Source organism: Paenibacillus sp. BAC0078, from assembly GCF_054483875.1.
Map to the genome: position 1 here is coordinate 173015 of NZ_JBTLRW010000008.1, position 57671 is coordinate 230685.

The 57671-nt window shown below is 49.2% G+C and carries 55 protein-coding genes and 1 other annotated feature (1 of these 56 cut by a window edge); of the genes, 40 read left to right on the plus strand and 15 right to left on the minus strand.

Going from position 1 to position 57671, the window contains the following annotated elements; translation table 11 throughout:
• The 3 genes from ACX1DY_RS16815 to ACX1DY_RS16825 all read left to right on the plus strand — a co-directional run.
• Positions 1–795 carry the 3' portion of a YeiH family protein gene (locus ACX1DY_RS16815; RefSeq protein WP_458965339.1) on the plus strand. Its footprint begins 285 nt before the window's first position, so 795 of the gene's 1080 nt are visible here — the last part of the coding sequence; the start codon falls outside the window, past its left edge; its stop codon occupies positions 793–795.
• Positions 796–987: 192 nt separating this feature from the next.
• On the plus strand, positions 988–1683 hold the full coding sequence (locus ACX1DY_RS16820; RefSeq protein ID WP_458965340.1) for a response regulator transcription factor: 696 nt from the start codon (positions 988–990) through the stop codon (positions 1681–1683).
• 13 nt (positions 1684–1696) lie between these two features.
• Positions 1697–2743, plus strand: a complete 1047-nt coding sequence (locus ACX1DY_RS16825; RefSeq protein ID WP_458965341.1) for a HAMP domain-containing sensor histidine kinase — start codon at positions 1697–1699, stop codon at positions 2741–2743.
• Here the strand turns inward: ACX1DY_RS16825 and ACX1DY_RS16830 are convergent.
• Complete coding sequence (locus ACX1DY_RS16830; RefSeq protein WP_458965342.1) at positions 2731–3408, minus strand: GntR family transcriptional regulator; 678 nt, start codon at positions 3406–3408, stop codon at positions 2731–2733. The two genes, ACX1DY_RS16825 and ACX1DY_RS16830, sit on opposite strands and share 13 nt — an antisense overlap.
• 210 nt (positions 3409–3618) lie before the next feature.
• Here ACX1DY_RS16830 and uxaC point away from each other — a divergent pair, with 210 nt between their 5' ends.
• Positions 3619–5025, plus strand: a complete 1407-nt coding sequence (gene uxaC, locus ACX1DY_RS16835; protein ID WP_458965343.1) for a glucuronate isomerase — start codon at positions 3619–3621, stop codon at positions 5023–5025.
• Positions 5026–5096: 71 nt separating this feature from the next.
• On the opposite strand, the gene ACX1DY_RS16840 is transcribed toward uxaC, so the two are convergent.
• Positions 5097–5924: an AraC family transcriptional regulator gene (locus ACX1DY_RS16840; RefSeq protein WP_458965344.1), complete on the minus strand. Its 828-nt coding sequence runs from the start codon at positions 5922–5924 to the stop codon at positions 5097–5099.
• A 158-nt stretch (positions 5925–6082) separates the two neighbouring features.
• On the opposite strand from ACX1DY_RS16840, the gene ACX1DY_RS16845 reads away from it, so the two are divergent.
• Genes ACX1DY_RS16845 through ACX1DY_RS16860 form a run of 4 tightly spaced genes read left to right on the plus strand, consistent with a single transcriptional unit; the run spans position 6083 to position 10212 of the window.
• Entirely contained in the window at positions 6083–7246 is a 1164-nt protein-coding gene (locus tag ACX1DY_RS16845; RefSeq protein WP_458965345.1) for a Gfo/Idh/MocA family protein, read from the plus strand.
• A gap of 47 nt (positions 7247–7293) precedes the next feature.
• The gene (locus ACX1DY_RS16850; RefSeq protein WP_458965346.1) at positions 7294–8058 is read left to right on the plus strand and encodes a sugar phosphate isomerase/epimerase family protein; all 765 of its coding nucleotides are present in this window, start codon (positions 7294–7296) and stop codon (positions 8056–8058) included.
• Between the two features lie 32 nt (positions 8059–8090).
• Positions 8091–9179, plus strand: coding sequence for a Gfo/Idh/MocA family protein (locus tag ACX1DY_RS16855; RefSeq protein ID WP_458965347.1), 1089 nt, complete (start codon positions 8091–8093; stop codon positions 9177–9179).
• A gap of 16 nt (positions 9180–9195) precedes the next feature.
• Positions 9196–10212 carry a Gfo/Idh/MocA family protein gene (locus tag ACX1DY_RS16860; RefSeq protein ID WP_458965348.1) on the plus strand — a complete coding sequence of 339 codons (1017 nt, stop codon included), beginning with the start codon at positions 9196–9198 and terminating at the stop codon, positions 10210–10212.
• Positions 10213–10314: 102 nt separating this feature from the next.
• Here ACX1DY_RS16860 and ACX1DY_RS16865 read toward each other — a convergent pair whose 3' ends face one another.
• Genes ACX1DY_RS16865 through ACX1DY_RS16880 form a run of 4 tightly spaced genes read right to left on the minus strand, consistent with a single transcriptional unit; the run spans position 10315 to position 13067 of the window.
• Positions 10315–11082: an ABC transporter permease gene (locus ACX1DY_RS16865; protein WP_458965349.1), complete on the minus strand. Its 768-nt coding sequence runs from the start codon at positions 11080–11082 to the stop codon at positions 10315–10317.
• A complete protein-coding gene (locus tag ACX1DY_RS16870; RefSeq protein ID WP_458965350.1) occupies positions 11083–11847 on the minus strand; it encodes an ABC transporter ATP-binding protein in 765 nt (254 codons plus the stop codon).
• A gap of 13 nt (positions 11848–11860) precedes the next feature.
• Entirely contained in the window at positions 11861–12724 is an 864-nt protein-coding gene (locus tag ACX1DY_RS16875) for a pentapeptide repeat-containing protein (RefSeq protein ID WP_458965351.1), read from the minus strand.
• A gap of 13 nt (positions 12725–12737) precedes the next feature.
• A complete protein-coding gene (locus ACX1DY_RS16880; protein ID WP_458965352.1) occupies positions 12738–13067 on the minus strand; it encodes a PadR family transcriptional regulator in 330 nt (109 codons plus the stop codon).
• A gap of 216 nt (positions 13068–13283) precedes the next feature.
• Here ACX1DY_RS16880 and msrA point away from each other — a divergent pair, with 216 nt between their 5' ends.
• The 3 genes from msrA to ACX1DY_RS16895 all read left to right on the plus strand — a co-directional run bounded on the left by msrA (position 13284) and on the right by ACX1DY_RS16895 (position 16659).
• Complete coding sequence (msrA, locus tag ACX1DY_RS16885) at positions 13284–13796, plus strand: peptide-methionine (S)-S-oxide reductase MsrA (RefSeq protein WP_458965353.1); 513 nt, start codon at positions 13284–13286, stop codon at positions 13794–13796.
• 770 nt (positions 13797–14566) lie between these two features.
• Complete coding sequence (locus tag ACX1DY_RS16890) at positions 14567–15274, plus strand: response regulator transcription factor (RefSeq protein WP_458965354.1); 708 nt, start codon at positions 14567–14569, stop codon at positions 15272–15274.
• Positions 15271–16659 carry a sensor histidine kinase gene (locus ACX1DY_RS16895; RefSeq protein WP_458965355.1) on the plus strand — a complete coding sequence of 463 codons (1389 nt, stop codon included), beginning with the start codon at positions 15271–15273 and terminating at the stop codon, positions 16657–16659. Before ACX1DY_RS16890 ends, ACX1DY_RS16895 begins: the two co-directional genes overlap by 4 nt.
• A gap of 301 nt (positions 16660–16960) precedes the next feature.
• On the opposite strand, the gene ACX1DY_RS16900 is transcribed toward ACX1DY_RS16895, so the two are convergent.
• Complete coding sequence (locus tag ACX1DY_RS16900; RefSeq protein WP_458965356.1) at positions 16961–17446, minus strand: DUF6803 family protein; 486 nt, start codon at positions 17444–17446, stop codon at positions 16961–16963.
• 80 nt (positions 17447–17526) lie between these two features.
• On the opposite strand from ACX1DY_RS16900, the gene ACX1DY_RS16905 reads away from it, so the two are divergent.
• Complete coding sequence (locus tag ACX1DY_RS16905; protein WP_458965357.1) at positions 17527–18246, plus strand: HAD family hydrolase; 720 nt, start codon at positions 17527–17529, stop codon at positions 18244–18246.
• A gap of 482 nt (positions 18247–18728) precedes the next feature.
• A complete protein-coding gene (thrS, locus tag ACX1DY_RS16910) occupies positions 18729–20642 on the plus strand; it encodes a threonine--tRNA ligase (RefSeq protein ID WP_458965358.1) in 1914 nt (637 codons plus the stop codon).
• A gap of 9 nt (positions 20643–20651) precedes the next feature.
• On the opposite strand, the gene ACX1DY_RS16915 is transcribed toward thrS, so the two are convergent.
• Complete coding sequence (locus ACX1DY_RS16915; protein ID WP_458965359.1) at positions 20652–21281, minus strand: DUF1796 family putative cysteine peptidase; 630 nt, start codon at positions 21279–21281, stop codon at positions 20652–20654.
• Positions 21282–21489: 208 nt separating this feature from the next.
• Here ACX1DY_RS16915 and ACX1DY_RS16920 point away from each other — a divergent pair, with 208 nt between their 5' ends.
• From ACX1DY_RS16920 to ACX1DY_RS16995, 16 genes are all read left to right on the plus strand, one after another.
• A complete protein-coding gene (locus tag ACX1DY_RS16920; protein WP_458965360.1) occupies positions 21490–22197 on the plus strand; it encodes a response regulator transcription factor in 708 nt (235 codons plus the stop codon).
• Between the two features lie 7 nt (positions 22198–22204).
• Positions 22205–23122, plus strand: a complete 918-nt coding sequence (locus ACX1DY_RS16925; protein ID WP_458965361.1) for a sensor histidine kinase — start codon at positions 22205–22207, stop codon at positions 23120–23122.
• Positions 23123–23278: 156 nt separating this feature from the next.
• A complete protein-coding gene (locus tag ACX1DY_RS16930) occupies positions 23279–24202 on the plus strand; it encodes an ABC transporter ATP-binding protein (protein WP_458965362.1) in 924 nt (307 codons plus the stop codon).
• Positions 24195–24932, plus strand: coding sequence for an ABC transporter permease (locus ACX1DY_RS16935; RefSeq protein ID WP_458965363.1), 738 nt, complete (start codon positions 24195–24197; stop codon positions 24930–24932). The genes ACX1DY_RS16930 and ACX1DY_RS16935 overlap by 8 nt, the downstream gene beginning before the upstream one ends.
• Positions 24933–24942: 10 nt before the next feature.
• Positions 24943–25677: an ABC transporter permease gene (locus ACX1DY_RS16940; protein WP_458965364.1), complete on the plus strand. Its 735-nt coding sequence runs from the start codon at positions 24943–24945 to the stop codon at positions 25675–25677.
• Between the two features lie 42 nt (positions 25678–25719).
• A complete protein-coding gene (locus ACX1DY_RS16945) occupies positions 25720–25932 on the plus strand; it encodes a PspC domain-containing protein (RefSeq protein WP_458965365.1) in 213 nt (70 codons plus the stop codon).
• A 126-nt stretch (positions 25933–26058) separates the two neighbouring features.
• Positions 26059–26937 (plus strand): glycosyltransferase, encoded by an 879-nt coding sequence (locus tag ACX1DY_RS16950; RefSeq protein ID WP_458965366.1) that lies wholly within the window; start codon positions 26059–26061, stop codon positions 26935–26937.
• Between the two features lie 160 nt (positions 26938–27097).
• Positions 27098–27694, plus strand: coding sequence for a GNAT family N-acetyltransferase (locus tag ACX1DY_RS16955; protein ID WP_458965367.1), 597 nt, complete (start codon positions 27098–27100; stop codon positions 27692–27694).
• A 16-nt stretch (positions 27695–27710) separates the two neighbouring features.
• Complete coding sequence (locus ACX1DY_RS16960) at positions 27711–28850, plus strand: hypothetical protein (protein WP_458965368.1); 1140 nt, start codon at positions 27711–27713, stop codon at positions 28848–28850.
• Positions 28851–29009: 159 nt separating this feature from the next.
• Positions 29010–30512, plus strand: coding sequence for a hypothetical protein (locus tag ACX1DY_RS16965; RefSeq protein ID WP_458965369.1), 1503 nt, complete (start codon positions 29010–29012; stop codon positions 30510–30512).
• A gap of 11 nt (positions 30513–30523) precedes the next feature.
• Positions 30524–31282, plus strand: coding sequence for a DUF6063 family protein (locus ACX1DY_RS16970; protein ID WP_458965370.1), 759 nt, complete (start codon positions 30524–30526; stop codon positions 31280–31282).
• Positions 31269–35762, plus strand: a complete 4494-nt coding sequence (locus tag ACX1DY_RS16975; protein WP_458965371.1) for a coiled-coil domain-containing protein — start codon at positions 31269–31271, stop codon at positions 35760–35762. The genes ACX1DY_RS16970 and ACX1DY_RS16975 overlap by 14 nt, the downstream gene beginning before the upstream one ends.
• 112 nt (positions 35763–35874) lie before the next feature.
• Entirely contained in the window at positions 35875–36990 is a 1116-nt protein-coding gene (locus ACX1DY_RS16980) for a phosphodiester glycosidase family protein (RefSeq protein ID WP_458965372.1), read from the plus strand.
• 32 nt (positions 36991–37022) lie between these two features.
• Positions 37023–37955, plus strand: a complete 933-nt coding sequence (locus ACX1DY_RS16985; RefSeq protein WP_458965373.1) for a LysR family transcriptional regulator — start codon at positions 37023–37025, stop codon at positions 37953–37955.
• 14 nt (positions 37956–37969) lie between these two features.
• On the plus strand, positions 37970–39085 hold the full coding sequence (locus tag ACX1DY_RS16990; RefSeq protein ID WP_458965374.1) for a 5-methyltetrahydropteroyltriglutamate--homocysteine S-methyltransferase: 1116 nt from the start codon (positions 37970–37972) through the stop codon (positions 39083–39085).
• Between the two features lie 111 nt (positions 39086–39196).
• Positions 39197–39649, plus strand: coding sequence for a hypothetical protein (locus ACX1DY_RS16995; protein ID WP_458965375.1), 453 nt, complete (start codon positions 39197–39199; stop codon positions 39647–39649).
• Between the two features lie 169 nt (positions 39650–39818).
• On the opposite strand, the gene ACX1DY_RS17000 is transcribed toward ACX1DY_RS16995, so the two are convergent.
• A complete protein-coding gene (locus tag ACX1DY_RS17000; RefSeq protein ID WP_458965376.1) occupies positions 39819–40814 on the minus strand; it encodes a phosphotransferase family protein in 996 nt (331 codons plus the stop codon).
• A 102-nt stretch (positions 40815–40916) separates the two neighbouring features.
• Positions 40917–41181: a binding site (T-box leader), on the plus strand.
• A 63-nt stretch (positions 41182–41244) separates the two neighbouring features.
• Between ACX1DY_RS17000 and lysS the strand changes: the two genes are divergently transcribed.
• The 5 genes from lysS to ACX1DY_RS17025 all read left to right on the plus strand — a co-directional run bounded on the left by lysS (position 41245) and on the right by ACX1DY_RS17025 (position 46071).
• Complete coding sequence (gene lysS / locus ACX1DY_RS17005; protein WP_458965377.1) at positions 41245–42801, plus strand: lysine--tRNA ligase; 1557 nt, start codon at positions 41245–41247, stop codon at positions 42799–42801.
• Positions 42802–42891: 90 nt separating this feature from the next.
• Positions 42892–43608, plus strand: coding sequence for a YebC/PmpR family DNA-binding transcriptional regulator (locus tag ACX1DY_RS17010; RefSeq protein WP_458965378.1), 717 nt, complete (start codon positions 42892–42894; stop codon positions 43606–43608).
• A 234-nt stretch (positions 43609–43842) separates the two neighbouring features.
• Positions 43843–44019 (plus strand): hypothetical protein, encoded by a 177-nt coding sequence (locus tag ACX1DY_RS17015; protein WP_458965379.1) that lies wholly within the window; start codon positions 43843–43845, stop codon positions 44017–44019.
• Between the two features lie 143 nt (positions 44020–44162).
• Positions 44163–45335, plus strand: a complete 1173-nt coding sequence (locus ACX1DY_RS17020) for an alanyl-tRNA editing protein (protein ID WP_458965380.1) — start codon at positions 44163–44165, stop codon at positions 45333–45335.
• Positions 45336–45606: 271 nt separating this feature from the next.
• Positions 45607–46071, plus strand: a complete 465-nt coding sequence (locus tag ACX1DY_RS17025; protein ID WP_458965476.1) for a hypothetical protein — start codon at positions 45607–45609, stop codon at positions 46069–46071.
• Positions 46072–46085: 14 nt separating this feature from the next.
• On the opposite strand, the gene ACX1DY_RS17030 is transcribed toward ACX1DY_RS17025, so the two are convergent.
• The 3 genes from ACX1DY_RS17030 to ACX1DY_RS17040 form a co-directional block, all read right to left on the minus strand.
• The gene (locus tag ACX1DY_RS17030) at positions 46086–47123 is read right to left on the minus strand and encodes a hypothetical protein (RefSeq protein WP_458965381.1); all 1038 of its coding nucleotides are present in this window, start codon (positions 47121–47123) and stop codon (positions 46086–46088) included.
• 98 nt (positions 47124–47221) lie between these two features.
• Positions 47222–47788: a GNAT family N-acetyltransferase gene (locus tag ACX1DY_RS17035; RefSeq protein ID WP_458965382.1), complete on the minus strand. Its 567-nt coding sequence runs from the start codon at positions 47786–47788 to the stop codon at positions 47222–47224.
• A gap of 149 nt (positions 47789–47937) precedes the next feature.
• Entirely contained in the window at positions 47938–48141 is a 204-nt protein-coding gene (locus ACX1DY_RS17040; RefSeq protein ID WP_458965383.1) for a TOBE domain-containing protein, read from the minus strand.
• Between the two features lie 177 nt (positions 48142–48318).
• On the opposite strand from ACX1DY_RS17040, the gene ACX1DY_RS17045 reads away from it, so the two are divergent.
• The 6 genes from ACX1DY_RS17045 to ACX1DY_RS17070 all read left to right on the plus strand — a co-directional run bounded on the left by ACX1DY_RS17045 (position 48319) and on the right by ACX1DY_RS17070 (position 53125).
• Positions 48319–50292: a GTP-binding protein gene (locus ACX1DY_RS17045; RefSeq protein WP_458965384.1), complete on the plus strand. Its 1974-nt coding sequence runs from the start codon at positions 48319–48321 to the stop codon at positions 50290–50292.
• Between the two features lie 97 nt (positions 50293–50389).
• Positions 50390–50791, plus strand: a complete 402-nt coding sequence (locus ACX1DY_RS17050) for an NUDIX hydrolase (RefSeq protein WP_458965385.1) — start codon at positions 50390–50392, stop codon at positions 50789–50791.
• Positions 50792–50995: 204 nt separating this feature from the next.
• Positions 50996–51232: a DUF3977 family protein gene (locus ACX1DY_RS17055; protein ID WP_458965386.1), complete on the plus strand. Its 237-nt coding sequence runs from the start codon at positions 50996–50998 to the stop codon at positions 51230–51232.
• Between the two features lie 152 nt (positions 51233–51384).
• Complete coding sequence (locus tag ACX1DY_RS17060) at positions 51385–51810, plus strand: DMT family transporter (protein ID WP_458965387.1); 426 nt, start codon at positions 51385–51387, stop codon at positions 51808–51810.
• A gap of 15 nt (positions 51811–51825) precedes the next feature.
• The gene (locus tag ACX1DY_RS17065) at positions 51826–52530 is read left to right on the plus strand and encodes a Crp/Fnr family transcriptional regulator (protein WP_458965388.1); all 705 of its coding nucleotides are present in this window, start codon (positions 51826–51828) and stop codon (positions 52528–52530) included.
• Between the two features lie 103 nt (positions 52531–52633).
• Positions 52634–53125, plus strand: coding sequence for a DMT family transporter (locus ACX1DY_RS17070; RefSeq protein WP_458965389.1), 492 nt, complete (start codon positions 52634–52636; stop codon positions 53123–53125).
• A gap of 82 nt (positions 53126–53207) precedes the next feature.
• Here ACX1DY_RS17070 and ACX1DY_RS17075 read toward each other — a convergent pair whose 3' ends face one another.
• From ACX1DY_RS17075 to ACX1DY_RS17085, 3 genes are all read right to left on the minus strand, one after another.
• Positions 53208–55172 carry a serine hydrolase gene (locus ACX1DY_RS17075; protein ID WP_458965390.1) on the minus strand — a complete coding sequence of 655 codons (1965 nt, stop codon included), beginning with the start codon at positions 55170–55172 and terminating at the stop codon, positions 53208–53210.
• Positions 55173–55883: 711 nt separating this feature from the next.
• Positions 55884–56930: an anthranilate phosphoribosyltransferase gene (locus tag ACX1DY_RS17080; protein ID WP_458965391.1), complete on the minus strand. Its 1047-nt coding sequence runs from the start codon at positions 56928–56930 to the stop codon at positions 55884–55886.
• A gap of 12 nt (positions 56931–56942) precedes the next feature.
• Positions 56943–57539, minus strand: coding sequence for an ANTAR domain-containing response regulator (locus ACX1DY_RS17085; protein WP_458965392.1), 597 nt, complete (start codon positions 57537–57539; stop codon positions 56943–56945).
• Positions 57540–57671 lie beyond the last annotated feature (132 nt).

A 57671-nucleotide genomic window follows, 5' to 3' on the forward strand; every position in this document is an offset into this window, starting at 1 on the left:
GCCGCGGGGCCTAAAGTATTCGCCATTGCTGCAATCAATATTTTTTTCACCTTGTTCACTGTCTATGGATTGACGAAATGGCTGAAGATAGACAGAAGGATCAGCCTGCTGACCGCCTGCGGAACAGCAATTTGCGGTGCGGCAGCGGTAGCGGCGATTGCTCCGCAAATTAAGGCAACGGACAATGAAACGGCTGTGGGTGCAGCGACGGTGGCGAATCTAGGGACGATTTTCACGCTGATCTATACAGTGATTTATCCGATTATGGGTCTTAGCCCGTCTGGCTACGGCATCTTTGCGGGAGGTACACTTCATGAAGTGGCTCATGTGATCGCTGCTGCTGCGCCAGCCGGAAAAGATGCTGCTGACTTGGCAGTGATTGTCAAGCTGACCCGCGTGGCCCTGCTTGTTCCCGTAGCAATTCTAATAGGAAGCTGGGAAAGATACCGGGAGCGCAGACAGGAGCGCAGAAGTGCAGAGGAGGCAGTGGAAGCAAGCGGCAGGAAGGGCGGAAAGCGGATTGAGTGGAGCAAGCTTCCGGTTCCGTGGTTCATTTTGGGGTTTCTTTTGATGAGCGGCATTAACACATTGGGCATCCTCCCGGCGGGCATCACTGCGGATATGATCGTACTAGCTTATTTATTACTGGGCATGGCAATGGCGGGGATGGGGCTTGGCGTGGATATGAAAACCTTTGGCAGAATGGGGAAAAAGCCATTTCTTGCCGGGCTCATCGGCTCAGTGCTGCTGTCTTTGCTGGGATTTACGCTGGTGCATGTATTGGGATTGGCATAGTATTTCTTCAGAATAAATTCAGAATTCCCGTTACTTTTTCTACAGATAGTTCAGCTAAAATAAGTGAATGGGTTGAAGAGAAGACTGTATTGTTGCAGATTCCGTTCTTGACAATCTTTATCGTTCCCTCTATCCTGTGGTACCCTTATATCGGAAGCATGATGGGCGTAATTCAAAAAGGAGTCCTGCGGAGTGAAGAAAATTAATATCCTGGTTGTCGATGATGACAGTGAGATCAGGGATGTGCTGCATGTATATTTACGAAATGAAGGATACACTGTCATGGAAGCAGAGGATGGATTGCAGGCTCTGAAAATTCTTGAGCAGAATGAAATTCATCTGATCCTTCTCGACATTATGATGCCCAGCCTGGATGGGATTGCTGCGTGTCTTCGCATTCGTGAGCAGTTTGATATTCCGATTATTATGCTGTCTGCCAAGGAAGAAACGCTGGATAAAATTACGGGGCTGTCTGTAGGGGCAGATGATTATGTCACGAAGCCGTTTAATCCGCTGGAGCTGATGGCAAGAGTGAAGGCTCAAATCAGGAGGCAAAAGCTGCTTGCTCCTCAGGAGGACAGCAAAGCGGAAATCCGCATTGGCGAGCTGGTGATTAACAAAAGCCGGCATTTCGTTGAGGTGGGCGGTACATCGGTATCCTTAACGCCCATTGAGTTTTCCATTCTGGAACTGCTCGCCTCACACTGCGGGCAGGTGTTCAGTGTGGATATGATCTACCAGAGCGTGTGGAAGGAGAACACCGCCTTTTACTCGGAGAATACAGTTATGGTTCATATCCGCAATATCCGGGAGAAGATTGAAATCTCACCCAGAGAACCCCGGTACATCAAAACTATATGGGGAGTAGGATATAAAATTGAAAAATAAAGGGTACAGACGCATGTCCGGAACACATAACATGCGTTTCCGGCTGATCCTGTTCTTATATATCAGTATAGTGTTTGGAATTGCTGTATCCGCTGTGATCCCGCGAACCACCATATACTACCTGGATTTGATAGTTGTAATCCTATCGTTTGTTATTCCGTCCTTTTTCGTCTTTTTCCTGCTGACACGTAATATCATCCGCTATGTGTTCAAGCTGACCGCTGGACTAGCGACCATTGCGCAGGGCAACCTGCATTACCGGATTGATGAGGTACGAAAGGATGAGCTCGGGGATATTGCAAGCAACATCAACAGTATGGCTGAGAAGCTGGAGGAGCAGATCAACCGCGAACGGCGGCTGGAGCAGGCCAAGCTTGAATTAATAACAGGGGTCTCGCATGATCTGAGGACGCCTCTCACAAGCATCATCGGCTACCTGGATTTGCTGAAAGGCAAAGCTTATCTGGATCAGGAAGAGCATGACCGCTTTGTCGGCAATACCTACAACAAAGCGGTCCAATTAAAGCTGTTGATAGATGGTTTATTTGAATATACAAGGTTGACTACACAAGAGCTGAAGCTGAATACCTTTCCTGTGGATTTGGGCGGAATGCTGAAGCAGCTGCTGGTTGAAATGGAACCCATAGCCAAAGAAAATCAGGTGACGCTGCAAGCGCACTTCACAACAGATTCGTTAATTGCCGAGATTGATCCCGATATGATCAAGCGGGCGATAGATAATCTGCTGATCAATGCGCTGAAATTCTCTCTAAAGCCCGGAAGTATTCAAGTGTCATTGAGTCTTCAAAAGGATACAGCCCTCATTTCCGTTGAAAATGAAGGAAAACCGATCACCAAAGAGCAGGAAAAACAGCTCTTTGAACGTTTTTACAAAGCGGGCAACTCAGGAGGGGACGTACATAATATCCCTGCCGGTGCCGGGCTCGGATTGTCCATTGCCAGAAGTATTGCCGAGCTTCACGGAGGCGCGTTGAAATGTGTGTACTCTGATGGACATTTTACCTTTCTGATTGAGCTCCCCTTTACCTACTTGAAGTAATGCGGATATTTCTCCATTAGCATGCCCTGGTCGGCGATGGTCAGCGCCAGATGCTCCTGCATGATCTTGTCGGCCAGTCCGGCATCCCGTTCCTTAATGGCCTCATATAAATGAAGATGCTGCTGATACAGATGCTCCCAGTCATGATCAACCGCGAGTCTGAGCATCCGGCTCCGGTTCAAATGAACCTTGATCTGCTGAACAACCTCCATCGTATTGATTTTGCCACAGCCTTCAAAGATATTCCGGTGAAAATCTTCATCCAGCCGGAACATGGATTTGTAATCCTGCTCTTCAAGGCATACCCTCTGCATGGCTAAGTTCGTCTTCAGTTCCTTCAGCTTGTCCTCCGGGAAGGAGACGCAGGCTTCACGGACCACCGCCCGCTCCAGATGCTCACGCATAAATCCGGCTTCTTCTATAAGCCCGGAATCAATCAGTGAGACGATTGTTCCACGCTGGGGATAGATCTCCAGCAGTCCTTCCTGCGCCAGGCGCACGAAGCTTTCTCTGACCGGCGTCCGGCTGACATTGAATTGAAGGGAAATCTCTTTCTCCGAAATTGCGGTTCCCGGGGGCAGTTCTAGCTGAAGTATCCGGTTCTTCAGAGAAAGATATACCGCATCGCGGGAGGAACCCGATTTTGTGTTTATTGTAATGTCCAAAACAGAACCCTCCTGTAGGAAATAAAGAAGCACTACCATACTACCATACTTGTATGGTAGTATGGTAGTGCTATGTGAGTTGAACTAAAGAAAACATAAAAAGGGCCGAAGTGAAGTCCAAACATTCCCCGCAGTTACGGCTAAAGCCCAAAATGAAAATCTAAAGTTCAATTTAAATAGTTAATTTGAGAAAAGTTGGAGGAGAACCCTGTGACTACACCTTTTATACATGACAATTGGCTGTTGCTGAACAAAAGTGCGCAAACTCTGTATCACGATTACGCGAAAGCTATGCCGATTTATGATTTTCACAGCCATCTGAACCCCGGGGAAATCAGCAGCAATAAAAGCTTCCGAAATATGACCGATCTCGCGCTGTCCGGCGACCATTATAAATGGCGGGCCTTGCGCTGGCTTGGAATCGAGGAACGCCTGATTACCGGAGATGCCCCGGACAAGGACAAATTTATGGTATGGGCACGTTCGGTACCCGAAATGCTGGGCAACCCGCTCTACCACTGGACGCATCTGGAATTGCTCCGTTATTTCGGCATTGACGAATTGCTGTCCGCAGAGAATGCGGAGAGTGTCTGGGAACGCTGCAATGAGCAACTGCAAGGGGATGGACTAACCACACAGGGGATTCTTAAGCGCTTTAATGTTGAGGTGGTCTGCACCACCGATGATCCGATTGACTCGCTTGAGCATCACAGCCGCATTAAGGCAGATTCTGAAGTGAACACAGTAGTTGCTCCAACCTTCCGCCCGGACCGTGTGCTTGATATCCGCAATGAACAATTTGGTGGATATGTCAGACAACTAAGCGAGGTTAGCGGAATCGAGATCAGCAGCTATGCACAGTTCATGGAGGCTGTGGCGGCTAGAATGGATTATTTCCATAAGCACGGCTGCCGTTTATCGGATCAGGGCTTCGGCGAGCTTCCATTCGCCCATTCCACTGAGCATGAAGCTGCTTACATATTTGCCCGCGCACTCAAGAGGGAGGCACTCAGCGACGCTGAAGAGCAAAGGTTCCAAAGCTTCACCCTGCTGCAGCTTGGCCGGCTGTATCACGAACGCGGTTGGAGCATGCAGCTTCATATCGGTGCGCTCCGCAACAATAACTCACGGATGTTTGCCCAGAAGGGCAAGGACAGCGGCTACGATTCCATTCTGGACTTCAATATGGCCCGGACGCTGAACAGCCTGCTGAACGAGCTGGATCAGAGCGGACAATTGCCGCAGACCATCGTGTACACTCTGAACCCGTCACAGTATGAAATGATCGCTACAACGATTGGGAATTTCCAGGGAACAGGAGTAAAAGGCAAGGTGCAAATGGGCTCAGGCTGGTGGTTCCATGATCAGAAGGAAGGCATGCTGCAGCAGTTAAAAGCGCTCTCAAGCTTTGGCCTGATCAGCCCTTTTGTCGGAATGCTCACAGACTCCAGAAGTTTTCTTTCGTTTACGCGACATGAGTATTTCCGCCGCATTCTCTGCAATTTGTTCGGAACCTGGATTGAAGAGGGGGATTTGCCCCGCGACTACGCCTATGTAGGGCAGACGATAGAGAACATTTGCTATAACAATGCGCATGCTTATTTTGGGATTAAATAAGTTCGCTACCACACTAATATATGCCGAAACGGATACCTTCCTAACGTGGGGAGGGTATCCGTTTTTTGTTTCTACCTGGTGCTGCTGCGGTAAGCCGAAGGGGAAACTCCGGTTGTTTTTTTGAAATATTTCGAGAAATGGGCCAGCTCCATGCCTACCTGCTCGGCGATATCGGAGATGCTGAGGTCGGTGGAGGACAGCTTTTTCTTGGCTAATTCCATACGCTTGAGCTGTACGTACTGCATCGGGGGAACCCCCATAAATTTCTTGAAGTAAGGGATAAAATAGTTCGGATGCAGATGCACCAGCTCAGCCAGCTCCTCCACCTCCATAGGCTGCTTCAGCCGCTGGTCAATGTACTGCAGCACATTTGACAGCTTGCCTTGATCACTGGTATGCACCAGCTCACCTACGAAATCGGAGTATCCCCCTGCTTCCAGACACATGGCCAGCAAATTCAGCAAGGAGGCTTGAATCCGCAATGTGGCGAGAAAACCCTCGTCCTGAAACAGTGCAATCATTTCGTTGAAGATGTCCCTCACGGCATCCGGGTCGGCGGCATCGCTGATATAGAGCTTATTGGCAGAGTGGAACAGCGGCCATTCGCTGATTTGGGCGTCGAAATGGCAGAAATAACGCGCGTAGGGATTGGATGGGGAGGTTTCGGTAGTTTGTGTGGAGCCGGCAGGCATAATCATCAACTGCCCCGGCTTCGGATAATGGACAACCCCGTTAATAATCACCTTGCCTTCGCCGCTGTCAATAAAATATAACCGGTTAAAGGATGGCGTCTCGTTCGTGCGGTTCCAGCCGGGATAACGGGTGCTAAGCTGGGCATGCGTGACGGTCACGTTCAAATTCTGCAGCAGGCGTCCGGTCAAATTGCCTAAATGATCCATAGTGCAGCTCCTTTGTGGAAGTCTATTTCCAGTATACCGCTTTCATTTAACTAAAACATCTTATTTATATACAAAAACACCTTAATTACGGTCATGTTCACAATTTGATAATCAGGTTATCCTCATAACATAAGCTCGTTTTGGGAGGTATTTGAAAAATGACAAAAGTGCGTTACGGCATTATTGGGGTCGGCAATATGGGCCGGGCCCATGCCTTGAGTCTGCTGGGTAATGTAAAAGGGGCGGAGCTGACCGCAGTCTGCGATATCAGCCCTGAGCGGCTGGAGTGGGCTGCAGAGCATCTGCCGGAACAGATCAGGCGTTACAGATCAGTGGCAGAGCTGTTCGCATCACAAAGCATCGACGCTGTATTGATCTCCACCCCGCATTATGATCATCCGCCGCTGGCGATTGAAGCGTTGCAGCATGGGCTTCATGTCCTGATCGAAAAACCCGCAGGTGTCTACACGCAGGCTGTGCAGGAGATGAATGACGCCGCTGCCAAGTCGGACCGTAAATTTGGCATTATGTACAACCAGCGGACGAATCCGCTCTACCAGAAGCTGCGGGAGCTGATTCAATCGGGTGAGCTTGGCGAAATCCGCCGCACGAACTGGATCATTACGAACTGGTACAGATCGCAGAATTATTACGACTCGGGAGGCTGGCGGGCGACCTGGGCAGGAGAGGGCGGCGGAGTGCTGCTGAACCAGGACCCGCATCAGCTCGATCTCTGGCAGTGGACAACGGGAATGATGCCGAAGCGCATCCGGGCCTTTTGCCATTTTGGAAAATATCGCAAGATCGAGGTCGAGGATGATGTAACCGCGTATGTGGAATACGCAAACGGGGCAACCGGCCTGTTCGTCACAACGACTGGTGAAGCGCCGGGCACGAACCGCTTTGAAATTAACGGTGACAACGGAAAAATCGTGATTGAAGACGGAAAGCTGACCTTCTGGAGGCTACGCACACCGGAGCCGGTCTTTAACGCGGAATTTACCGGCGGCTTCGGGGCACCGGAGTGCTGGAAATGCGAGATCCCCGTAGCAGAGGGCGGTGGGGAGCAGCATGTAGGCATCCTTCGTAATTTTACGAACGCTATTCTGCATAACGAGCCTTTGCTCGCGCCTGGGGAAGAAGGCATCCTCGGCTTGACCCTCTCCAATGCCATGTATCTGTCCGCCTGGACAGACAATTGGGTGGAGCTTCCCATCGACAGCGGGCGGTTTCATGAGATGCTTATGGATAAGGTACGGCAGTCAACCTTCCGCAAGGAAGCAGCCGTGCAGACTACGCTTGATGTAACGGGCACGCACTAGGCTGTTGTTATTTTGCCATCAAAATAGATTAAGGAGTGAGCTTATTTATGCAAGCCTCAACCATTGCTGCGCAAATGTATACCTTACGGGAATTCACCCGGACGGCGGAAGATTTGAGAGCAAGCTTTCTGAAGCTGCGGGACATCGGCTATAAAGCGGTGCAAATATCAGCGATTGGCCCAATTGATCCGCATCTGGTTAAGCAATATGCCGATGAAGCCGGTCTAGTGATTTGTGCAACTCATGTCTCTTGGGACCGGCTGGTGAATGATCTGGATGCGCTGGCCGCAGAGCACAAGTTGTGGAATTGCAAATACATCGGCCTGGGCGGCTTACCCGAAGAATACCGTACCAGTCAGGAAGGCTACCGCAGCTTCGCCCGCAAAGCATCCGAAATAGCTCATGTTCTGAAGGAGCGGCATGGTCTGCAGTTTGTGTATCACAATCATGATTTTGAATTTGAGCGGCTGGACGGGATAACCGGACTTGAGCTGCTGTTGCAGGAGACCGATCCTGCCAGCTTCGGCTTCGAGCTGGATTTATACTGGGTTCAAGCCGGGGGCGGCAGTCCGGTGGATTGGATACATAAGGTGAACGGCAGAATGCAGGTGGTGCATTTCAAGGATATGGCGAATATCGCCAGACAGCCGGTGTTCGCTGAAATTGGTGAAGGGAACATGAACTACGAAGCTATTATTGCAGCCTGCCGCGAGACAGGTGTGGAGTGGTTTGTTGTGGAGCAGGATGAATGCCGGCGGGATCCTTTTGAGAGTCTGGCAATCAGCCTGAAGTATCTGCATACGCAGCTATAAGCTTTTTAATCAGATTCGGGAGGGATCGTCAGGTGAGCCGTAAAGATGGAATGAATTACGCCCCCAAGCATGAGGCCAAACCGGTAGTGGGACCGGGAGAATTCGTATTTGCCGCAATGGCGCTGGACCACGGGCATATCTATGGAATGTGCAATGGACTGGTGGAAGCGGGAGCACAACTGAAATGGGTGTATGACCCGGACATCAATAAGGTAAAAGCCTTCACAGGCGCATTTCAGGGTGTCCGGGCTGCCCGCAGTGCGGAAGAGATTCTGGAGGACCCGGCTGTCCGCCTGGTTGCTGCTGCTGCCGTTCCTTCAGAGAGAGGTGCGCTTGGCATCAAAGTGATGGCTCACGGGAAGGATTATTTCACGGATAAAGGCCCCTTTACTGCGATGGATCAGCTGCATGCGGCCCGGCTCCAGGCTGAACGGACGAAGCAAAAATATATGGTGTATTACAGCGAACGTCTGCATGTGGAGAGTGCGGTCTACGCTGGACAATTGATCAACCAGGGAGCGATTGGCCGTGTGCTTCAGGTGATAGGGATGGGACCGCATCGTCTGAATGCACCAAGCCGTCCCGATTGGTTCTTCCAGCGGGAGAAGTATGGCGGGATTCTCTGTGATATCGGCAGCCATCAGATCGAACAGTTTCTCTTTTACAGCGGCTGCCGGGACGCCAAGGTGCTGCACAGCAAGGTTGCCAATTACAATCACGCCGCCTACCCGGAGCTGGAGGATTTTGGGGATGCGACGCTGGCGGGAGATAATGGGGCAACCCAATATTTTCGCGTGGATTGGTTCACTCCAGAGGGTCTTGGCACATGGGGGGACGGCCGCACAACAATTTTGGGTACAGATGGATATATAGAGCTGCGCAAATACACTGATATTGCCCGTTCAAGCACAACGGATCATGTGTTTTGGGTAGATGGCGAGGGTGAGCATTATGAGCATGTGGCTGGAAAGGTCGGCTATCCATTTTTCGGGGAGCTTATTCTTGACTGTCTGCAGCGCACCGAGCTGGCCATGTCTCAGGCGCATGTATTCAAGGCGGCAGAGCTATGCCTGGAGGCACAGGCCCAAGCGCTCAATCTTACCCCGGATACGTTAAAATAATCGGAAGGTGAACTGAATGAGTACACTCGGAGCAGCCATCATCGGCTGTGGTTCGATTGCTCCTTTGCATGCCAAAGCGGTTGCATCAATGGAAGGAACAAAACTTGTAGCCGTTGCCGACAGCCAACCGGAGCATGCGGAGCAATTTGCCAAGGAATACGGCGGAGAAGCCGTCTATGACTATAGAGAACTTCTCGACAGAGCGGATATTGACATTGTTCATATCTGTACGCCGCATTATCAACACGGGCAGATGGCGATTGATTTCCTGCAGGCGGGTAAACAGGTGCTGACGGAGAAGCCGATGGCTGTTGACGTTCCATCCGCCATGCGAATGGCAGAAGCCGCGACGGTCAGCAAAGCTCAGCTTGGCGTAGTTTTTCAGAACCGCTATAATGACTCCTCTGTGCGGATTAGGCAGACTATTGATTCGGGCGTACTTGGCGGGCTGCGCTGCATGAAGGGAATTGTGACCTGGCAACGAAACGAAGCTTACTATAGGGACAGCCCCTGGAGAGGAAAATGGGCTACGGAAGGCGGCGGTGTGCTGATCAACCAGACGATCCATACGCTGGATTTGCTTCAGTGGTTCGGCGGCGAAATAGCTTCCGTAAAAGGGAGTGTGACCACCGATGTGCTGGATGGTGTAATCGAGGTCGAGGATACGGCGCATGCCTGCATTCAATTCACAAATAAGGTGCGCGGCCTATTCTACGGGACCAATGCGTATCTGGTGAATTCTCCTGTCGAACTGGAGCTTGTCTTCGAGCAGGGCACGCTGCTTCAGCGCAGGGACTGCCTGTATCTTTGGAAGGATGGACATGAAACGCTGCTATGTGAACCTTCCTCCGGCAAGGTTGAAGGCAAATCCTACTGGGGCACAGGCCACCAGCGGTTGATTCATGACTTCTATACCCACATTCGCGAAGGCCGGCATTTCTGGATTGACGGCACCGAGGGAATAAAAGCTCTTGAGGTGATTGCCGGGATATACCGGTGCAGCGCAAACGCCAGTTCCAAGCCCACAAATTGATTTTAATCACCACCGGAGTCTCATATTGCAAAAATATATGCCAAGCCGATGAATATGTCTACCGGCTTGGCATTTTCCTCTAAATAACCTTCTTTAGCCATTTCACACCCGCTTTTTATAAACCCTCATCGCAAAAAAATATGCTACGAGCAAAATCCCGACACACCACGCAAGAGCGGCCCATATATCATTGCCCACTGGCTGATCTGACAGCAGCGCACGAATGGCTTCCACTATCGCGGTCACCGGCTGGTTTTCGGCAAAGACGCGAACGGCTGATGGCATCGACTCGGTTGGCACAAACGCTGAGCTGATAAAGGGTAGGAAGATAATCGGGTAGGAAAAGGCGCTTGCGCCATCCACTGTTTTGGCGGACAGTCCGGCAATCGCCGCGACCCAAGTCAACGCCAGTGTGAACAGCATGAGGATGCCGGCTACTGCAAGCCATGGCAGCAGCCCCGCCGATGAACGAAAGCCAATAATGAGCGCCACGAGAATGATGACGGCAACCGAAATCGCATTGGATACCAGCGAGGTCAGCACATGTCCCCACAATGCGGCCGAACGTGCGATTGGCATGGAGCGAAACCGTTCGAAGATTCCCCGCTGCATATCCATAAACAGGCGGTAGGACGTATAGGAGATCCCGCTTGCAATCGCAATCAGCAGGATGCCGGGCAGCAGGTAATTCACATAGTTATCCGTGCTCGTACGAATCGCGCCGCCGAACACATAAACGAACAGCAGCATAAACGCAATCGGCATGATGGTGACCGTGATGATGGTGTCCATGCTGCGGGTAATATGGCGCATCGAACGTCCAAGCATAACGCCCATGTCGCTGAAAAAGTATCTCTTTGCCGCTTCCATTTATTTTTCCTCCTTCTTGCCGATGATTGCGAGGAAGATTTCCTCCAAGCTCGGCTGTTTTTCAACATACTCCACCTTTGCGGGCGGGAACAGCTTTTTCAGGTCTTCAAGCGTGCCGCCTGCGATAATTCTGCCCTCATGCAAAATGGCAATTCGATCTGCAAGCTGTTCGGCTTCCTCCAAATATTGCGAAGTCAGGAATACCGTCGTGCCATTATTAGCAAGCTCTTTGACCGTCTTCCAAACCTCGATGCGTGCTTCAGGGTCAAGCCCGGTAGTCGGCTCGTCGAGGAAAATGATCTGCGGTTTTCCCACAAGGCTCATGGCGATGTCGAGCCTGCGGCGCATACCGCCCGAATAGGTGGAGACCCTGCGGCCGGCGGCGTCGGTCAGGCCGAAGCGGTTCAGTAAAACATCCGCGATTTGACCCGGGTTTTTGAGGTGCCGCAGCTTGGCGATCATGATCAGATTTTCCCGTCCGGTCAATATCTCGTCCACGGCGGCGAATTGCCCGGTCAGGCTGATCGACTGCTGTACGCCGTCAGGCTGTGATACAACATCGAATCCGTTGACGGTGGCAGTTCCTCCATCCGGTTTCAACAGCGTGGTTAGGATTTTGACAATCGTTGTCTTGCCCGCGCCGTTTCCGCCGAGCAGGGCGAAAATACTGCCTTTTTCCACCTCGAAATCAACGCTCTTTAGGACTTGCTGCTGCTTGTAGGACTTTTGCAGCCCAATCACTTGAATCGACGACTTGTTTTGCATATTTTTCCCCTCCTTATATAACCGTAACCTTTGACAAATCGGCTTCCATGCCTTTAAGGGCAGCATAGGTCAACTTATCCATCATCGCGCCGTCAAAGCAGACGGTCTTGATGGCACGGTAATACTTCTTGGAGAGGTACGACACAGGGAAGGACACATTTTTAAGTGTTGCACCCTTAAAGGTAGCTTCATTCAGAGCGCACTTGTCAAACTTGACGCCGATGAAGGTTTGCCCGTCAAAACAGACCCCACCCAGATCGGAATATTTGAACTCCGCGCCGTCGAAGACACAGTTTTCAAAGATTGTTTTCCTTATATCGGCCATGGTCAGCTTGACGTCGGTCAGTTTTACACCTATGAATTTTGCTCCGTCTAGCCCCGATTTGCTGATGTTGGTACGTACAAGGATGGACTTATGGAAGCTTGCATTCGAAAGGTCGAGGGTGGATAAGTTGCAATCAGTCAGATTTGCATTATCAAAAATAGCTTCACGCATATCGCTGCTCGCAAATGTGCTGCCCGTCAGGTCAGCGCCCGTAAAGTCGGCGCCGAGCAACGCGCTCCCTTCAAATTTTCCCTTATGCGCGATAACGCCCGCAAAGTCGCTTTTCGCCAGGTTGCTTCCGCTAAAGTTTGTCAGTACCTGCCGTTCCAGCGAGCGGGAGAGGTTAGCCACCTCTTGTACCGTTTGCTCAATGTCGCCGATGCTGTCAATGGTCATTTCAAAAGCGGTTTCATCGTCCTTGCCCTCGGCTTTGAGCTCACGGAACCGCTCCTGCAAATCGGAAAGAAGGTCATTCTTTAATTCGGCGACGCTTTTTACCCCGTCGTATGGTGCGAAAACGCCGTTCAAATAGTTTGTCAATTTCTCATTCATAACATCAGGCCTCCTATAATAAGTTTTCAAGCACACGTTTTGCGTACTCCCAGTTACTTTTGTTGCGGGCGTAAGCGTCCTTGCCTTTTTCGGTAATTCTAAAATATTTACGCCGTCCCCCCTGAGACTCATCGCCCCAATACCACTCAATATCACCATCCGCCTCAAGCCTGCGGACGCTGGAGTACATTGTGGCTTCCTTTAATTCATACTCACCACCCGAGCGCTCGGCAATCAGCTTGACAATCTCATAGCCGTAGCGGTCAGCTTCGGACAAGAGCCGTAAAATCATCGTATCAGTATGACCGCGCAGCAGGTCGGATGTGATTTTGTTCTCGCTCATTTAATCACCTCCATATTTGCATGATACGGCATATTACTATTACTGTCAAGGTAGTGTTTTGATTATAATACTTTGTCTCGGCGAATACTGTCGTTCTATAAAGGTTCCAACTTTGAATTTTTGTTTAGAACTTCATAAATTTTTAGTTTTTATTGCTCAGTTTTATAGGCTTCTGTATACTGATTCCAATGATAGACAGAGAGAGGGATACTGATTATGGAACAGGCAATGTTTGCGGGGGGCTGCTTCTGGTGTATGGTTACGCCTTTTGAGGAGCTGCCCGGAATTCACGGGATTGTCTCTGGTTATGCAGGAGGATCAGTAGAGAATCCAACCTACGAGCAGGTCAAGACCGGAACGACAGGACACTATGAAGTTGTGCAGATCACATTTGATCCGGCACTATTCCCGTATGAGAAGCTGCTGGAGCTGTTCTGGCCGCAGATTGATCCGACCGATGACGGCGGACAGTTCCAGGATAGGGGAACACAGTACCGGACTGCGGTATTTTACTATAGTGAAGAGCAGCGCCTGGCCGCCTTGGCTTCCCGGGAGCAGGTTGCAGCCGGCGGCAGATTTGAGGGACCTGTGGTTACAGAAATTCTGCCTGCGCCGGTCTTTTACCGGGCTGAAGAATACCATCAGGACTATCACAAAAAGAATCCGAAGCACTATAAAGAGGACCGCGAGCAATCCGGACGCGACACCTTCATTGCGAAGCATTGGTAGGAGAGAATTTAGAAAAGCCTTATCTCTTGTTTTCTGGAGAGATAAGGCTTTTCTCTTTTGTAGTAATCTATATGTGGTAATTGACTAAAGGAAGGAGAAGGAAGAGCTATTTTGTGCCAGTACCGGAACGGTACGAAAAAGAAGTGATCATAAAACTAGCGGGAAAATCGCCCTCTATTCTGGACAGGAACAGGCACTTTAGGAGAATAGAGGGAAATCGTCCTCCTAAGTTTGGCTGGCAGCCCTTTCCGTGGTAGATTTGAGGATTATACAGAGAGGTATTCCCCTTAACTTGTGGATAATGGGGCTTTGATAAAAAGTAGCGGGGCTTTCTCCTCTTATTTATTTCAGTCCTACCAATGCGGGCTCAAAGTTATGCATTCTCTCTACATTCTTTCTACATATTAATCCTGTATACTTCTATTGGATTCGCGAGAGCGGAGCAATACGGCTTAATACAGGCCAAGCCGCCGGCAGTTTCCGTTGCCGGCTTGTTCCTGTTTTTCGATATAATAAAAAATATAAAATGAAATAAAGTACATTGGTTTCATTAAGGTGGGAAGTAATGGAGGGGAAGTTTGGAATTGGAGGAGCGATAGCGTCCGCCTTTATGTTTGGATTTCTACCGGCGAACAGCGGAATAAAATCAGGAAATCCAAACATAACAGCGGCCGGAAATCCAAACATTCCCCGCAGTTACGCCGATACACCGGAATGGTTACCAGTATCCTTTATTTCATTTTACACAAGCCAAGAAAAGGGTGAACCACTTGCCAAAACAACAAATTCTGATTGTAGACGACGAATGGAACATGCGCAACCTGCTGCGCATTTATTTGCTGAAGGAGGGCTTTGCCACACAGGAAGCGGCTACCGGGCATGAAGCGCTCAGTTTGGTGGAGAAGCACCCGTTTGATATGATTTTGCTGGATGTGATGATGCCGGATATGGATGGCTGGCAGGTCTGTCGTGCGGTCAGGGAGAAGGGGCAGGTTCCGATTCTCATGCTTACAGCGAGAACTGAAACGAAGGATAAGGTGCATGGGCTGGGCATCGGCGCCGATGATTATCTAACCAAACCCTTTGAACCGGAGGAGCTGCTTGCGCGGGTTCATTCACTGCTGCGCCGCTCCGCCATGAGCCGGAATGTGCAAACACCAGTGGAGCTGCTGGAGTATCCGGGGCTCAAAATCTATCCCGAAGCCCGGGAGGTGCATATCGAAGGGCAAAAGGTTGATTTTACCCTCAAGGAGTTCGATTTATTGTCCATGCTCGCCCGAAGCGCCCAACGGGTATTCACCAGAGAGGATCTGGTTGAACGCCTGTGGGGAAATGATTACGGCGGAGAAACGCGTGTCATTGATACTCACATCAAAAATATCCGCGAAAAGCTGCAAAAGGCGGGGCTGGAATACAATCCCGTGCAAACTGTATGGGGGTTAGGCTACAAATTTCAGATTCCCGGTACACCAGAATGAAAAACAACATCATCGGCTTCAAGCTCGGGCTTGTGATCATGTCGGTTTTTCTGATTGTACTGCTGTTTCTTGGTGCTGCCATAGACCGGATGTTCAGCAGCTTTTACTATAAAGAGATGAAGACGGAGACCGAAGAGCTGGCTTCCCACTTCACCGTAATGGCAGAGTCCAAAGATACCACGAAGGAACAAATGATGCGGACCTTTGCTGAGTTTTCTAATGTGAGTATTTTTAACATTTCCCGGGATGGCAGGGTAAGTATGCATTCCGGCGCTCACGATTCTGCCGACCGTTCATTTATTCAAGCTGCGGATTTAAAACGGATATTCTCCGGTTCAAGTGTAAGCATTATGTATAAAGACCCCGCCGGACACCGCTATTTTATCACTGGACAACCCATATCAAGCGGAGGCACGATCAGCTCTGCACTATATGTGATGTCATCCACGGCAAGCATGGAGCAGTCGCTGGCTTCGGTGCGGGATATTCTTTTACTCTCGGGGGTAGGAGCTTTTGTCCTGGCTCTTGGCATCACCTGGATTCTGGCCAGAGTGTTGTCGCGTCCGCTGGTGCAGATGCAGAAGGCGACGCGCAAGATTGCGGCGGGGAATCTGGAGACCAGGCTGACGATCAGCGGCAACGATGAAATCGGGTTCCTGGCCGGAGCGATCAATGATTTGGCAGTCGATCTGCAGCGCTATAGGGACACAAGACAGGAGTTCCTGGCTAACATTTCTCATGAGCTGCGGACGCCGATTACTTATCTGCAAGGCTATGCCAAGGTAGTGAAAGAGGAATTGTACCAGACTGATGAGGAAAAAAATCTGTATCTCGGCATCATCGACCAGGAAGCGCATCGCATTCAGCATTTGGTGAACGATCTGTTTGAGCTGGCGAAGATGGAGGAAGGCAGAATTCCACTGAATCTGGAGTGGGTTGAGCTGGGGCAAATCGTGGAGCAGGCCGTCCGCAAAGTGGAGTTAACCGCCAAGGAAAAAGCGCTTAAGCTTACAGTAAGTTACAGCGGACAAGCTGCTGAAATGCGCGGGGACAGCAAACGTATGGAGCAAATTGTCATGAATCTGCTGGAAAATGCGGTCCGCTATACAGAAAGCGGTGAGATCCGCGTGGAATTGAACTATACCGGCGATGCGGCTATTTTTATTGTTGAGGACACCGGAATCGGAATCCCTGAGGATGAGCTTCCGTATATTTTTGACCGCTTTTACCGGGTAGAAAAGTCCCGTTCGCGCCAGTATGGAGGAACCGGCCTGGGCCTTTCGATTGTAAACAAGCTAGTCGAGCTGCTTGGAGGAACCATCCGCATCACCAGCAAGGTTGGGTTCGGAACCCGATGTGAGGTCAAGTTCCCAATGGCTGACTAACATTCGATAATAAGGGTTTGCAGCGTACTTGATAGGCTTGCTTCAACAGTACTTCGGGTTGAAGCAAGCTCCTTACTTTCCCCCTACCTAGGAGGGGGAAATAAAAACTTTGAAAAAGTGGAAGTAACGAAGGGAATTTTGGAACTGGAGGAGCGTCAGCGTCCGCCTTTATGTTTGGATTTCTACCGCTATCGCGGTATACAATCAAGAAATCCAAACATAACAGCGGCCGGAAGTCCAAACATTCCCGCAGTTACGCCGCGCCACTTTTCAACTTTTTCTTATTTCCCCATCCCCAACATCAATGCATCATTCCACCCATTCCCCCCACTATTTCCGGATTGATCATACCGAAGATCATCGCGACATGCGCTACAACCAGGAATCCGCTGATGAGGATGAAGTGCAGCTTCAGCTTGCTTTCTTCACTGCGTTTGCGGGCGATGAGGCCGAGGTCCAGCAGCGCCAGCGGCAGCAGGAAGATCACTCCGCTCAAATAAAAGCTGACTGCCACTACATCGACCCAGGTATGCCATTCGCCATTTGCTGTGAGCGGGACAAAGGCTGTCGGGAACAGATAGAGAAACACTCCGGTAAAATACAACCCCGCCAGTATACTGCATACACGGTTAAAGGCTCTAAGCGGCCCGTTCAGATTTTTGGTGAACAGAATTACAAATTCGGTGACCGTAATGGTCTCTGCAAAAATCACGGGAATCGCCATAAAAAGAATCAGGTTCCACGGCTGATTATCCGCAAGCAGTGACATGTAGTGCGTCATGTTCATGTTAGTTCCTCCAATAGATTAATTAACGTACAGAGTGATGTTATGAAAAAAGTATGTGGAAAGTATGTAGTTTCACAGGTATGATTGAAAAAACTGCAGAAGAGGCAGACACAATTGATTTTGGAGGGAGCAAGGCGAAGGATATGGGAAGATTGCAGAATATTTTATTTGATTTGGATGGCACTTTAACGGACCCCAAAGAAGGAATTACCAAAAGCGTAGAGTACGCGCTGGGCAAGTTCGATATTGCCGTAGAGCATCTGGACCAGCTTCTGACTTACATCGGTCCGCCATTATATGATTCATTCGTGGAAATCCAAGGCTTTACCGCTGAAAATGCACAGAAGGCGGTTGAATTTTACCGTGAACGCTATAGCACCCTGGGGATGTACGAGAATGCGGTGATCCCCGGCATCCCGCAATTGCTGGAGGAGCTGCAGGACAGAGGTTTGAACCTGTACGTGGCAACTTCGAAGCCGACGGTTTTTGCCGAAGAGATTCTCCGGCATTATGGCTTGGACGGATTTTTTAAGTATGTTGGCGGGAGTAATCTGGATGGGACCCGCTCCAAGAAGAAGGAGGTTATTCAGCACGTGCTGGACGAGAACCATATTCCTGCAGCTGAATCGCTGATGATCGGGGACCGCGAGCATGATATTATCGGCGCCAAAGCCTGTGGCCTGCCGTCTATCGGGGTTATGGTCGGGTATGGCTCGGAGGAAGAGCTGCGAAGTGCCGGTGCAGATTATATCGCGAACAATGTGGAGGATATAGGTGAGATTATTTCTCGCTTAACGTAAAAAATATTAACATCACCTAAATGCTGAAATTGCACATTCTCCGTAAATATCGTCGAAGCAGGAGAATTAGCCTGTTTTTTCTGAATGGTTGACATTTGTTCAAGGGGTTCAGTATTATGTAACCAGCAACACCATATCCAAGGCGATGACCAAAGACATGATATCCTACGCGGACTGGCCAGAGACAGAAGTGAAAGGTGAGAGCTTCTTACAGAGACCGGCAGGATGTTACCCCTTTGCAGCCGTGGCACTGAACCCTCCCTGCTGTTAGGGCGGCTGTAAATGCCACCGGTTTATCCCCGATAACGGATACCAATGAGGATTCTGTGTATCGTCTTCCGCCTGAACAGCCGGGAGGCCAGATGATCGCAGATCAAATTAGGGTGGAACCACGAGCAGAACGCACTCGTCCCTTTCCGGGAGAGATGCGTTTTTTTTGCGTTCAAAATTCAAACAAACCCTAAGAATTGGAGGCCACAATCATGGAGATCAAAGCAACACTGCCAGATGGAACAATCAGGAGGTATGCACGCGGCACCACTATTGCCGAAGTTGCGGAATCAATCAGCATAAGTCTGAAGAAGCAAGCTGTAGCCGGTAAAATCGACGGCAGGCTCGTTGACTTTCATCAGCCGATTGAGCAGGACAGCCTCGTTGAAATCGTATTGGAGGGTAGTCCAGAGGGACTGTCCATCCTTAGACACAGCACTGCACATGTAATGGCTCAGGCCATCAAACGCATATACGGAGACCGCAAGGTCAAGCTGGGTATCGGTCCGGTAATCGAAGACGGCTTTTATTATGATATTGATATTGAGAAACCACTGTCTACTGAGGAGCTTGCCGCTATCGAACAGGAGATGAACAAGATTGTGGAGGCCAATCTGCCGATTGTCCGGCGGGTGGTCAGCCGCAGCGAAGCGCTTGCGCTTTTTGAAGCACGGGAGGAACCCCTGAAGCTGGAACTGATCCATGACCTGCCGGAGAGAGAAGTCATCAGCCTGTATGAGCAAGGCGAGTTCACAGACCTGTGCCGGGGGCCGCATTTGGCATCGACTGGAGGGATCAAGGCGTTCAAGCTGCTGAGTGTTGCCGGTGCTTACTGGCGCGGTGATTCCAATAACCAAATGCTGCAGCGCATTTACGGAACTGCCTTTCTGAAGAAGGATCAGCTCGAAGAGCATCTGCACCTGCTGGAAGAAGCAAGGAAACGCGACCACCGCAAGCTGGGCAAGGAGCTAGAATTGTTCATGTTCTCTGAGGAAGCGCCGGGAATGCCGTTTTATTTGCCAAAGGGCATGGTTCTTCGTACGGAGCTGGAGAATTTCTCGCGCGGACTGCTGCGGGTTCACGGTTATGAGGAAGTCCGCACGCCGCTGATGATGAACAACCGGATGTGGGAGCAGTCAGGGCACTGGGACCACTACAAGGACAACATGTATTTTACTCAGGTGGATGAAACGAAATATGCGCTCAAGCCGATGAATTGTCCGGGGCATATGCTGATCTTCAAGAACAGCCTCCGCTCCTACCGGGAGCTGCCGATCCGTCTCGCCGAGTTCGGGCAGGTGCACCGCCATGAATTTTCGGGCGCGCTGAACGGGATGATGCGGGTGCGCACATTTTGCCAGGATGATGCCCATCTGTTCGTTCTTCCAGAGCAAATCGAAATTGAAATCGGCCGCGTGCTGGAATTGATCGACTACATCTACAAGGTGTTTGGCTTCGAGTATAAGGTCGAGCTGTCCACGCGTCCCGAGGACTATATGGGGTCGGAAGAGCTATGGGATCAGGCGGAGCAGTCGCTGCAAAAGGTGCTTGAGAACAACGGTATCCCTTATCGGCTGAACGCGGGAGACGGTGCTTTTTACGGGCCGAAGATTGACTTTCACATCCAGGATGCGCTGAAAAGAAGCTGGCAATGCGGGACGATTCAGCTGGATTTTCAAATGCCGGAGAAGTTCGAGCTGAGTTATATCGGCGAAGACGGCCAGAAGCACCGTCCGGTGGTCATCCACCGTGCTGTTTACGGTTCAATTGACCGGTTCATGGGGATTGTGACTGAGCATTACAGCGGCGCTTTTCCGCTCTGGCTGTCTCCGGTGCAGGTGAAGCTGCTGCCTGTGTCCGGGAATTACGCCGATTATGCTTTTCAGGTCAAACAGTTGCTTCAGGAAGCCGGAATCCGCGCCGAGATTGATCTTCGGGAGGAGAAGCTGGGCTATAAGATCCGCGAAGCGCAATTGGAGAAAGTGCCTTATATGCTTGTGCTTGGCGAAAATGAACAAAGCTCATCTACTGTTTCGGTGAGAAAGCGGGCTGAAGGTGATCTGGGTTCAATGCCTGTGGAAGCGCTCCTGGAGCAGATTCGCCGTGAGCTTGCGGCCAGACTATAAACATCTGACTTATCTGATTTTCAGGCCACTCAGAATGATTTTCCACAGATGATCATTATCGTGAAACATATCCGGAACATTAGGAATTTGTAAAGCGCACACATTGTCGAATGGCCAGGGAGTTTCGATGATTCCGTCAACAGGAGCATGATTAATCACTAACAGATTGAAACTCCCTGGCATCATTCCGCTTAACACAGACAACAGCTCGCCAGTTTCATGAATGGTTCCTTCGGTACGAATGAACAATAGCTTGCCGGAGCCCGTAAGGGTTTCCAGGAACCGTGGAACGCGGCGGTTAACCTTCGCTCTAAGTTCAGGATAGCTGTTAAGTTCTACTGGTGTATTATGGGTCAAAGGAAAGTCATGATGTGAAAAAATATGATAGGCCGCATCCTTCACAATGTAACATTTAGCCTTCTGATTGATTCCGGTAATGCTGAGATTGGGAAACTCCATGAACTGAGAGAAGCGATTGCGGAGCAAATTGCTCACGCCTGCCAGAATCGGTGATTCCATCCAGTCGATTACGCCGCCCATTGTTCTTAACATTGCCCGGGACAACTGGTCTGCCGCCAGGCAATTGTGACCCAGACTGAATATGTTGTCGTAAGTACCGTTAATTTCATTTAGAAGCACGCTAAACCCCCCCTTAGATATTTGTTATTATTAAATGGCTAACGGAGTCAAAACGATTGGACGATAACACATTCAGAACGGCGCGTACAAAAACTTTGCGAGGAAAACCGCATACCGGGCGTTTCAAAACTCGGTTATATGTGGCTGATACTAAAGGACGCGGAAAAGCCGATTGACGGCAGAATAAAGAGGGGAAAGGAGCTACAACATGAATAGTGTTTTGATTATAGACGATGACAAAGAGCTTTGTGCTCTTATGAAAAAATGTGTAGAGCAAGAGAATTTATCTGCTATTATTGCACATGGCGGTGTGGAGGGGCTGCGTCTGGCTGACGAAAACAAAAATAGCAGCTCTCTTTCTCTTGTAATTTTGGACGTAATGATGCCGGATATAGACGGTTTTCAAGTTCTGAAAAAAATTAGGGAAGCAAGTAATTTCCCGGTGCTTATGCTCACCGCTAAAAGTGACGAGGGAGATAAAGTTTCCGGGCTTCGGCTTGGTGCAGATGATTATTTAACAAAACCGTTTAGCATTAACGAGCTGATGGCTCGTGTCAACTCCCTTATCCGACGCTATACCACCTTAAATCCTATGACTGAAACAGATTCGGAGTGTATCACGCTGAAAGGAATGGTTATTGATAAAGCAAACCGCATTGTTACTATGAATAATAATGTCGTGGAACTTACAGGAAAGGAATTTGACCTGCTTTTCTTTCTGGCGACAAATAAAGGGCGTGTATTTACCAAAAAACAGATTTATACGCAAGTGTGGGAAGAAGAATATGCTTTTGACGATAGTAACATTATGTCTTTCATCAGCAAATTGCGAAAAAAGATTGAAACAGACCCCAACTGTCCATTTTATATTTTAACGGTCCGAGGTGTAGGCTATCGTTTTAATAAGGAGGCTTGACATAAATATGAGTGTTTATCTACTTTTTGCGTTGGTTCTTACCCTACTTATTATAGCGTACCTTGGTTCTGTTTTGCGGCGTGTCCGAACACAGCTTACACTTATAAAAGACGCTTTAGAAGATATAAAAAACGGAAATCTTAATCGACGGGTTTTAGCAAGCGAAAGCGATATGACAAGGCAAATTTGTTATGATATTAACGAAATTGCAATTAACAGCCAATCACGGCTTATTCAGCAAAAACAATCAGAGCAGGCATACAAACGGCTAATGACAAGTCTTTCCCATGATGTGAAAACTCCACTTTCTTCTTTGGTTGGTTATTTGGAAGCAATCGAAAGTAAAATTGTTGTAGGAGAAGAAAAGGATGAATATATCCATGTTGCGTCTAATAAAGCCCATCACCTAAAACATTTTGTAGAAAATCTGTTTGAATGGGTTAAATTGGATTCTGGGGAACAGGTTTTTCATTTCGAGCTTTTTGATTTGAATGAGTTATCCCGTAATATTATAGCTGATTGGGTTCCTATTTTAGAAAACAGCCATTTTGAATATGAATTTGATATACCCGAAACAGAGTATTCCATGCGCATAGACGCAAACTCATATACCCGTATTCTCAATAATCTATTACAGAATATTATTACCCACAGTGAGGGTGATAAAATGGCACTGCGTATTTTTGAAAATAAGCAGAAAGCCAAAATTGTAATAACAGACAACGGTAAAGGAATATCCCCCGATAGTCTCCCGCATATTTTTGAAAGAATGTACCAATGTGACCATTCACGGGTTGCAAAAGGAAATGGTTTAGGATTGGCTATTGCTAAGGAGCTTGTAAGCGTTCACAAAGGAACTATCACTGCTGACAGCACTCCCGGTACGGAAACCATATTTACAATATTACTTCCTAAAGCCCTGTAAAGCGCAGGGCTTTCTTGCTACTAAAACAAGATAAAAGCAAGGTTACGGCAAGGTTTTGGCAAGGTTAATGTTTTATACTTTAATTGTGATTGTTTCTGCCATTATATCGGTTACCACATTGCGAAAGCACAGTTATTGAAAGTGAGGAAATTTTATATGAATGATTTTGTGATTGAAACGAAACAACTGACAAAAATTTACGGAGAGCAGACAGCAGTTAGTTCAGTCAATCTCCATGTAAAAAAAGGCCGGATCTACGGTCTGTTAGGACGCAACGGAGCCGGGAAAACCACTATTATGAAAATGATTTTAGGGTTGACTTCTATCACTTCTGGCGAGGTAGATGTATTCGGAAAGAATATCAAAGGCCGGGAAAAACGAGTATATCCCCGTATCGGTGCTATTATCGAAACACCGGGATTTTATCCAAATTTGACAGGAACGGAAAACTTGGACATTTTTGCGAAGCTGCGTGGTACAGCCGCCCCACACGCAGTTGAAACCGCGTTGAAAGTAGTAGGATTACCTTATAAAGACAAAAAGCTGTTTAGTAAGTATTCCCTCGGAATGAAGCAGCGTCTTGGTATTGCGAACGCTATTTTGCATGACCCGGAACTGCTGATTTTGGACGAGCCTACAAACGGTCTTGACCCTATTGGCATTGCAGAAGTAAGAGATTTTATTAAGAATTTAAGCGCCGCGCACGGAAAGACAATTCTTATCTCCAGTCATATTCTTTCGGAAATCTCATTATTGGCTGATGATATTGGAATCATTGACCACGGCGTTCTTTTGGAAGAAAGCAGTATGAGCGAACTGGAAAAGAAAAATAACAAGTATATCCTGCTACAAGTTTCCGATGTGCCAAAAGCTTCTCTAATTTTAGAGCAGCAATTTAAGGTCAAGGACTACTCTGTACAAGACGACCATATTCTGCGGCTCTATGATACCTCTCTGGATATGGCGGCGGTCAATAAGACGCTTGTGGTGCAAGAGGTGGCAGTTATCAGCTCTCAACTCTGCAACGACACCTTGGAAGATTATTTCAAGAAAATCACAGGAGGAGAAGGCATTGCTTAAACTTATTCAGACAGAATTCCTTAAACTGCGCCGCAGGAAACTTGTCTGGCTAATGTTGTTGGCCGCCCTCTTTATGCCTTTTTTCGCACTATTATACTTCAAATATGTGGGGGAAACAGGTGGCGATCCGGTACAGTTTTATAGATGGTCAGCGTTTGGTTATACACTTTGGTTTATCTTGCCTGTCGTTTTGGGAACACTTTGCACTATGCTTATGTACGAGGAAAATCAGCACGATATGCTCAAACAACTTTGGATTGTGCCTATCAGCAAAATAGGATACTTTTTCAGTAAATTTTTTGTAGTTTTGATTTACTCCATTTGTTTCATGCTGATTACAGCCGTTGCTTCTGTTATGTTCAGTGTACTTCCCGGATATGTCGCATTTGAATGGGGAAGCGTTTTATATTTGTTGAAAAAATGTTTAGAGATTGGAGTTATTACTTCTTTTGTAATGCTGCCGATTTTGGCAATAGCTGCGTCGCAAAAAGGATACATTCTCCCAGTTTCTATAACATTGGTCTATATCTTTCTCGGCTTTATTTTAATGACGGTAAATATGTATCTACACCCATTATCCAGTATGGCAGTTATTGTCATGCGAAATGGAGATATTCCGGGTCTTGTATTTACACAAGCAATTAACATTCCTTTAGCATTTCTTTGCATTTTCGTTTGGGATATTGTTGCAGTATTACTTGCAAATATCGCATTGGGAAGAAGAAAGTGAGGTGTGAATCATGCGAAAATTACTTTGGGCGGAACGTCAAAAGATTCGCCGTTCAAATATTGTTTGGATTACAGTTTTTGCAACAGTTATGGTAGCGGTCATTGTTTTTTTAGGAGGGCAGGATGAGTATGATGGCTCTCGGAATATAGACAATGCAGGCTGGTATATGACTATGGCTCAACCATGGGCAACTTTTTTTGTTCTTCCTGCGGTCATTGCCCTTTTGGGCAGTTATATGATTTGTCGTGAAGAACAGGAGGACACTATAAAATCTCTGCGGCTTATTCCCGTAAATGAAGCGAACTTAACCGCTGCAAAAATGATTGTTACTTTCGCGTTCAGCATACTCCTTTACTTGCTGCTCTTTGCTATAACATTTTTGGTTGAGGCCATTTTACATTTTTCTGATTTGTCAGTAGAAATGGTTTTAGGTTTTCTGAAAGCATATTTTCTAGACGGCTTAGGTATATTCCTTGCTATCTCACCCATTATTGCTTTTGTATCGCGTATGAAAAAGGGATATTGGCTTGCGTTATTATTTGCTGAAATTTATTCTTTTGCCGGACTATTTATGAGTATGTCAAATTTCCTAAAAGCCTTTTATCCCATTACGGCTGTTTTTACTATTTCTGGCTACTATGATGCATCAACAAGTCAAGTATTACTTAGTTGCATTAGCTTACTGCTTTGCGGCTGCCTTTCTGCCTTTATACTGAAAGGGCTAAAACATAGTAAAAATAACTGAAGCTACAAACTATTCATCATAATCCGGGAGGTGGTTGCATTTATGAAAAAAAGATTATATAGGGTCAGGCAAGGAAAATGGATTGCTGGCGTTTGTGGCGGCATTGCCAAATACTTTGATGTAAACCCCAAAGTGGTACGGTTACTCTGGGCGGTATTTTTTGCAGCATACGGAAGCGGACTTGTGGCCTATATTCTGTTTTCGATTTTTGTACCTTTGGCTAGTCAATATGAACACACACATCACCATGGCTAACGGGGTCAAAACGATTGGACGATAACACATTATAGGATTAAGAAAGACAGTTATACCGTACAAGAGATGGCTTAATCACATAATATGAAATGTTATCATGTTCATAATATGTATGGGGCGGTGGGAATGATGGTGAAAGTATCGGTACTCTTGCCCGTGTATAACTCTGAGCGTTATATCGAGGAGGCCGTCCATAGTATTTTACAGCAAACATACCAGGATTTCGAAATCGTCATTATTGATGACGGGTCGACTGATGGAACTTTGAAGAAGATTCAAAAAATCAAGAGCGAGAAAATCAAGCTGACCTCGCATCAGGAAAATATTGGATTAGTTCGGACTTTGAATGAGGGGCTCTCTTTATGTACCGGTAAATATATTGCCAGGATGGACGCTGACGATATCGCTCTTCCCAACCGGTTTGAACGCCAGGTGGCATATATGGAGGCCAATCCTGATGTTGGAGCTTGCGGGGGGCAGGCATTGGTGATGGGCAGTAATATAATCACGACTAAGCCTTTGAGTCACGAGGAGATTAAGTGCTGGCAATTATTTCACTGCACCTTTATACATCCTACCGTGTTTATCAGGAGGTCTGTTCTGGATGGGAATGGGATGAGATATCTCCCCTTTGCCCATGCAGAGGATTATGAGATTTGGAACCGGCTGGCAGAAGTTACTCGATTAGTCAATCTTCCGGAGGTACTCCTTCATTACAGAGTTCATACAAATCAGGTTTCGAACGTGTACCAGGATCTCCAGGAACAAAGTGCAGAGCTCATTCGGAGACGACAATTAAGTCAGCTGGGTTTATTTCCATCCCATGAGGAATATTTGGTTCATATGGATTTTAGCCGCTTTAGCATCCGGGTGCATGAGTACGACTATTATAAGAAAGCTTTGGCATGGGCGCATAAAATACTCGAGGCAAATTTACAGGTACGAAAATACGACCAAGAAACATTAAACACGGTATTGTCTAAATGTTTTCATTTATCAGAGTAGATGCTCCTTTGACAGCAAATTTCCTAACCCATATTCCCCCCTTCATGGGCAGATGTGGGTTTATTTCATTTTGCAGATAGAGAGATTTAAGTTACAAATGGACTGTTTCATTATATAGTTAATGGAGCAGTCTTTATTTTATAAAGGAGGCAAGAAGCTAGTGCAGCAGCAAACTATACAAGAGTTGAAGGGCAGCTTTATCCGTCTCGTTCCTATGGAAGAAAGTCATAGGCCAGAGCTGGTGGAGCTGCTCCAAAATCCGCAAATCTGGGAATTTACCTGGCGCAAAATATCTACAGTCGAACAAGTGAATGAGTTAATCGAAACTGCACTAGCCAATAAAGAGAATGGTTCGGAAATTCCTTTTGTCATGATTGAACGATCTTCGGGAAAAGTAATCGGTACCTCGCGGATCAAGAATCTGGACCGGACCCACCGCAATGCGGAGATTGGCGGTACTTGGATATCACCGGATTTCTGGAGAACTTCGGCCAACACGGAATCGAAGTCACTTTTGCTGCATTATTGCTTTGAAGAGCTTGGACTCATTCGGATTGATTTCACTATTGTGGGAGGTAATCTGAGATCGCAAAGAGCGATTGAGCGGATAGGCGCTGTACGTGAGGGTGTACTGCGCAAGCATAGAACTACCTCTGACGGTACAGTCCTGGATAACGTGCTGTACAGCATCATTGACGACGAATGGCCTGCTGTAAAAGCCAATTTACATTATTTGCTTCATGAGAAGTATGTATGAGGATGGGGGCAACGCTTTGAATAAAATAGTAAAGTTGAACGCGGGGATTCTTACGGCATTTCTGCTACTGCAAAATGTGCTATGGGGTCAGGACACAGCGTCCGCAGAACTATCCACTTCTATTACAGGTGTTCAGGCTGTGGGCGCGGGAGTTCAGTCAACTAAGGGTCTTATTTCCTTGAAAGGAACTGTTAACGGTAATTTGCCCATACACATGTGGATAAAAATCGCAGAGGGTGGTAAGCTGAGCGGCAGCTATTATTATGATAAGTACAAAAAAACTATTAATCTCACGGGATCTGTTAATGGCAGCTATGCAGAGTTTAGTGAAGTGGATGCCAAAGGCAGCATTACAGGAAGCTTTGAAGGCTGGTGGCTGCCGGATACCGGTTTTATAGGTGCTTGGGTCAGCCCGGACCGCGATAAGCAGCTGCCGGTTCAAGCGCTGACGTCAAGTGCAGCGGGCATCCAGGCACCTACGGCTGCAGATTGGAGCGGGAAGTGGAGCAGTGTGAAGCAGACTGCTTTCAGCGGCGCTTCCGTAGAAATCAAGAAAGTAACGAAGAACAAGCTAACTTTTACAATTGATGCTTATGATGGTGCACATACCGGCTTAGTTGAACAAAAGGAAGCATTAATACAAAATCGAATGGTTACTTATAAACCGGAAGATGGTTCGATTGTAATGCTGTATCTTGCTCCGGGCAAAAAGCTGTATGTTGTTAGTCCTTACCCGGTAACGGATGCCGGAGCGGGAGTAACTTTTACAGGCGAGTATTACAAGGGCCCAGCCAAAACTATCAAATCCACTCTTAAGGATCTGGGAGTTTTCAAATCGGCTGCTGAAGATAATGCATTTCGTAAAATAGTAGCGAATGATTATGGGCTGTTCACCTCCTGCATGCAGCTTTTATCTGCAGAGGAAGACCTGGATGGATACAATGCTGAGGTAACAAGCGGTGGAATTCGCGGACTGTTTACTCTGCGGGAAGCTATTATCATGCATGATTCTAAAGGAAACTACTGGGCGGCTGTGATCAACGATGATGAGGTCCTTTTCTATACTAACGTCCCCAAGACTACAAAGCTGCCTAAAACAATCGACGCCTGGAGGCAACGCTTTTCCGAATACAAGGTAGTTTTCAAGAGCAAATAAATGATATAATAGAAACATATATTCCCCAAAAGCTGAATTTAAACCGAGTTTCCTAACCCATATTTCACCCTTCATGGGGCAGATATGGGTTTATGTTATTTTGTGGGGCTTCCCCAGGAAGTCCTAAATTATGAAGTGATGGCGAGGTTGGCGTGAAGCATGAATTGGAGTGATTTTGGAGAACGGAATCGGCGGCTCAACCCCTTATGGACCTTGGGGGCGGGGATGAATCTCGGCGAGCTGCAGCCCTATAAGGAAATGATTGCGCTCAGCGTGTTGCTGCAGGTCTATTATCTGGAGCTGGAATCTAGCGAGCGGAGAGCCAGAGAGGATATTGTGGAACTGGCCTGGAGTTCGCTGGAACGGTTCAATATTGTAAGGCTCGGCACTGCCGAGTCCGTGGAACGGCTGGTAGACGGATTGCTGTGGAGCGGGAGCGGCGGGGATTTTGAAGCCTACTATTATGATGATAGCTCCCGGCAGATGGCCGTGCAGAAGTACAAATATTTCACCGTAGATGAAGATGCGACGCGCACAAGCTGGGAAGAGAGCGGCAGAACGGTCTACCGGCTATCGGAGTATGCGATGGAGCTGATCTTCATGAGTCATGAGATCATAGAAGAATTCCAGATCAGTATTAAGCTGCTAGAAATTCAGATGCACATCAAGCACGGGCGGGTTACACACGCGCTGCAGGATGTGGGCGAGCTGATCTCGCGGGTGCGGAAGATGACCCAGCAGCAGCAGGAATACCGCAATGCGCTGCGCCGCAATCCGAAGCATATGTTCAGCGAATACGGTGTGCTGCGGCATCAGCGGCTGGAGGATATTCATCAGCAGTTCGACGAGGAGCGCAAGCATTTCGATAATATCCACCGCTCGCTGGCCCGGCTGGCTAATGATGAGAAGGATATTATCGACTTCAATGAGCTGCGCCAGCTTTCAGAGCGGGTTGAATTGTCCAGACGGGTGCATGATGAGCTGGCCGAGGTGGTGCTGAGCATCTTTGAGGCGGAGACGAATCTGCGGCTGAATTTCCCGGAGCTGTTCTGGGGGGCCGCAGGCTTCAATTTCCGCACCAATGTCTGGGAGGAATGGGTCAAGACCGAAGGTCTGCCGGAGGCGGACAGCCTTGAGCTGCTGGTAAGCGGACTGTTCACGCCCAGCCAGGACTTTATCTATCCGCTCGCCTGGGCGTGGGAAGAACAGGATGTCGGCTTTCTGCCTGAAGATGTTATGGACGAGCCGGATGAAGCCGGAGAAGAAGAGAGCGTTTCCTATATCCCGAAGTCGATTCCCTGGCTGCGGGTTACCGAGCTTTGGCTCCCAGTGTTCACAGGACTGGCTGCGAACGGGGAATTTACATTTTCAGCGGAAGCATTTACAGAAGAGGAACAGCGGATGTGGTCACTCACGCCGGATGCTGTTGATTTGTGGGTGCAGTTTTTCCACACGGAGATTACGGTATTGGAACAGGGAGAGGATAGTCAGAGCGGAGCGGCGGACGAATGCCAGAAATTAATCCAGCGGCTGCTGGCTGAACGGCCGGAGCTTGAGGTGCTGCGGGGCAAGCTGCTGCGAACAACTATACAGAGCGGCGAAAGCGTCGTCTGGCCCGGTCTGGAAATGAGTCCTTATACCATTACTATAGTAGAGAGGTGAGATGATACAGCATGAGCTATTCACTGGAACAATTGCAGATGGCCTCGCGGCTGTTTTTTGATTTGCTTCGCCGGAAGGTTATATCGCTTGATGATCCTGCGGCTGCTGAATGCCTGCAAGACCCGGGAGCTTACGATGCTCTTCAATATATGGCCAAGGAAGGGGGCTGCCGGATTATGAATTCCGGACACCGCCTGCATCTGCTGGTCAATCCGCTTGGTTCGGGGTTTGCCACGAACTTTACGCAATTACGGAACAAATATACACGTATCGAGCGCAAAACCCATTTACATATCATCAACATCATCATTCTGGTGTTTCTGGCCGAGATGGATCAGGATGAGCACCATTTCAAGCCGGGACAGGACAGCATGTCCTATATTCAAATCTCCGACCAGGTATCCTCATTGTTCCAGGCGTGGGTTGACATGGATGGCGAGGGCGGATTCAGCAAGCAGTGGCGCCTGGATATTCAGGCGATGCACAAGGTGTGGACCAGCCTCTACATGCAGACTAAGAGCCAAGAGGAAGGCGATTCCTTGTCCAGAGGGGCCGGCTCCCGGATCGGACTGATTCATGAGGGCATGAAGCTGCTGGAGGATGAACACCTGGTATTCATTTCAGAGAATGAGAAGCGGATCTTTCCGCGGGAAGAATTATATGAAAGAATGCGTTACCTGTACCATGATGTTGACCGTTATAAGGAGCTGAAGGCACTCATCGGGCGCACCTTGACAGAGAAGGAGGGAGAAGCCAATGCCGCGTATTGAACGAATCCGGATTGCCGGACTGAAATATGAGAAGATGCTCAAAAAGTATGACGATATGGTCCTTGACCTTAGCAATGAGGAGGGGCCCGCCAACACCCTGATTACCCTGATGAACGGTGGCGGCAAAGGGGTGCTGCTGCAATCCATTTTCCAGTTGCTCATTCCCAAGGCGGCTTGGGGCAAGGATAACGAGAACCAGGTCGAGGCTTTTTTCCATAATCACAAAAAACAGCTAAAGCCCTACACCTTCCACGTAGCGATTGAATGGCGGCTCGACAACAATGAGCGTACGGAGTACATGACCACGGGCATCGCGATGACGGCTCACAGCTCGGTGGACCAACTAGAGATCAAGGTGGACTACCTGCTCTATGCGCTGCTGGAGTATGAGGAGCATGCCGAGCTTACGCTCTCGACACTTCCGCTGTATGATGCCGCTGCCGGAGGTCCGGTGAGTTTTGAGAGCATTCAGCAGTTTGTGCGCGACCGGCGGGGAGAGATAGTTTCCTTCGGAAGCCACAGCTCGGATCTGAAAAAATATTACAATTTCCTGGCGGAGCGGGATATTCATATCGGCGAGTGGCGGAACATGCGGCGGATTAACGGCGAAGAGGGCGGGATTAAGGGCTACTTTCAGAAAAATGATGCTTTCACGAACCAGAATCTGTTCGAAAAGCTCATTATCCCCGAAATCGGCTCCAGCCTGAACGAAGGCCTGCCCGAACAGGAAGGCTCGCTTCAGAAGATGTTCATGGACGCGGCAATTGTTGCCCAGAGACTGCCGATGCTGGAGCAGCGTGAAAAAGCTTTTGCCGAGTTCACTACGCTTGCTGCGCCATTATATGAGCTTGTCAAGCAGGGGACGGAGGCCGACCGGAGCTTTCAGGAAACGGAGCTTCAGGGGCGGCAAATCTATACAGTGATTCAAGACGAGCTGAAGATAGCCGAAGATGAGCGCCGCAGGAAGGCGGACGAGCTGGTCCGGCTGCATCAGGAAGCCCGGGAGCTGCGTTTTGAGGAAGATAATCTGAAATACTTGCGCAGCAAAGAGGAAATGGACCGGAAGCAGGAGGACTTCAAGCGGGTAAGCGATAATCAGGCCCGGGCCCGCCAGCGGCTGGAGGAGTCTAAGGCGAAGGAAAAGAGTCTTGAAGTCGCTCACTATCTGGCTAGACGCAAGGCACAAATCCGGCAGATTGAGCAGTGGCAGAAAGAGATCGAAGCCATCGAAGGGTCGCTTGAAATGAAGGAGCGGCAAGAGGTAATCCAAGCTGCGAAGGAGGAGCTGCGCAAGCAGTGGGAGCAGGTGTTCAAGCTGTGGCAGGGTCAACTGTCTATGTTCAGCCGGCGCCAGCAATCGTTGACCGCAGAAGAAGCGGGACTGCGCAAGGAACGGGAGAGCTTTCTGCTGGAGCTGGGCGGACTTGACAGCCGGATCAACGAGCTGACCAGCGCAATCCGTCAATATACCGAAGAGCTGGGGGCCTTCGCCTCCCGTCACGGGCAGGAAGCCGCCCATTCACCGGCTGCATCGCTGCAGCGGGCAATCCTTGCTGCCAGAGGCTTCACCGAGAATATCAGCAGCCTTCAAGAGCAGCGGAGGACTGCTGAAGAAGACAGGCTGAGCCTGCATAAGAAGCATACCCAGCTTAGCGAGAAGCTGCTGGGACAGGAGCAGCAGACAGGCGAGCTAAGAGCGAAGCTTGAATCACAAATGAGCAAGGAATCGCAGCTCTGGTCGCAGCTTGTGGTGCTGCTGGAAATGTATGAGGAGCATAACCGTCTTGGTGCAACGGCATTATTTGAAGCAAGATCTGCGGTTCAGGAGCGCTTCATACGCCGGCTGGATGAAGCGGAGGTGCAGACAAAACGGCTCCGGAGAGACTACTATAACCAATTGCTGGATGTTGAGCTGCAGCATGAGGCGTACTGGCTGCCGAACAGCGACATCCTGACGGTAAAAGACACGCTGGATTCGCTGAAGATCAGCTCCATGCTGGGCAGCGCCTTCCTGAACGATCAGCCCTACCTGATCCGTGAAGAAGAGCTGGAACGGCATCCGCTGTTGCCATACGGGCTTATTCTGACCGAACGTGAAGCTGCCAAGCTGCAGCCGGATCTTCTTAAGGAGCTGCTGCTGAAGTCAGCTGTCCCGCTTTTTGTCCGTGAACAGATGGGCCAGATGGCTGTCCAGCCGTTCCTGCTTCCCGATAGCCAAGGTCCGTTAATGGTTCTGCAGCCGGACCGTTTTCTGGAGTGGAAGCAAGGAATCGCAGCGAGACTGAAGGAGCAGGAAGCCGAGCTGCAGGATACGGAAGGCTATCTGGCGAAGCTGAAATCAGCGCGGCAGGAGTATGAGCGTTTATTTCAGGGCGAGCATACGGTTAGCCTGAAGGCCAAGCTTACAGCAATGGAGGCTCTTCAGCATGAGCTGCGCGAGAGCCTGGGCGGACTGAACGCGGAGATCAGCCGCAATGAAGAGTCTATTGCCGCCATCGCAAGAGAAATGGCTGATTGTGAAGCTGATAAGGCGGAGCATGAAGCCAGAGTACTCGCCCTGCGCGAATGGAATGAACGGACCAGGAAGCAGGAGCAGGATTATAAAGACAAGCAAACAGCCCAGGACCGCAAAAGCTATCTCAGCAAAGAGAGCGCCAGCAAGGATCAGCAGCTTGCCCAGATCAAAGCGGAGCTGGAAAGTACCGCCCGGGAGCGGGAAAAGTGGGTCGGCGACACGAAATACTCGCTTTTCCCAAGGCTCCAGACCTGGTTTCCTGAGCTTGTATTCCCTAGCGAACTACAGTCTGCAAGTGATAGCGGAACGGAACCGGCAGGAGCTGCTCTTGCAGCCGACGTTCAGGATCTGCTGCTGCAAACCTTAAGCACTGTGGAGAGCCTGCAGCAATCCCTGAGCCGCAATGAGCTTGAGATCCGTACCCGCGCCGCGCAGATCAAATCAGCCGGTGAGCAGATGGAAGAGCTTGAAGCAGCGGTGCAGCAGGTGGATTCCAATTGGCGGACTGTGCCGGAACCGGAGGATACCCCGGACTTCATCATGTCGGCCAAAGCGCGGCAGAAGAGCGATACTGCCATTCTGGATGAAGATTACCAGCATATCCGCGATTCTTTTATCCGCTGCCAGACCGAGCTGGAGCAGCTGCAGAAGCAACTGCTCAAAGCTGAGAAGTCGATTAAGGAGAAGCATGAGCGGACAGTCGAGCTGTGGCATGAACCCCTGGATCAGAAAGCGCAGGAGATTGAAGCGCGTTCCCGGGACAATGAGCATCTGCTGAATGCTTGCAAGCAAGCCATATCTGCAATGGACCAATGGCTGCAGACTCTTGCCAATCAGAGTAAAATTATGGATACCCATGTAGAAGGCCGGGTACAGCTCCGGGATGTGCCGGATGAGGTGCTGCAGCAGGTAAAAGAGGAATGCGAGCCGCTCGTCGCCGATTGGCTGCTCCGCAGCAAGGAGAGCCGCAGCGAACGGGGTGAAATTGCGCGCAAAGTCAAGGAAGAGAAGAATGCCTTAAGCGGCAAGCTGGCCAAGAGCGGCTGGAATGCCGAACTGGAAACGAAAATCCAGGACCGGCTGAACACCGTACACTGGGAGGACTTCTCCATTGCGCTTCAGGTGCTGGATTCTATGCTTCAAAGCTCGCGCGACCAGATTGAGAGCATCCGCAGCGACAAGGAAGGGATGGAGCTGTCCCGCAAGCTGTGGGTTGGCCGCGCCGCCAAACGGGTTGTGCAGATTGTAGACATCCTGAGACGCATGGAGCGCCGGATGATCATTCACAATGAGAACGGCTATGCATTTCCGCTTGTGCGGCTGAATTACAAGAACATCAGCGTGCCGAAGACCACCGACGATATCGAGCCATTGGTCAGCGAATATTTCAACCGCTGTATTTCCAGCCTGCTGGAGAAGTTCCCGAAGATTGAACAGGCTCCGGCTGCAGCGGTCAAAGATCTGATCAGTGACGGCAAAATTGTCTACGCCGCGCTGCAGAACCGCTTCCCTGTGCTTCAGGTCTACAAGCCTGTGACGGAGAACTATTTCCTCTATGCGGAACCCGAGGAATATCACTACTCCGATTGGGAAGTTATCAACCGCGGGGCGCTGGATGAAGCGGTCGGCAGCGGCGGGCAGCGCCAATCGGTTCAACTGCTGGTGGCGATGATGATCATGACGCATAAACGGGTCAACCGCGAGAACAAGGGCTGGACGGTCTTTTTATACGATAATCCATTTGGTGAAATGGTCTCCAACAACGTGCTTGATCCGGTATTCGAAATCTCCAAAGCTCTTAAGTTCCAATGGCTGATCGTAACACCGCCGGAGCTGGTGAAGAACGATGTCAGCGTACGCTTCGGCGTCTACTGGCAGCTCTATTTTGGAGGAGAAAAGGGTGAAATGCTGGAATCGACCCTTATCAAGGGCGGCCGCAAACTGATTCCGGCTTCATTATTCTAAATTCGACAATTTACCAAACTGAAACCTTTAATCTCTCAATATCGTCTATGATGGGGTATGTGGGTTAACACCCGATTCTATTAACAGGCATCATCAGGGAGGATATTTAGAAGTGAACTCTTCATCATTACCAGAACGTTCTACTGTCCGTAAGAAGAAACCTGTCCGCAAGCGCAAGAAAAAAAGCTTTTTCCGCAGACTAACCAGAGTGTTCCTGTTCTTCGTATTTCTGCTCCTGGTTGGCGCAGGCTGGCTCTATTTCGCTCCATCTGCGAAGAACACGCGTTATTTGATCGCAGATACGCTGATTACTACACAACACCGCTATTTGGCGAAATATATTATTGGCGAAGATGAACTGAAGAACCGTGTGGCCGAATACAATCAGCGGTTTGATCATATGGGCGACGAGAAGGATACCCATAAGATTGAACGGACAGCTGAGGAAGCGGCGAAACCGCTGGTTGAAATCGAGAAGGTTACCGGCACCGGTTATACCGGATTTGTCATGACCGTGAACGACCCGACCAAAGTCAGATTAGGCGTTCCGGATAAGGTTGGCTCAGGCGAGAAGGTAACCAGCATGGTGGCCCGGACAGGGGCCATTGCCGGGGTGAACGGCGGAGGATTTGCCGATCCTAACTGGAAAGGCAACGGATTTAAGCCGATTGGTCTTGTAATTTCCCAGGGGAAGCTCTTTTACAACGGCCTGGGCGGAAAGAAATCCACACAGATTGTAGGTCTGGACAAGCAGGGGAAAATGATCGCCGGCAACTACACGCTGGATGAGCTAAGCAAGCTGGGCGTTCAGGAAGCCGTGTCGTTTCAGCCGCGCATTATTGTGAACGGCAAAGGCTTGGTTAGGAATGCGGCGGATGGCTGGGGAATCGCCCCGAGAACCGCTATGGGCCAGCGTGCGGACGGTGCGCTGCTGTTCGTTGTGATCGACGGCAGACAGCCTGGCTACAGCATTGGCGCCAATCTGTACGATGTGCAGCAAATTATGCTTAAGCATGGGGCCGTAATCGCCGCCAACCTTGACGGCGGTTCATCCACTGTTCTGGTGAAGGATAATGAAATTGTCAATAAGCCCTCCTCACAATACGGTGAGCGGTATTTGCCGACTGCATTCCTGGTGTTCGAGCATCCCGAACAAGCGGATATCAAGAATATCTGGGAGGGCCTCGATCCATCCAAAATTGATGCGGGAAAGAAGCGTACTCAATAAGGTACAAGCTTAATTAAGAGGAGGAACTCGGTTTGACTTTGCAGCAGCTCCGCTACGCAATTGAGATTGCCAATAGCGGCTCTATGAACGAAGCGGCCAAAAGGCTTTTTGTATCTCAGCCGAGTCTCTCTAATGCAATCAAGGAGCTTGAGAGCGAGCTTGGAATTACGATCTTTGAACGGAATAACCGGGGCATCAGCATCTCGGCAGAGGGTGTGGAGTTTCTGGGCTATGCCCGGCAAATTATTGAGCAGACCGAGTTCATGGAGAACCGCTATACCGGCAAGAAACGCAGCCCGATTTACTTCGCGGTGTCTACCCAGCATTATGCTTTTGTCGTGGATGCTTTTGTGAAGCTGATGAAGGGAAGCAATGTGCCCGAATACAACTTCAGCCTGAGAGAGACGCAAACCTACGAAATAATTGAAGATGTGCGCACACTCCGCAGTGATCTGGGGATTCTGTATATCAATGAGAGCAATTATAAAGTGATGAACAAGCTGTTTAGCGACGGGAACCTGAAGTTCTCTCCGCTGTTCAATACCCAGCCGCATGTGTATGTGCGGGCCGGGCATATTCTTGCCGGTAAGGAACTGATTACAGCAGACGACATTCTTCCGTTCCCGTATGTTACCTTTGAGCAGGGGGATAACAACTCACTGCACTTTTCGGAGGAAATGCTTAGCTTCACGCAGATTGAGAAAAATATTAGCGTGACCGACCGGGCCACACTGACCAATCTGCTGCTTGGCAGCGATTCGTATACGGTGGGTACGGGGATTATGGACTCCGAGCTGAACGGCAACGGGCTGGTGACGATTCCCTTTGACAGTAGAGAGGTGTTCACCGTCGGCTGGATCGCTCACAAGGACCGCAGACCGGGCGAGATTATGTCTGCGTATATTGATATTCTTAATGACCTTGTTTCGCAGAATTATTTCGATCTTAAATCTTTCTTACTCTAACAGCAGGAGGGACTATGACCAGTTCAGTTATCGGCTCCACCAGAAATGCTCCGCCCTTTCGCTATGACATTGTTGGCAGCTTCCTCCGCACGGATGAGCTAAAAGCCGCACGCGCGCAGCACCTCCAAGGTGAAATTACGGCAGAGCAGCTTCATGACATCGAAAATATTGAAATTGCCAAGCTGCTGGAGCAAGAGAAGGCTGTGGGGCTGAAGGCCGTAACAGACGGTGAATTCCGCCGTTCCTGGTGGCATCTTGATTTCTTCCTCGGGATCACAGGCACGCAGAAGATCAGTCTGGATCAAGGAAAAGGTGCGAAGGATGCCGCTCAACGGGCTGAGAGCTTTCGGATTGCCGGCAAAATTGCTTTCGGGCAGCATCCGATGGTCGGCCAGTTTGTCGAGCTGCAGAAGATGGCCGGGGATACGCTTGCCAAAATGACAATCCCTTCTCCTGCGTTGTTTCATTTTGTGCAGGATTTCAACGGAAATGAAATTTACCCGGATCGGGAGACTTTGTACCGCGATATTATAAGTGTCTACCAGACCGCTATTCAGGCGTTCTACGATGCAGGCTGCCGTTATCTCCAGCTCGATGATACAACCTGGGGAACTCTCTGCAGCGGCAGACACCGGGCGCATTTGCGCAGCCGGGGCATTGATCCTGATCAATTGGCCCAGGACTATGTGCGGCTCATCAACGAGAGCATTGCCGGACGGCCAGCGGATATGACCATCGCCCTGCATGTCTGCAGGGGCAATTTCCGGTCTACCTGGTTTGCCGCCGGGGGGTATGAGCCTGTAGCGGAAGTGCTGTTCGGCCATGCTGAAGTCGATGCTTTTTTTCTCGAATATGACAATGAACGTTCTGGAGACTTCGCTCCGCTGCGCTACATCCGGGACCAGCAGGTGGTGCTGGGGCTTGTGACCACGAAGCATGGCGGGCTGGAGAGCAAGGAGCAGATCATAACCCGGATCGAGGAAGCGGCCCAGTATGTGAATATTAACCAGCTATGCCTCAGTGCCCAGTGCGGCTTTGCCTCCACCGAGGAAGGCAATATTCTGACCGAGGAAGAGCAGTGGGACAAGCTGCGCCTGATTATTGAGACCGCAAACGAAGTCTGGATTTGAAAATCGGGCGAGGTATATGCATATATTGTCCAAACACAATATAAGTTCCCGAATATATTAAAGTACAACCCTTATGGAAGGGGACAACTACTTTAATAGGGAGTGAAGAAAATGACGATTCAATTTTTGGATTCTCGGACTTCAGAATTCAGCAATACCAACACGGGTGTAGGTGTACTTCCGGCTACACCTCTACTGCTCGGGGATATTGGTTTACAAGTCGCTGCTGTGATCGGAACTCCAAATGCTGCAGACGTTCGTATTGAATTGTGGGGAACTATTGGTGTTTCAGGGACTGCCGGGAACGAGGTTACAATTACCGTGGAAAGAGGCGGTACAGGAGTTAGTGGTTCAGGTGCTTTAATATATACTGCGACTGCAGATCTGCTTACAGGAAATAACCTGCTGTCCTTTCATGCTGCTGATTTTCATCCAACGGTACCTGTCTCCGGTCAACTTCGATATACTATGTATGCTGTTAATAGTACTGGCGATGGACCTGCTATCACCATTACTGGTCCTGTTGCTTTTAGCGGAGTTGCACAAGCTGGCGCGTTTGCTTAATCCTTCCTTGCTGCTATAGAATAACGAAATTTTCGCAGACAAGCTGCGCTTCATCAAGGAATTGCCGATAAAGTCTGGCAGTGGGCATAGAACAGTATAACGAAAAGATAAGAGCCAGTTCCCGGCAAGTCAGGAGCTGGCTCTTTTTTGAGGAGGGAATGGAAGTCTATCACCAGTTAAATTTGACCGTCTTCGCGATCAAGCTCTGAAGATCACGCAGCCGGTTAGGGGTATCTGCAGTAGAGTGACTGAGCATTTCGCAGAGGGCGGTAAGATCCTCAAGCTTCGAGTACAGCCTCCAGTTATACTCAAGAATGCCTCCATGTGCTACATAGGCTGAAATGAAATGCTGCTCAAACAGCGAGCCGTCTTCCTCATAACGGAGCACGTTCCCGATATCAATATACCGGCTACAGGAGAAGGCAAATTCCCAGTCGAGAACTGCTGACACTGCGCAGCTGCCCGCATTCTGCTCCATAAGTATATTTAGACCGTTGAAATCCGAATGTACGAGAACTGGTGAACTATTTCTCTTATAAAGTTCGTTACTGCATGACTGGCAGAAGCTCCACAGCTCTTGTGTCAGCTCATCGCCCAGCCATTTCGCGCCCTGATTGTGGAAGAGACTGTTGTCAATAATCGAAAGAAAAAGCTCTCCGCTCATTTTGAACGGTTGAATAATCTCCAGATCCTTGTCCAAGAAACCCGCTTCTGGAAACGTATAGTTATGTATTTGAGCCAAGACACTGCCAACAGATGTGGCGGCGGATTCGATCTCCTGAGCGGCTCCATTTTTTAACACATCCCGTAAATGAATTCCCGGTTTCCATTCCGTAACCGCCCAAGGCTGATTGAAGCTGCTGCAGCTAGTATTCAAATAAAGAAAATCGGCAACAGGGACAGTGTCCCGTATTCGCTCCGCAATGGCCAATTCTTTTTCAGCGATTCCTTCAGTATCACTATACAAACGAAGAACCAGGGGATCAGATTTTCCGTCCAGGTGAAGCTTATAATTCGAATTATGAAGCCCAACTCCAAGCCTTTCCGCGCCTATTACCCGTGTGCCTTGAAATGCAGATCTCACAATGTCGTTAATTTGTCTGAGGTCAAGTGATACTTGCTGCTCCGTGCGTTCCCAGCCTTCTTTCACATCAATCGCCTCCATAATTTATTAATCTTCCTATTATCGTAACATATAGCGGAGCAGCAGGCTGTGATTGACAGATGAAAAATCCCGGGTTATCATTACATACAATTACTTACAGCAATATTAGCGATGAAGAGAAGAGTAATTAGGCGGCATAGTTCACAGAGAGCTTCGGAAGTGGTGGAACGGAGCAGCGGTGTGCCTGACGAAAAAAGTCTCAGAGCTTCATACGGAATTGGGCGGTATGCCCAAGGATGCTATGACGGGATCTCCCGTTACAGAGATAGGGTATAAGCGTAATGGCCGTACCCGAAGAGGCGGATATGGCAACATGTTCGCGAACAGAGGTGGTACCACGGCGCTGTTTACAGCTCTCGTCCTCAAGATAACAATCTTGCGGATGAGGGCTTTTTTGTTTTTCCCAATACATGCCTGAGGTGATTATGAAATGCATTGGTCAGAGAAAATTGCAAGCCGGTTAATCGATAGTCACCCGGAGCAGACGACATTCGTGTGCGCATCGGGGATCAGTCCGTCGGGACACATTCATATCGGAAATTTCCGGGAGATTGTGACGACTTATTTTGTAAGCAAAGCGCTTGAAAAAGCGGGTAAAAAGGTGCGGTTTATTTTTTCGTGGGATGATTTTGACCGGTTTCGCAAGGTTCCGGTTCATGTAGACCCGAGCTTCGCGCAGTATATTGGCAAGCCTTACACGCAGGTTCCCTGTCCATATGGCTGCCACAGCTCCTATGCTGAGCATTTTGAACAGGAGTTCGAAACGGCGCTTTCGGCTTTTGGCATTCGGCCGGAATTCATTTATCAGAGCAGAGAGTATCAATCACGCCGGTATGTCCCCGGGATTCTTCATGCGCTGCGCGCTAGAGGTGAAATCTATGACATCCTCATGTCCTTCAAGACAAGTGAAGCCAGCGAAGCGGAGCGAGCCGCATTTTATCCGATAAGTGTGTATTGCCGGGAATGCGGCAAGGATTCAACAACAGTTCATTCTTTCGATGACAAGGAAGAGCTCTTGACCTATAGCTGCCAATGCGGCAATCACTGCACGCTGTCTGTCCGGGAAGCGGATAACATCAAGCTGCAATGGAAAATCGACTGGCCCATGCGCTGGAATGTGGAGCAAGTGCTATTCGAGCCTGGCGGACGCGACCATTCATCGGAAACAGGCAGCTACAATGTAGCTTCCGTTATCTCCGAGAAAATTTTTGGGAATCGTCCGCCCGCCTACGAGCCGTATGAATTTATCAGAATCAAAGGAAGCTTTGCCAAAATGTCCAGCTCATCCGGGAACAACTACACTCCAGATGATCTGCTGAACGTCTATGCTCCCGGGAATATTCTGTTTCTGTTCGCCAAATATCAGCCGAGTGCTGAGTTTCATATTGGGATGGATGAAGATGTGCTGCGCAACTATACGGAATATGAGCGGTATCGGAAGGCTTATTTCGCCCAGACGCTGACGGATGATATTCGCACGGCGGTCGAGCTGTCGCTGATTGATTCAGAGAATGTGAATACACCCGGATTCAGCCAGATTGCCGGTCTGCTCCCGCTTATCCGCTTCGATCATAAGCTGCTGTCTGAGATTGTAGCCCGGAATGGGGACGAGGTCGATGAGCGAGGGCTGCTGCAAATGGCAGAGCGGGCAGAATATTGGATCAAGCAATGGATGCCGCAAAAGCTGGTCACAGTAAATACTCATCGCGATACCGCCCTGTACGAAACTTTGAAGGCTCATGAACAGCAGTGGCTTGAAGCCTTTTGCCGGCTGTTAAGAACTGGGGGTATGGATGATGAGCGGCTGATGACAGAGATCTACGCCATTTGCCATGACGAAGATAAAAAAACGATGAAAAACAATCAAAAGCTTCTATTTACAATGATCTACAGGCTGGTGCTGAATCAGGAGACAGGTCCGCGAATTCCGGTGTTGATTCAAGCTGTAGGCATGGATAAATTGCTGGATTTGCTGGATTTTCTGTAGGCTCAGGACTGCCCTTTACGGGATATATCGAACAGAGGTATAATAAATAGGACTGTTTTTAATTAATGTTGGAAAGTGAGCGGGAACAATATGGGTCGTAAATGGAATAATATTAAGGAAAAGAAGGCATCCAAGGATGCCAATACAAATAAGGTCTATGCCAAATTTGGCGTAGAGATTTATGTAGCTGCGAAGAAGGGCGAACCTGATCCGGAATCGAACCGGGCACTGAAGGTCGTTCTGGAACGCGCCAAAACGTATAATGTGCCTAAGGCGATCATTGACCGGGCACTGGATAAAGCCAAAGGCAGCGGAGACGAGACTTATGTAGAGCTGCGTTATGAAGGGTTTGGTCCAAGCGGCTCGATGATTATCATTGATGCGCTGACTAACAACGTCAACCGTACAGCCCCTCTGGTGCGCTCCGCATTCAGCAAGAACGGCGGCAACATGGGTGTCAGCGGTTCAGTAACTTATATGTTCGAGCCAACGGCTGTTATCGGGGTGGAAGGTAAAACCGCCGACGAAGTCATGGAATTGCTGATTGAAGCGGACGTAGATGTGCGCGATGTGCTGGAAGAAGATGAAGCGGTTATCGTCTATGCCGAACCTGACCAGTTCCATACCGTACAGGAAGCCTTCCGTACTGCTGGAATTACAGAATTCACCGTAGCCGAGCTGACCATGCTTCCACAGAACTATGTATCCCTTCCTGAGGATGCCGAAGCCCAGTTCGAGAAGCTGATCGACGCTTTGGAGGAGCTGGACGACGTACAGCAGGTATACCACAACGTGGATTCGGAATAATAGAATCATCATTCACTGCAACCGGACAGGCAGATGCTTCATCTGCTTATCCGGTTTTTTCTTGAAATATAAGGATTTATATGTTTCACACTATAAATTATCCTTATATTTCTCGCTGAAACGGATACCGTCCTTATAAGGACGGCGTAGCCGTTTCCACTTGGAGTATAATCTTCCCCGCAAATTGCCACAATAAGCTGAAATGACCAGACCTATTAAGGAGGCAATGCAGCGATGGATCATACCAAGCCGGACAAGAATCTGATCAACACGGTCAAGGAGCTTGACCAAAACCCGGTAACCAGCCAGGAAGCACAGCAAATGGAGCAGAAAAAGAGCGACATCCGCAAAGAATCGCTCCGGGATGAAAGAACGACGTACAAGAAAACCGAAGAGAACACCTACAAGTAAACGTCAGGCGTGAGAAGAGAAGTTCAAGATGAACAGTGGCAGGGATGAACCTGTCACTGTTTTTTTGGTTACTGTTATCTTGATTGGTAAGCAAATATGGGATACGATGCACTAAGAACAGAGACGGGGAGAGGAACCTGATTATGACTAAGAAGCTGTATTACGAATCCGCCTATCTGCAGGAGTGGGAAACAGAAATTAACAGTGTGGTTGAAAGGGAAGACGGAGTGTATTTGATGCTGGAGGAGACGGCTTTTTATCCGCATGGGGGCGGACAGCCGTGTGATACCGGAACCATTGGCGGGGTTTCGGTGCTCGACGTAATTCTCGAAGATGATGAGGTACTGCATAAGGTAGAGTCATTGCCTGACGGGAACCGGGTGAGCTGCCGGATCGACTGGGACAGAAGGTTCGACCATATGCAGCAGCATAGCGGCCAGCATTTGCTCTCGGCGGTATTCCTTGAGCTGTGCCAGGCCAAGACACTAAGCTTTCACTTGGGCAACGATTACGACACCATCGATATTGAGCTGCCTGAGCTTGCGCCGGAGCAACTGGCTATAGTAGAGAAAGAGGTCAACCGGCAGGTAGTGCTGAACCATAGCATCGTCAGCTATAACGTCACTGCGGAGGAAATGATCCGTCTGCCTCTGGTCAAGCTGCCCAAGGTGACTGAGAATATCCGCATTGTTGAAATTGAGGGTGTGGAGCATAACGCATGCGGAGGGACGCATGTCTCCTCAACAGGCAGCATCGGGATAATCAAGCTGCTGAGAGCGGAGAAGATGAAGGGCAACATTCGGATTACCTTCAAATGCGGAGGGCGCGCGCTGGAAGAATGTAATGATAATCAGCGCATACTCGGCGCACTTTCCGCCAAATTCAATACCGGCAAGGATGAGATCCTTGACCGGATTGAGAAGTGGGAAGCCGAGCAGAAGCTGCTGCAGGCGGAGCTGGCCGCACTTAAGGAGCAAAACGACGGTTATGTGGCCCAGGAGCTATTGTCCGCACAGGAGCCGGGAGCCCGTGTGATTGCCCATGTTTTTGAAGACAGATCGCTCAAGGACTTGCAGAGCTTGGCAGTCAAGCTGACCGCTTCTACTGAGCTTCCCGTGCTGCTGCTGACCGCTGCGGAGAACAAGGTGGTGCTGGCGTGCAGCGGCGGCACAGGTTTCTCCTGTGGAGCCTTCTTCAAAGCGAACCTTGGCGAGTTCCAGGGAAAAGGCGGCGGCAGCGACAAAATGGCGCAAGCCGGGTTCCCTGCTTGGGAGCGTGCGTTTGGTTTTTATGAGCTTGCTAAAAGCTCGATTTAGGGTGTATGCAGTGCAATACGGGTGTTCCTGGATTAGACCGGGAGCACCTTTTTTTAAAATATAGAAAGTATAAGTTTCACGCTATCCTTTACCCTTATATTTCCCGCTGAAACGGATACCTGAAAGCGATACGGAGTATCGCTGCTTCGGAAGCATAGGCTTCTTTTAAGGACGGCGTAGCCGTTTCCACTTGTGGGGGAATTTATCGTATCGGCCCGTATATCTTGGAGCAAGGAGGGGAGAATATCCATCAAAAATAGGAGAGATTCCCATCAAAAAGCTGTTGATCGTGCTTAGCTTGCTGCTGATACCCCTGATCCTGCCAGTAAAAATGCAAGCTGCGCCGCAAGAAAGCAAGTATCCCTGCAGCCTTATCCTCGACGCCAAACCAAATATGCCAATCAACGCAAAAGGAGTGGCCCTCGCGTACCGCGTCATAAGGGATTATGGCGGCGAGAGGACAAGCCTGAGTATTCATGCACAATACCTGCCGGCCCCGGCGTCTTTGGGTAATTACGACAGATATGAAGGCTTCGCTCAAGTCCCTGGCGAGATCAGTTGGCGATTCAATTTATACCCTACGCCGGATGAAACTCAAAACCCAACCTGGGCTGGCAGGATTGATGATATCTCTGGCGCACTTGAGCGTGCCGTATTGCAGGTTCGTCTGTCGAACTCCGGAACAAATACCTTAGGCCCGGCAGTGCTGGAGAATTCTATGAAGAAATGTAATTGAGTTCTCTCAGGCTATCAGCCTATTGTGGTTCCGGTAAAGCGGCCTGCTTCATCAAATGCGAGGAATATTTCGGCATAAGGATGGTAGAATTCCGGGCAAAGCCTGCTATCGGAGGCCTCAAGTTCACCAGTATCGGGATTCCAGATGAGCAGGCCGTTGTCCGGTCCCCACATCGCAAGCTTGCCTTTTACTGCCGCGAGCCCGCCGTGGGGATGATAAAAGACATCTTCAATTAAAGGTTTCGTACGATAAGCCGGCACCCGGGTAAACAGCTTCTTCCGCTCACCAGTCCGCACATCAAAAATAGCCAGCATATAAGTATCCTCGTCTCCGCCATACTCAAGCAGCTCGTCCTCATCGTACATACCGGATGCCAGTTGCCCCCAAATTGCGATGGTCCACGGATCTATCCAGGCAGCAGGCTGATCCCAATCCTCCATCATCTCCCCAAGCGTCAGCAAGGTAAGCCCATCCTCCGATTCCCAGCAGTTCGAGATCCAAGCAGCAAGATTCCATGAGCGTACCGAAGCAATGGGATGCCAGATCCACCCTGTATTTACGATCCATTGCCCATCAGGGGAGACATGGATTTTGCCATGGAAATAATCCAGATAATGTGCTGGCAGGTGTTCGGCATTATAAACAGGGGTCTGACGGGCTGACAGATTCTCACCAGAACGAATATCCAGCAGATCCAGACGGTTCCATTCGGTGCCGTGTATAAGCAGTGTCCGGCCCCCGGCTTCGACAAAAGCGAGGGGATAGGTGCAGGTTTCAAAGTGATAATCATCCCTTGTCAGTGGCATAACGAGCTGACACGTACGCAGATCATACAGAGCAGCATGAAGGCCGAACCTGTTGGACACTGCAGCCAAGCTCTCATCTGGAGAGATTACAATCTGGACGGGATGAAGGGGATTCAGATCAGGAATGCTAACATGCAGCAGCTTGACTGCATTCCCGGTATGCAGATCCAGTCTCCAGAGGTCACAGTTTTGATCTAGCGCAAGCAATGACACGTCATGCTCTCCGCGCCCTTTTAATGCCTGCATAGCAACAATTGTTCCCGGGCTGGGAATAAGATTTGGGAAATTAAGATTTTCAAACTGCACTTACTGCACCCCTTTAGTAGAGTATAATTTACAACAGCCTAGCCGCCGCTCTTGCGGAAGGATTTCATATGAAAATCGGTAATGCGGCGGAATAAGTTTTTTCCATCATCCGTGATGGTAAAGTCCTTACTGATCGGCAGCACCATCGCCCGGTAGGGCTCGGGTACCCAAATATATTGATGCACATAATCTGTAGCGATAAAACCGCAGTGCTCCCAGAAATGCACCCGCGCGGCATCCTCTTCCGTACCGCCGGCTTCGACCTCAATCAGAATCGCTTGAATATGATGCTCGCGCACGTACCAGTCGCGGATTTGCTCCAGGAACTGTCTTCCGAGGCCTTGTCCGCGAAGCTCCGTATCAATAGCCATATAGTCAATAATCAGCAGCCGCTCTGCGGCGGAACCGCTAAGTCCTGTGATTGCCATCGCAGCGATACGGCCATCCTGGTACCTGACGTGGAGCCGGGCTATTTTCCGGTCCAGCATCGCCTTCAGGATGTTCACCGGCTTGGCGCCATGCGGGAAGGCTTCCCGGTAGAGCGGTTCGATGGATGCCCACAGTGCATCATCCCACTGATCATAAGTCATGAACGTAAGTTTCATGTTCAATTCGCCTCCAGCAACATCATAGCAGAGCGAAGCAGGGGGAGCAAAATGGGGAAATGGCTTTATATAAAAAGCAAAGACCCGAACCCGGCATCCGCCGAAGTTCAGGTCTTTTTGGCTGCTTCCCTGCCGCAGATTCCTGCGAACTAAGCCATGAGCAGTACGGAAGAGGCCTTGATGACTGCCGTAACATTAGAGCCTTCCTTCAGTTCAAGATCATGCAGCGCTTCCACGGAGATAATGGATGTGATCCGCTGGCCCCCGGTATCAACCACTACCTTGGCGTTGACTTGTCCCTCTTCAATAGAGATCACTTTACCTTCGAACTGGTTTCTGGCGCTGATTTTCATAGACTAATCCTTCCTTTCGGTTATGATAATAACAGGCAGGTAATCTATATTGTCGTTCTTGGATGTTTTTGGCGAAAGGTGCTTAAATGTAATTCGATCATACTAGATATATATTAGGCAGACAAGAATTTCCTTTTAATCTCTGAAATCTGAAGCAGGAAGGATATACAGCACTTTATGAAAAATATTACGCTTGGTCTGCTCGCACATGTTGATGCCGGGAAAACGACCTTCGCCGAGCAGCTGCTCTATCATTCGGGGGCTATCCGCAGCCGGGGCAGGGTGGACCATAAGGATACATTTTTGGATACACATGATATTGAAAAAGCACGGGGGATTACCGTTTTTGCCGACCAGGCGGAATTTCTCTACGGAAATTCCCGTTTTTTTCTGCTAGATACCCCAGGCCATGTCGACTTCTCACCGGAGATGGAACGTGCGCTGCAAGTGCTGGATTATGCGGTGGTGATCATTAGCGCGGTTGAAGGGGTCGAAGGCCACACGGAGACCGTTTGGCAGTTGCTGCGAAAGCACCGGATTCCTACCTTCTTCTTCATTAACAAAATCGACCGGACCGGAGCTGATCCGCAGCGTGTGTTCGAAGAAATCCGCGATCAGCTTAGTGAAGATGCATTAATGCTGCCGGAAGCGGAGAAGGCAGGGCTGCCTGAAGAGATAAAAGCCTTTTTGGCCGAACGCGAAGACCGTCTGCTCGACGCTTATTTTGAAGGCTCTTTGTCTGACTCAGCCTGGCATGAAGCGATGGTCCAAATGGTCCGGTCGGGCAAGCTATTCCCCTGCATGCAAGGCTCTGCACTGCTGGATCTTGGTATAGATAGGTTTCTGAGCGAGCTGGAAGCTTTGACCACAACCGATTATGATGCTCAGCTTCCTTTTGCCGGAAGAGTGTTTAAGGTCCGGCATGACGAGAAGGGAACACGGATTACATATATCAAAGCGCTGCAGGGAGTGCTCAAAGTAAGGGAAGAGCTGACGTCTGGCGCGGTTCATGATCCGCTGTGCGAACGGATTACCGGAATCCGCAAATATAGCGGTCTTAAATATACTTCGGCTGACTGGGCAGCGGCGGGAGAATTGTTCGCGGTCACCGGATTGTCGGCTGCAAGGCCAGGGGAAGGCGTCGGGGCATTGCCGGGCAGCGTTGGCAGTGAGCTTGTTCCGACGCTGAAGTCCAAGGTGCAGTTTGAGCCGCCTGTTCACCTGAAAGAGGTACTGCATTCTTTTGCGCTGCTGGGCGCTGAAGACCCTTCTTTGAATGTAAGCTGGGACGAGGCGGTGCAGGAGCTGCACATCCATGTAATGGGTCAGATTCAACTGGAGATTCTGGAGCAAATTATGCGGGAACGCTTTGCGATTCCGGTCACTTTTGGCCCGCCGGAGATTCTTTACATGGAGACTATTTCAGCTACGGTGTATGGCTGCGGACACTTTGAGCCGCTGAAGCATTATGCCGAGGTGCTGCTGAAGCTGGAGCCGGGTGAACGCGGCAGCGGTATCGTATTTTTTAACCAGTGTCATCCCGATGATCTGGCGGCCGGCTATCAGCATCAGATTGAACAGTATTTGCTGGAGAGTGAACATCATGGTCTGCTCACCGGCTCTCCGCTTACTGATCTGCGGATTACGCTGCTGAGCGGCAGAGCCCATAACAAGCACACCCACGGCGGAGATTTCCGCGAAGCGGCGTTTCGGGCATTGCGCCAGGGGCTGGAGCAAGCAGACAATATTTTGCTGGAGCCTATATATGCTCTCAAAATCAGGATTGACACCGATGATCTGGGCAAAGTAATGACGGACATTCAGCAGGCCAGCGGCAGCTTCGCGCCTCCTGAAATTATTGGCAGCAAAGCGCTCATTACCGGCAAAGCTCCTGTCGCCACTTTCATGAATTATGCGGTACGTCTTGCTTCCATGACTCAGGGCAAAGGCGCTTTGTCGCTGAAGGTAGCGGAATATCAGCCATGCCACCAGGCGGAAGCAGTAATCCGGCTTAAAAATTATAATAAAAATGCCGATCCGGTCTACACGTCCGCCTCGATTTTTTGCGCCAAAGGACAAGGCTATTCCGTACCTTGGGATGAAGCGCAGGCGCATATGCATATCAAGTATGACCTCTTGCCAAATGACTGAGCTGCAGAGCCAAGGACATATGTCCTTCCGTATATGCGGGAAATGGATTTTAATTGTAAGAGCGTAGAGCAAGTAACGAGGAGGATTGAGCCTAGAAATGACAGAAATTATAGATAAGATTGCCTGGATAGTTGTTACAGAAGGACGGGTGCTTGGCGCGCGCTCCACAGGAAAGGATACTTATTATTTTCCCGGAGGAAAAAGAGAGCCTGGAGAGACAGATACCCAAACATTGATACGGGAAGTAAAAGAAGAGCTGTCCGTAGACATCCTGCCGGATACGGTATCACTTTTTGGAACGTTTGAAGCGGAGGCGCATGGCAAAGCGGAGGGTGTGCGGGTTAAAATGACTTGCTACACCGCCGGCTACATCGGAGACTTAACCCCGGAATCGGAAATTGAGGAAATTACCTGGCTTACTTATAAGGACCGTGAGCATATCTCGGCGGTTAGCCGGATCATTTTTGACAGACTGCACGAAATGAAGCTTTTATTGTAGACCCGCTGAGGCGGGTTTTGTTTTTTGCCTGTTTTCGTATAGATTGTAGCTTTCTTGAAAGGTTGCTATGATGCGGGTTCAAGGGGGCGTTCAAGATGTTGATCATCGAGTTGAACAAATGCTTATTTCCGCCTGTCAAAAATCAAACTGACTCACAGTGAAATGCTAAAAATCAATTAAACACATGATAAGAGGTGCTTCTTTTTGAAATATATAGAATTTGGAATAGGAAACAAGTGGCTCATTAGGACGGAAACAGAATTAAGTAACGGCACGGAATTTGAAGAAAAAGGAATAGTCCGACCTATAAAGTTCCAATCAGCATACATAAGAATTTGGATAAGGAAAACTGTACTGATTATTGATTTGAAGCAAGGATTGAAAGTCACAAAAAAGAACCGAAACAAATTTAAAATCATCTTTGGCATAGCAAGCTTTTAAGTAACCTAGACAACAATATTTACGAAATAGCCTATTTTTTACGGGATGATCCGCCAAAGTCGTTGTTTTTGGGTTCAGGACATATGTCCTACCGCAAAATCCGAATATGTCATTTAATTAGAGCAGAGATTAAGATAGAGGAGAGAGAAGTTATGAGAGGGATTATTTTTGCGTTCTTGGGCGGGGCCTGCATTACACTGCAGGGGGTGGCCAATGCGCGGATCAGTCAGGATATCGGCACATGGCAAGCGGCCACGGTTACCCAGTTTACCGGGTTCGTAATGGCTCTGCTCATTCTGCTGTTCGTTCGGGACGGGAAGAAACAGGGCTTCAAGCAGGTTAATCCGTTATACCTGATCGGCGGCGCGTTTGCCGCATTTGTTATTTTTAGTGAAGTGACGGCGATACAGGGCATCGGTGTTACGCTGACTATTTCCGCACTGCTGATTGCCCAGCTCTGCCTGACCTTTGTCATTGATATCAACGGCTGGTTCGGTGTTGCGAAGCAGAAGATGCGGCTGCCGCAATTTATCGGGATCGGCATGATGATTGCCGGAGTGGTGATTTTAAAATTTTGATCGCAGGAGCGGACCATGAAAGAAATTCAAGATACGGAGCAGGTTCAGGCCTATCTAAAGGCGTATTCCATCGAACCTGTGTTCAATGAACAGTTGATGGCACATCTGCACCTATACAGCTTCGCCCAAGGGGAGCACATCTGCTCCAAAGGAGATCCATCCGGGAATCTCTATGTCCTAGTTAAAGGGAAGCTCAAAATATTTACCACTACACCGGAAGGTAAAACGCTGATCATCTCCTTCAAATCACCGCTGGAGCTGATCGGCGATGTTGAATATATTCAGGGGACGGAAATGATCAATACGGTGGAGGCTGTATCTCCGGTGCATATGCTCTGTATTGAGTACCGCTGGCTGAAAAAATTCGGCAAGGATCATTCGCCGCTGCTGCATTTTATGCTGGAGATTATTACACAGAAGTTCTACCGGAAGTCCAATTTTCTCAGCATGAATCTGATGCATCCGGTGGAGGTGCGGCTCGCCAGCTATTTGCTGTCTATTTTCTATGATGAGTCCGATCCTAACTTTACCGGGCAACTGAATACGATCAGCCTGGTCGATACGGCAAATTTCATTGGCACGAGCTACCGGCATTTGAACCGGGTGATTCAGAAGCTAAGCCAGGAAGGCCTGATTGAACGCAGCAATGGACTCATTCTGATAAAAGACAGAGCCGGACTCAGTGAGCTGGCCAGCCGCAATATTTATGAGCCCACGTGAGTAGTAAGGTTATGCTGACAAAATTAAGCGTATCCTTTTGAAGCAAGTTTTGACGAAGACTAATCACTGTAGTAACGCTATCAAAACTTTAGGAGTGACAAATATGTTAATAGGGCTATTATTGGCGCTTATCGCTGGTTCGCTTGTCAGTCTGCAGAACATTTTTAACAGTAAGGTTAATGAGCATACTGGCTCCTGGTCTACCACCACGCTGGTGTTAGGCATGGGCTTTATCGCTTCTCTGGCGATGGGGCTGATTATGGAAGGGGGGGATATGTTTACGCTGCAGCATATGCAGCCCTGGTATTGGTTCAGCGGAATGATTGGTGTAGGCGTGGTAATCTGTCTGGTGCAAGCCACCAAGCTGCTGAGTCCCACTTATGCAATCTCCATCGTCCTAACCTCACAGCTCGGATTTGCGCTGTTATGGGATTCCCTGGGCTGGCTGGGTTTGACCAAGGTTCCGTTTACATCTAAGCAGTTGATCGGCGTGCTGGTCATCGTCGGCGGGATCCTGGTGTTCAAATTAGGCGGCGGGCGTGAACCGCAGGAATCATCCAAGCCGGCTAAGCAGCAGGTAGTGAATGTAGAGTAAGAGGCCTAATCTCCATACGAAAAGACGGATCGGAACCCTCACGACCGATCCGTCTGAATATAGAATTTAGTTACCTTTCAATTTATCGAATTGACTTCAGAAGCTGGCTGAGCAATGCAGCCGCTTCTTGCTTGAGCATGATATCTTTCGGCCTATAGTCTACCGAACCTGTTGAAGACGTCTGTACATCGGGTCCGAACAATCGCTTTCCAACGACAAACTGCAGGCCTTCAGATGCCCAAGAAGAATACGGGCCTTTCAAATCGGCTTGCACTGGGGCGGCGCTCAGGACAATTTTGACCAATCGCCAGACAAGGGTTGCCGCCTCTTCACGAGTGATCGGCTGGTCAGGATTGAACGTTCCGTTTGTATATCCATTAATAATGCCAATTTCGTATGCCGTCTGGATATATGCCTCGTATTGATTTCCTTTCGTATCTGCCCAAGAAGAGGGCTTCTGAGAAAGCGGATAAGTGGATAAATGGACGAGCATAGCTATGAATTGGCCGCGGGAGATCGGCTTGCCTGGCTCAAAACTGCCGGAGCCTCCTTGGATGGCACCCGATTGAACGAGCTCATAAATGTACTCAGCATAAGGATGGTCATCGGGTACGTCATGGAATTTGGGCATCTCGGGGGCCTTCACCGACCAACTGCCAGGCTTGTTGTAAGCAAAGTAAAGGATGTTCCCATCGGCGTCCGGTTTAAATCCCGCGGCAACTCCCTCTTCGTCATAGAAAAGCAAGTCGTCTACTTGCCGCAAAGTATGATTACCTGAAGGTGCTTTGACGATCAACGCTCCGTCCACGGCCGAAATATCATAACTCCATCCCGGACTGCGCACATCGCGGTATTTTCCCTCGAAGCGAAGCAACTGCTGCTTGGTAGGTTCCGGTTGCACGAAAGTCGGACCTTGTCCCTTTTTCGGGAAGTAACGATTCATGAATTGCTCGAAGAAAGGCTGGCGCAAATTGCCTTTGTCGCTGTTCAAAACAAGAAAAACCCCTGTCTTCTCATCTGGTAGCAGCCATAAGTTCGAATGGAAGCCGGGCAAATCGCCGCCCTTCTCTACGACATTGTATCCGTTGTAATATTTGGTATAGTTCGATTCCAAGCCGTAGCCGGCTCCTGGAACTTTAGGGTGAATCGTAACGCTATTCTGTTCCATCGCTCGTATAGAAGCCCCGGTCAGAATACGATGGTCGCTTGCCGGGTCATCGTTCAGCATAGCCAGAAGAAACTTGGACATATCGGCTCCAGTGGAGAACATACCGCCCGCCGGCTTGTTAACCGGTACATTGACGATTTGCTGGGCCTGCTTAAGCGAGCTGTCGTAGGGAGTAGCGATCGCTTTCTTGACTTTATCTGTGAAGATGAAATCACTGCTGTTCATGCCGAGAGGCGCAAACAAGTTCTTCATCATATACTCTTCAAATGGAAGACCGGATACCTTTTCAATAATATACCCTTGCAAATCATAGCCGTAGTTATTGTAGTTGTACACTTCTCCAGGCTTTGTGATGACGGCCGGTACGGTATCCTTGATATAGTCTCTTAGCGAATATGTTTTTTGGGGATCTTCTGCGGCACCTGTGTCGAACCCGCCCGTGTGAGTCATTAGATGTTTCAAGGTGAGCGGCGCCCCGGTTTTATTCGGGATTTGAACATCCGGTAAATAGGCTTGAACGTCCTTGTCCAGGTCCAGTTTTCCGCTTTCAGCCAACTGCATAATCCCAACAGCAGTAAAGAGTTTGCTTACGGATGCCACGCGGAAGACGGTTTTATCGGAGTCGAACGGTTTTTGGGAGTCGATATCCGCATAGCCATACCCTTCATTCAGCAGGACTTGCCCGTTTTTCACGACGACGAGGGCAGCGCCTGCAAGTTGGTCTTTTACTTCTTTTTGCTGGAAAAAAGTTTTCGCGAATGCTTCGATTCCGGCCTTGTCGAGGTTGACGGGGGAAGCGTTCTTTGCTGGATCTGCCACTGCAACAGCGGATGGAACCAGCAGAACAGCAGCAAGAATGAACGGGATCATTTTTTTCATTGTAACTCTCCTTTTCATGAATAATGGATTACAGTCGTATGCCAGCTCGCGGTTTAACCGGTCGGAAAGTAAGTCCGGTGACAACACGGATCAGCGTTGATTTTCCAGCTCCGTTTTGTCCAATAGCAATAGATCGGGCCTTTGTGTTTCGTTTGCAGTACATACTCGTGCATCTTCGTCTTGGCCTCCTTTCCTTGATAGACCAAGTATAGAAACGAAAACATAAGAAGAGCTTAAGCGAATTATTAATAATATCTTAAGGCCGATGGACTCTATGTAATATTCGTCGTATCCATCCTCCTGTTCCTTACGGACCGTAAAGCCTTTACTTTCCCGAAAGGGATACATTTAGCTGAGCTAACGGACCGTGAAGCGCTTATTGCCTCTTTAGCAAGTACATTTAGGGTGAATGTCCACCAATAAAGGCTCTGGAGTCCGTTAACTTGCGGAAAAATGATTTCCAGTAGAAATAAGAGCTGCTCAGTCCGTTACAAACGGGTTGTAGACTCTTCCGATCAGGAATGATTCTGTTCGTGGGGCCTGATACGCCTGCAGCGTGATCTCCACGCCCTAATCCGTCCGGCGAAGTATCGTTTGAACTCCAAAATTTAGAGTCTGACGATCTACTAATGTAACAAAAGCTCAAAAACAGCGGCAGTCTAGGACAAGATTTCCTCGTCCTTAACTGCCGCTGTTTCTATTTCTTTTACATCAAGCCGGGCCGAGAGAGGGAGCTTTACTGCCCAGCAGCGAGTTTTTCCATTTCGTGTATACGCTCCATGCCTCGCCGTTATCGAGCAGATGCTTGCAGGTATAGACGCCTTCTTCGATGGAATTCACCTTCTCGGCTAAATGCAGCCGGGCTGCGCTATTCAGGAGCACCTGATTGTAAAAGGCCATATGTCCGCCGCCTTGCAGTACGGCTTCTGCCGTCGATAGCTGCAGCCGGGGAGTCCATTCCATTTCCGGCACCGGAGTTTCCAGGCCAAGCGACTCGGGATCAATAATATCCAGGTGGGCTGTGCCACCCGAAACGGAGTATACCCGGTTAGGACGGTCAATATAGAGATCCTCGGAGCCTTCGGCCCCTTGCACAATCAGTCCTTTACGGTAGCCGAGACTCAGGATCAGCCGGGAAATGCGGTCAAAGACCGTATTATGATAGATACCGACAACAATATAGGGGGAGCAGGCGTAGTCCGCAAACTTTTCCACAGTATTAAAAATAGTTCGCATGCCAATATCCTCACGGAGATTGCGAATGGCACCAAGTGGCGGGCACCACTGCTCGGAATTGACGTACAGCACTCCGCTTTTGCCTGCAGATTCAAGCGCCTCCGCCCGGGACAACTTGGCAATTTCAATCCCGGATTCCTGAATAATATCCTGCAGTGTGATTCCCCATTTAGGGGGCAATGAAGCGGAACCATGCAGGGTGACGGGCAGGCCGACAGCGGATAAGACAAAGGAGGTCGGGAAGGTTGCGGCAAAAGATTTTTTTCTCCCATCGTAGGGACCTGCGCAATCCAGCCCCTGCTGGATAGGTTCCCGCTGGGCATACTTGCGGCACACAGCCACAAAGGCCTCCAGCTCTTCCAGGTTCTCCAGCTTAATCCGCTCTGCAATCAGAAAAGCGCCGATCTGCACAGGAGAGGCGGTAAGACTAAGGATGGACTCGGCCGCATATGCGGCTTCTTCGTAGCTCAAATCACGGGCGCCCCGTTTGCCTCGGGCGACTTCTTTTAGAATGTTAATCATATGGGATTCTCCTTAAGTTTGATCCTGCAGAAGCTGGTATACTTTGACGATAGAAGTCGCTACATCAACCATCCGTTTGCGCTCATTCATAGCCTGCTTACGCAGAAGATCATAAGCTTCGGACTCACTGATATTTTTGGCTTTGGAGAGGATGCCTTTAGCCATGTCAATCCATTTGCGCTCTTCAATCCGGGATAACAGCTGCTCCCGCTCCTTAAGCCATTGCTGGCGCTCGAAGATTTGCTTGGAGCTGAAATGCAGAATCCAATGAATCTCCGGGGCGAGCATGGAGGGGGACAATATCCCATCCGCCATAATATTCTCATCACAGGCAGCGACAGACAGTGTAGCAGTCGAAGTGGAGCACCACCATAGAACAGGAGCGATTTTGTGCTGGATCAGTAAAGCTCTCCAGGGATTGATCTCTGTAATAGGCAGATTGAGAATGAAGGCATCCGCATCCCTTAACATGGCGACGGCTTCCGGCTCCGTAGCGGCTTCCCCGACTACATATCCGCAGGCCCGCAAGAGGGTGCCGGGGCTTTTGAGTGAGCGCTCATCTGTGTCGTTCTCTGTCTTCCTATTTTGAATGATCAACAGGGAATGCATAGTTTGCCGCTCCTTTTATTAAGTAATAACCGATGTCATGAATAGCTGCAGCACAAGCGCGAATTGATTAGATGTTATATTATATAACACATAAATTCGTTACTTGTCGATAAATTTAAAAAATAAAATTTT

What these genes read in the sequence shown, in the direction of transcription:
- ACX1DY_RS16825 (WP_458965341.1), top strand. Translation starts at nt 1,697, where the DNA reads ATGTCCGGAACACATAACATGCGTTTCCGGCTGATCCTGTTCTTATAT.
- ACX1DY_RS16840 (WP_458965344.1), bottom strand. Translation starts at nt 5,924, where the DNA reads ATGGATCATTTAGGCAATTTGACCGGACGCCTGCTGCAGAATTTGAAC.
- ACX1DY_RS16845 (WP_458965345.1), top strand. Translation starts at nt 6,083, where the DNA reads ATGACAAAAGTGCGTTACGGCATTATTGGGGTCGGCAATATGGGCCGG.
- ACX1DY_RS16850 (WP_458965346.1), top strand. Translation starts at nt 7,294, where the DNA reads ATGCAAGCCTCAACCATTGCTGCGCAAATGTATACCTTACGGGAATTC.
- ACX1DY_RS16860 (WP_458965348.1), top strand. Translation starts at nt 9,196, where the DNA reads ATGAGTACACTCGGAGCAGCCATCATCGGCTGTGGTTCGATTGCTCCT.
- ACX1DY_RS16865 (WP_458965349.1), bottom strand. Translation starts at nt 11,082, where the DNA reads ATGGAAGCGGCAAAGAGATACTTTTTCAGCGACATGGGCGTTATGCTT.
- ACX1DY_RS16870 (WP_458965350.1), bottom strand. Translation starts at nt 11,847, where the DNA reads ATGCAAAACAAGTCGTCGATTCAAGTGATTGGGCTGCAAAAGTCCTAC.
- ACX1DY_RS16875 (WP_458965351.1), bottom strand. Translation starts at nt 12,724, where the DNA reads ATGAATGAGAAATTGACAAACTATTTGAACGGCGTTTTCGCACCATAC.
- ACX1DY_RS16880 (WP_458965352.1), bottom strand. Translation starts at nt 13,067, where the DNA reads ATGAGCGAGAACAAAATCACATCCGACCTGCTGCGCGGTCATACTGAT.
- msrA (WP_458965353.1), top strand. Translation starts at nt 13,284, where the DNA reads ATGGAACAGGCAATGTTTGCGGGGGGCTGCTTCTGGTGTATGGTTACG.
- ACX1DY_RS16895 (WP_458965355.1), top strand. Translation starts at nt 15,271, where the DNA reads ATGAAAAACAACATCATCGGCTTCAAGCTCGGGCTTGTGATCATGTCG.
- ACX1DY_RS16900 (WP_458965356.1), bottom strand. Translation starts at nt 17,446, where the DNA reads ATGAACATGACGCACTACATGTCACTGCTTGCGGATAATCAGCCGTGG.
- ACX1DY_RS16905 (WP_458965357.1), top strand. Translation starts at nt 17,527, where the DNA reads ATGATTGAAAAAACTGCAGAAGAGGCAGACACAATTGATTTTGGAGGG.
- thrS (WP_458965358.1), top strand. Translation starts at nt 18,729, where the DNA reads ATGGAGATCAAAGCAACACTGCCAGATGGAACAATCAGGAGGTATGCA.
- ACX1DY_RS16920 (WP_458965360.1), top strand. Translation starts at nt 21,490, where the DNA reads ATGAATAGTGTTTTGATTATAGACGATGACAAAGAGCTTTGTGCTCTT.
- ACX1DY_RS16925 (WP_458965361.1), top strand. Translation starts at nt 22,205, where the DNA reads ATGAGTGTTTATCTACTTTTTGCGTTGGTTCTTACCCTACTTATTATA.
- ACX1DY_RS16930 (WP_458965362.1), top strand. Translation starts at nt 23,279, where the DNA reads ATGAATGATTTTGTGATTGAAACGAAACAACTGACAAAAATTTACGGA.
- ACX1DY_RS16940 (WP_458965364.1), top strand. Translation starts at nt 24,943, where the DNA reads ATGCGAAAATTACTTTGGGCGGAACGTCAAAAGATTCGCCGTTCAAAT.
- ACX1DY_RS16945 (WP_458965365.1), top strand. Translation starts at nt 25,720, where the DNA reads ATGAAAAAAAGATTATATAGGGTCAGGCAAGGAAAATGGATTGCTGGC.
- ACX1DY_RS16950 (WP_458965366.1), top strand. Translation starts at nt 26,059, where the DNA reads ATGATGGTGAAAGTATCGGTACTCTTGCCCGTGTATAACTCTGAGCGT.
- ACX1DY_RS16965 (WP_458965369.1), top strand. Translation starts at nt 29,010, where the DNA reads ATGAATTGGAGTGATTTTGGAGAACGGAATCGGCGGCTCAACCCCTTA.
- ACX1DY_RS16970 (WP_458965370.1), top strand. Translation starts at nt 30,524, where the DNA reads ATGAGCTATTCACTGGAACAATTGCAGATGGCCTCGCGGCTGTTTTTT.
- ACX1DY_RS16975 (WP_458965371.1), top strand. Translation starts at nt 31,269, where the DNA reads ATGCCGCGTATTGAACGAATCCGGATTGCCGGACTGAAATATGAGAAG.
- ACX1DY_RS16990 (WP_458965374.1), top strand. Translation starts at nt 37,970, where the DNA reads ATGACCAGTTCAGTTATCGGCTCCACCAGAAATGCTCCGCCCTTTCGC.
- ACX1DY_RS16995 (WP_458965375.1), top strand. Translation starts at nt 39,197, where the DNA reads ATGACGATTCAATTTTTGGATTCTCGGACTTCAGAATTCAGCAATACC.
- ACX1DY_RS17000 (WP_458965376.1), bottom strand. Translation starts at nt 40,814, where the DNA reads ATGGAGGCGATTGATGTGAAAGAAGGCTGGGAACGCACGGAGCAGCAA.
- lysS (WP_458965377.1), top strand. Translation starts at nt 41,245, where the DNA reads ATGCATTGGTCAGAGAAAATTGCAAGCCGGTTAATCGATAGTCACCCG.
- ACX1DY_RS17010 (WP_458965378.1), top strand. Translation starts at nt 42,892, where the DNA reads ATGGGTCGTAAATGGAATAATATTAAGGAAAAGAAGGCATCCAAGGAT.
- ACX1DY_RS17015 (WP_458965379.1), top strand. Translation starts at nt 43,843, where the DNA reads ATGGATCATACCAAGCCGGACAAGAATCTGATCAACACGGTCAAGGAG.
- ACX1DY_RS17020 (WP_458965380.1), top strand. Translation starts at nt 44,163, where the DNA reads ATGACTAAGAAGCTGTATTACGAATCCGCCTATCTGCAGGAGTGGGAA.
- ACX1DY_RS17030 (WP_458965381.1), bottom strand. Translation starts at nt 47,123, where the DNA reads ATGCAGGCATTAAAAGGGCGCGGAGAGCATGACGTGTCATTGCTTGCG.
- ACX1DY_RS17035 (WP_458965382.1), bottom strand. Translation starts at nt 47,788, where the DNA reads ATGAAACTTACGTTCATGACTTATGATCAGTGGGATGATGCACTGTGG.
- ACX1DY_RS17040 (WP_458965383.1), bottom strand. Translation starts at nt 48,141, where the DNA reads ATGAAAATCAGCGCCAGAAACCAGTTCGAAGGTAAAGTGATCTCTATT.
- ACX1DY_RS17045 (WP_458965384.1), top strand. Translation starts at nt 48,319, where the DNA reads ATGAAAAATATTACGCTTGGTCTGCTCGCACATGTTGATGCCGGGAAA.
- ACX1DY_RS17050 (WP_458965385.1), top strand. Translation starts at nt 50,390, where the DNA reads ATGACAGAAATTATAGATAAGATTGCCTGGATAGTTGTTACAGAAGGA.
- ACX1DY_RS17060 (WP_458965387.1), top strand. Translation starts at nt 51,385, where the DNA reads ATGAGAGGGATTATTTTTGCGTTCTTGGGCGGGGCCTGCATTACACTG.
- ACX1DY_RS17065 (WP_458965388.1), top strand. Translation starts at nt 51,826, where the DNA reads ATGAAAGAAATTCAAGATACGGAGCAGGTTCAGGCCTATCTAAAGGCG.
- ACX1DY_RS17070 (WP_458965389.1), top strand. Translation starts at nt 52,634, where the DNA reads ATGTTAATAGGGCTATTATTGGCGCTTATCGCTGGTTCGCTTGTCAGT.
- ACX1DY_RS17075 (WP_458965390.1), bottom strand. Translation starts at nt 55,172, where the DNA reads ATGAAAAAAATGATCCCGTTCATTCTTGCTGCTGTTCTGCTGGTTCCA.
- ACX1DY_RS17080 (WP_458965391.1), bottom strand. Translation starts at nt 56,930, where the DNA reads ATGATTAACATTCTAAAAGAAGTCGCCCGAGGCAAACGGGGCGCCCGT.
- ACX1DY_RS17085 (WP_458965392.1), bottom strand. Translation starts at nt 57,539, where the DNA reads ATGCATTCCCTGTTGATCATTCAAAATAGGAAGACAGAGAACGACACA.